The following is a 57,671-nucleotide window of genomic DNA, read 5'->3' as shown; positions in this document are numbered from 1 at the left end:
CACCATGACCGAGAAGCGGTCGAGGTCCTCGAGCGGATCCGCCGGCTCCGGCGCGCCGGTGCGCGGCCCGCCGTGCGCATGAACGATCAGCCGGCGGTTCCAGTCCGCGGGCATGGCGATGACATACCAGGCCCCGTTCGCGTCCTGGCCGGACAGACAGCGCGTCGAGGGCCCCGTCGAGGCCGGACAGGCGATGCCGGCGGGTTCGGGAGCCTGGGCGCGAGCCGGGCTGACCGCAAGGACACCGGTCAACGTCAGGACGGCGAGTGCCAATCGTCTCATGCCGAACTTCCCATCAATGGACCGGCGCGCGGACCCCGCGCGCCGGTCTCCGTCCTAGAACGTCTTGGTGATGCTGGCGTGCCAGTAACGACCGTAGGGCCGATACAGCGATCCGAGATAGCCGGAAGACGTCAGCGGCGGCGCTTCATCGGTGATGTTGCGCAGCCCCACCCGGATGCGGGTGTCCGCCGCAGGCCCGGCACCTTCGTATTCGTACTGGAAATACAGGTTCGCGGTGGTCTGCGCCTCGACGACCCAGGGCGTCCCTGTCGTGCTGAGGAAGCCCGTCTCATTCACGGCGCTGGTGTACTGGACAAAGGCTCCGATCTGGACCGGTCCCTGGCTCCAGGTCAGGGTGCTGGACGCCTTCCACTCGGGGCGGCCGTTGCGCGCCAGCAGATCGCTGGTGATGGGCAAGGGTGTGGCCACATTGATCTGGCCGGCGGTCCGGGCCGCGGCCAGGGCCTCAACAGTCGGCCCGGCATCGCGGTTGAACTCGAGAAGCTGGGCCACATTCACCTGGGCGCTGAAATTGCCCCACGGCGTATCCCGCAGTCGCCAGAGCACCGCGAAATCGACCCCCTGCACGTCCTGCGGCAGCAGATTGACGAAACGATCACTGACGCTCCGGATCGCTCCAACCGGCGCAATGCCGGTTCCCGCGAAGAAGGTAACGTCGTCACTGTTAGGCGCGGCGCGGACCACGTTCGGATTGGACGAGCCGCTCAGTCGGGCGAGGTATTCCTGGACCACGGCCGTCTGCCCGCCGATCAGGCCGACGATATCTTCCTGCTGGATGCGCCAGCGGTCGACCGTGAAGGTGAAGTCGCCGAAGGACTCGGGCAGGAACCGGGGCTGGAAGACGAGGCCGACGGACTGGTTGGTGCTTTCCTCCGGCTTGAGGTCCGGATTGCCCGATACGAGCAGCGAATAGCTGACCGACTGGGCGCAGGCATTGAAGGTTGTGATCCGCCCGGCGCGCAGATCAGCCTCGCACCGCAGATAGTCGTTATTGGTCGCAAGCCGCGAATAGGTGGTGGCGTTCGTCTGCTCCAGGTTCGGGGCCCGGAACCCTTCCGAATAGGAGGCACGCAGGCGCAGACCATCAAAGAAGTCCAGAGCCAGGGCGATCTTGGGTTTCGCCACGTCGCCGAAATCGCTGTAGTGCTCGTACCGGCCGGCCACCTGGAACTCCAGGTTATGGACCAGCGGGATGCGCATCTCGGGCGATACCACCGGCACGGCGAATTCGAGATAGGCCGACGAAACGTCGCGTTTGCCCTCGGTGTCCGGGTTCGAGCTGACCGCCGACAGGTTCGAGACGCTGACCGCGCCATCGATCCGGTCCGTGAAGGTGTTGGTGCCGTCGAGGTCGGCATCACGGTCATCGCTCTGGGTCTCGTGACGGAACTCGACACCGAACGCCACGCCCAGCGGCCCGCCCGGCAGCTCCATCAGGTCCGGGCGGCTCATCTTGAAGTCGGCCATGGTCAGGGTGGTGCGGGACACGCGGGTCAGCTCGGTCGAAATCGCATCGATGGCGACCTGGGAGCTGGGTGTGCAGTCACCAAACGAGGTGTTGGCGACGCAGCCACCGTTAAACGGATTATAGGCGTCCGGGGTCGACAAGGCCAGGCTGGCCTGCAGCGCCGTCATGTTCACAGCGTTGGACGTGTCGGTCGCCTCGGCCTCGGAGTAGACGAGCGCCGACTCCCAGTCCCAGCCCCAGCGCTCGCCGCGAAGGCCGCCCAGGAAGCGCGACTGGTAGTTTTCGACGTCGACGATCTGGAAGCCGGCGTCATTGAAACGATAGTTGCCCAACCGCACGTTCAGACCACCGACCGGCACGCCGGTCAGGCCCGAAAGACGGTTCGGATTGGCCTGGCCGTTGGCAAAGGTCACCGGGCCGAACGGATTCCAGTAGTTGGAAGCCGGAATCCAGATGGCGTTCAGGCTGATGGTCGGCGGCTGAATGTTCTGCGTCGTGGCCTGGTAGAAACCGACCTCACCAAACGCCTCGACATCGGCGCTCAGTTCATAGCGGCCGGTCAGGAACAGGTTGAGGCGCTGGACTTCCGGCGCAACCGTTGTGCCCGTCTGGGTATCGTACCGGAGTTCACGCTGGATGCCGGTGGACGAGGCATTGCCGGTGGCGATGCAGATGTCAGGCCCGATCGCGGTGGCGCAACCGAAGCTGGTCGGCTGGGTATGGAAGAAGCCGGCCGAGGTCGTCAGGGCCGTACCGTTCCGACGGATGGTGGTCGTGGTCTGGGCCTGCAGGTTGGCCCAGGGTCCGCGGGTCGCCCGTGCATCCGGATCAAGACTGGTCTCGAAGCCCGGCTCATTGACGAACAGGCTGCGCAGGTTGGCCGAGGCCGTATAGTCTTGGTCTTCGGCCCGCAATGCGGTTCGGTCGGTATAGTCGACGAAGCCCGAGATGTTGCCGCGGTCGAAATTCTTGCCGGCGAAAATGTTGGTGCTCCATTCACGCAGGTGGGTGCTCTCCGCACCGCCGTACTGGGTGTGAATCCGAAGACCGTCGAAATTGTCGCGCAGCACGGTGTTGACCACGCCGGCTACGGCGTCGGCACCGTAGATGGCCGCGGCACCGTCCAGCAGCACCTCCACGCGACCGGTTCCGGACACCGGGATGGCATTGGAGTTGTAGCTCAGCACCGGCACGGTTCCGGTGTCCGATGTGCCCTGGCTGGTCGGATGGGTGACGATCCGTCGCCCGTTCAGGAGCACGAGTGTGTTGCCTACGCCGAGCGAGCGAAGGTTGACCGAATTGACGTCACCACGGGCCGCATTCGACGTCTGCGGATTGTTCGCCGCGCTGAACAGCACGTCGCCCATCTGCGGGATCGAGCGGAGCAGGTCGTCGCCGTTGACGGCCCCCGTCGCCAGGATCTGTTCCTCGGTGACGACCGTCACCGGCAAGGCGGCATTGACCTTGGCCCCACGAATTTGCGAGCCCACGACCACGACGTCATCGAGGTTGCTGGCCGCCTGGGCGGCCTCGGCCTGCGACTGCGCAGATGGCGCGGATTGCGCCCAAGCCCCGGGCGCTGCGGCGAGCAACGTCAGCATCGCCGCACTTCCGAGCAGCACGCTCTTCTGGTTGATCCTCATGGTATCTCCCTCCCCTTTGTATTTCGGCCGCTCTCAGTCGGCCGTTACGGCGTCTCGATCACCCGGTCCGGCTGCCGGATCAGGCGGCGCAGCCAGGGCCTTGGGGCCGGATCCGAGCGCCGCGTGCAGCGCCTCGCGATCCAGTTCCCCCTCCCAGCGGGCGACGACCAGGGTCGCCACCGCATTGCCCACGAAATTGGTCAGCGCCCGGCACTCGCTCATGAAACGGTCGATGCCGAGGATCAGCGCCATGCCCGCCACCGGCACGCCCGGCACGACGGCGAGCGTCGCGGCCAGGGTGATGAACCCGGCCCCGGTGATACCCGCGGCACCCTTGGAGCTGATCATGGCCACCAGCAGCAGCAGAAGCTGGTCCTGCAGGCTGAGTTCGATGTTCATCGCCTGGGCGATGAACAGGGCGGCGAGGGTCATGTAGATGTTGGTGCCGTCCAGATTGAACGAATAGCCGGTGGGCACGACCAGGCCGACGACCGACTTGGGTGCGCCGGCACGCTCAAGCTTCTGCATCAGGCTGGGCAGAGCCGCCTCGGACGAGGAGGTGCCCAGCACCAGCAACAGCTCCTCCTTGAGATAGGCGATCAGCCGGAAGATCGAGAAGCCGTTGGCCAGACAGACCAGCCCCAGCACGCCGATCACGAAGACCAGCGAGGTGACGTAGAAGGTCGCGATCAGGGCCGCGAGATTGGCGATGGCACCGAGACCATAGGCGCCGATCGTAAAGGCGAAGGCACCGAACGCCCCGATCGGTGCGGCCTTCATCAGGATCGCCACAAGTTTGAAGACCACCTGGCTCAGTGCATCCAGCGCGCGGGTCACAGGCGCGGCGGGCTCTCCAACGATGGCCAGGGCGATGCCGAACAGGATCGAGACGAACAGGGTCTGGAGAATGTTTCCGTCGACGAAGGCGCTGACCAGCGTGTTCGGGATAATCCCGGTCAGGAAGCCTGTGATGCTGCTTTCGTGCGCGGCTGTGGCGTATTGCGCCACGGCGCCGGCGTTCAGGGTGGCAGGGTCGATGTTCAGCCCCCGCCCAGGCTGGACCACATTGGCGATCACCAGGCCGATGATCAGAGCCAGTGTGGAAAAGACCAGGAAGTAGGCGAAGGCCTTGGCCGCGACCCGGCCCACCTGTTTCAGGTCGCGCATGCCTGCGATGCCGGTCGTGATGGTCAGGAAGATCACCGGTGCGATGATCATCTTCACAAGCTTGATGAAGGCGTCGCCGAGCGGCTTGAGGCTCTGGCCGAAATCGGGCCACAGATGGCCGATCAGGCCGCCCGCGACGATCGCCAGCAGTACGATGAAGTACAGGCTGCGATAGAACGGACGTCGCACGACGGCCACACCGGCTGAAGCGGCTGGTTGCAACAAAAGACCTCCCATGGTGCCAGTGGGCAGCACCGGTCGCCACAGCGCTCTGAACGGCGCGATTGAGGTCAGTATCGGCATCTCGGGAAGGCCGACAAGCGAGGCGTACAGGTCGCCATAAAATTTGAATTGTCAGGCTTTTTTTGAGTCTTGCTTCGTCCGTCGAGTTTGATCGTGCGATAATCCGCACACCATCGATCGACATTTGTGCGCAAATCCACATTATCGAGCCATGCGAGGTTTTGTGCCAACAACGACTCAATGGCGACTCTTCGCGGTCCTGTGGCTTCTCGTCGCCGCAGTGGTCATTTCGGCAAGCGGGGAACTCGCCCGCCAGGAGGCGAGAGCCTCGGCCGGACGTCAGGCCACGACCGCCAGCGCTCTTCATGCCGCGGTGCTTCGCAGCGAACTGGAACGTCATCGATCATTGCCGCTGGTCCTTGCCCAGGACCCGGACCTGACGCGCCTTCTGGACCGGCCGGATGCCGCCAACACATTGCGGCTGAACCGAAAGCTCGAGTCCCTCGCGAGAGAGGTACGGGCGGCGGCCATCTACGCCCTGGATGCGGACGGCATCACCCTGGCGGCCAGCAACTGGCGCCAGACCACCAGCTTCGTGGGTTCGGACTATCGCTTCCGTCCCTACTATTTCGATGCCATGCGGGACGGCCAGGCGACGTTCTTCGCTCTCGGCACGGTCAGCGGTCGACCAGGCCTGTACCTGTCCCGCCGGGTGGACGGGCCCTCGGGCCGACCGCTGGGTGTCATTGTGGCCAAGGTTGAATTCGGCGCGCTGGAAGCCGAATGGCGTGCCTCGGGCGAGCCGACCTATGTCACCGGTGACGACGGGGTGGTGTTGATCACAACGGTGCCCGCCTGGCGGTTTCACGCCGCTCGCCCGCTGTCTGCGGACCTGCGACGGCGACTCGCGGCGACCCAGACAGCCGGAACAATGATCCCGCCCCCCCTTCCCTTCATGGCAGAGGCGGGTGGAGTGGTGCGCACGTCGTCCGACGTTCCTGAAGACCTGTACGCCGTCGCATCGGACGCGATCCCCGATATTGGCTGGCGGCTGACCCTGCTCTCGCCGGCAGGCGACGCGGTGTTGCGAGCGGTGGCCGTCGCGCGCTGGCTCGGCGCGCTGAGCGTGGCCTTGCTGGCCGCGCTGACCGGCATCCTGCTGCGGCGTCGCCAGCGCGCCGGCGCGCGGGCGAGCGAAGCCGAACAGGCTCGCGTTGAGCTGGAGCGTCAGATTGATCTGCGGACGTCGGAACTGCGGTCCACCAACGACCTTCTGAACCACGAAATCGACGAGCGGCGACGGCTGGAGTCGGTCCGGCAGGACCTGCAGGACGAGTTGATCCAGGCCAACAAACTGGCGACCCTGGGCCAGATTGCGGCCGGGGTGGCGCATGAGATCAACCAGCCGGTCGCCGCCATCCGGACCCACGCCGACAGCGCCTCCGTTCAGCTTCGCCGCGAAAACAGCGCGGGCGCTCTTCGCTCGCTGGCCAGTATCGACCGGCTGACCGAGCGCGTCGGGATCATTACCGACGAGCTCCGGGCCTTTGCCCGCAAGACCCGGTCCGAGACCGTAGCTGTCGGCGTCGACGCGGCCATCGACGGCGCTCTGCTGCTCGTCGCAGGGCGGCTTAGAGAAAAGGGCATCACTCTCGGCCGCCGCCGCGGGCCGGCGGGTCTGGCCGTCCGGGCTGAGCGGAACCGGCTGGAACAGGTGGTTCTCAACCTGCTGCAAAACGCGATCGAGGCACTCGATGGTGTCGCCGGGCCTTCGATCAAGCTGGGGGTCGAAGCGAAGGGCGAGACGGTCGTCATCCACGTCACAGACAATGGGCCCGGCGTAGCCCCGGCGGTTCAGCAACGTCTCTTCACGCCCTTCACGACCGACAAGCGCGACGGACTCGGTCTCGGCCTCGTCATCAGCAGAGACATTGTCGCGGCGTTCGGCGGCGAGTTGGCTCTCGAGCCGTCGCCGACGGGCGCGCGCTTCGTCATCCGTCTGGCGAGGGCCGCATGAGCTTCCGGAACCTGAACCGCGTCGCCCTGATCGACGACGACGACGCCTTCCGCGAGGCCCTTGCCGAGCGGCTGGAACTGGATGGGTTTGCGGTCGTCCCCTTTGCGTCGGCAGAGGCCGCGCTGAAAACCGTCACCGGGCGATTCGAGGGGATCGTGGTCACCGATCTGCGCATGCCCGGTCTCGACGGTCGTCAGTTGGTCGAGCGGTTGAATGCTCTGGATCCGGATTTACCGGTCGTGATGATGACCGGCCACGGCGACATCTCGGAGGCTGTCGATGCCATGAAACGCGGGGCCTACGACTTCCTCGCCAAACCGTTTGCCCCGGAGCGGCTGATCGAGACGGCCCGGCGGGCGCTGGAGAAGCGGGCGCTCGTGCTCGACAATCGCCGACTGGCTGCAGAGGCCGCCGACGACGAGGGGTCGATCCCGCTTGGTGGTTCCAGCCGACAGGTCGAAGCTTTGCGTGCCGCTATCCAGCGGCTGGCCGACGCACAGGTCGATGTTCTGATCGAGGGCGAAACCGGGGCCGGCAAGGAAGCCGTCGCCCGCGCCATCCACAACGCCGGCCGGCGCCGACTCCGGCCCTTCGTGGCCGTATCGTGTGCCGCTCTGCCGGAGAGCGGGCTGGAAAGCCTGCTCATGGGCGACGCCGTCGGCCCGACCGGCGCGTTCCGGCGCCGCGAAGGGCAGATCGAGCAATCTCACCAGGGCACCCTGTTCCTGGACGAGATTGATCTGGCACCTCGCGCTGCCCAGTTGCTGCTTCTTCGCGTCCTCGAGGAGCGGGAGGTTCATCCCGTAGGAGCCATGGAGCCCCATGCACTCGACCTGCGCATACTGGCGGCGACAAAGGGCGATCCGGCCGAGGCCGTCGCGCGAGGCGACCTGCGTGAAGATCTCTACTACCGGCTCAACGTGATCCGGCTGCGGACCCCCCCGCTGAGGGAAAGACGTGAGGACGTGCCGCTCCTGTTCGCGCGCTTCCTTGGTCGCGCGGCGCGCCGCCTTGGACGGGACGTGCCGGCGATCGACCAGGTCATCCGTCGGCGTCTTCTCGAACACGACTGGCCCGGCAATATTCGCGAACTGGCCAACTACGCCAGTCAGGTGGCCGTCGGCCTGGACGCCTTCACCTCGGAGGCCCTGTCGGAATCCGGGCTGGTGCAGCGCGTCCAGACCTATGAGGCCGAACTGATCCGCGAGTCCCTGACGCGCCACAACGGCGACATCAGGCAGGTGACAGCCGACCTGCGAATCCCCCGAAAGACCCTTTATGACAAGATGGCCCGTCATGGGCTCAATCCGGCGGACCATCGGACCCGTATGCGAGAGGATCGTGCGCATAGCGAGAAAGTGCCCTGACCTGACGCCAACTCTCCAACGGCCTGCCAGTCAGCCGCTGTCAGAGTCCGCAAGGATTCGCAGGAACCGGGCAAGGGGATCGCTCTGCGATTGGTCTCCCGAGTTCGAATGCGCCCACGCCTGGCCCGCAGCTCAAGTCGTCAGTCTGGATCGCCTGCCAGATCGGGATCGCGCATCCGGTAGCCGAGTCCCTGTTCGGTCAGAATGATGCGCGGCCTGGAAGGCTCAACCTCGATCTTTTGACGAAGCTGGGCCACAAGGACGCGGACGGCCTGGGCCTCGATCATTTCCGCTCCACCCCAGACGGCAGCGACGATCTGACGGTGCGTGATCACTCGCCCGGCATGACGCGCGAGGGCGCGCATGAGATCGTATTCCCGAGGCGTAAGATGAACAGGTTCGCCCTGTACCCTGACCACACGGGCCGAAAAGTCGATCTCCAGGGTTCCGGCCTTGAAGACAGAGCGGGACGAGAAGCGCCGGTCACGGCCCCGTAGCAAGGCGCGAAGACGAGCCATGAGCTCGCCCATGGCGAATGGCTTGTTGACGTAGTCGTCTGCGCCCAGGTCCAGCGCTTCGATTTTTTCGCCTTCCTGGTGTCGGGCGCTGACGATCAGAATGGGCACCTCCGACCACTCCCGGACCCGGGCGATGACGGTCTTGCCGTCAATGTCCGGCAATCCGAGATCAAGCAGAATGGCATCGAACCCTTCGCTGGCCAGTGCCACCAGCGCATCGCCGCCGTTCATTGCCGCCGTGACCTGATATCCTTCTGCGACCAGCGCGGGGGTGAGTGCCCTGATGATATGCAGTTCGTCCTCGACGAGCAGGATCCGGCTCATATGGATTGGCTGCCGGCAACCGGAAGCCGAAGCAACAACCTGAGCCCCGGTCTGGACCGGATGGTGGGGTCAAGACCCAGCGTGCCTCCCATGGCTTCCACGAAGCCCTTGCTGATCGAAAGCCCTACGCCGGTCCCCCGCCCATCGGGCCGCTGCCCCCTTCCGCGGTAGAATTTGTCGAACAGTCTTGCACCGTCCGACGCCGACACCCCCGGCCCGTCATCTTCGATGGAGATCATAACCTGGCCCTCAATCGTTCGGGTCTGAACAGTGGCGACGACGCCCTTACCACCGTGCAGTTCCACATTGTCGAGGATATTGAACAGGGCCTGCTCAAGCAGGACAGGATCTGCCTGAACCTCGTCGGCCGGGTCTGCCTCATGGACGGTGACCCGGGTCTCACCGAACGAGCCGAGTCGCGACCGAACACTGTCGATCACTTCACGGACGGATATGGGCACGAGATGGGGCGTCAGATCGCCCGACTCAATCCGCGAGAGGCTGAACAGCGCTTCGAGATAGTCGTTCAGCCGCCCGGCTTCCTGAACGATGCCATCGGCGAGGCCTATCCGTGTCCCTGAATCAAACCGCTGATCATAGTCGCGAAGGCTGCTCGCGGACGCCATGACGGTTGCGAGCGGCGTCCTCAGATCATGCGAGAGCGACCCGAGAATGGCCTCCCGAAGCCGGCCGGCACGGCGCTCGGCCTCGGCTTCTGTCCTGGCGTCTGCGAGACGCGCCCGCGCCAGGGATGCAGCGGCCAGATCGATCAGCAACTCACAAAGCCGATCCTGGGACGCGACGTCCGCGGCGCTTGCCTCTTCGACCCTCCACACCGCAAGCCCGAGCCCAGCGTCTTCTGACAGGCGCCGTGCTCGCCATTCCCCCTGAATTTGAAGGGCCGGCGATCTGCGGCTGCGGTCAATCACACCGTGAACAGAGGATTTGCCGTCAACGGGAACGGCGTCCTCGTTCAGGGTCTCGTGCGCCGCAATAACCAGCGCGACATTGCCTGACGCCGCCTGGAGACGATCAGTCAAAACCTGGCGCAGGCTGATCTCTCCATCGGCCATTGTGAAAGCCTGGCTGGCGTCAAACAACGTCTTGAGGAGATCGGCGCGCCGCCGATTGGTACGTTCGCTTTCGCGCACCCTTCCGGCCAGGCTGCCGGTGACCAGGGCGACAAACAGGAAGGCCCCCAGAGTAAGGGCTTGCTCTGCGCCGGCAAACCGGAAGGCGAAGCGTGGCTCCACGAGACTGAAATTGTACGCAAGGATGGCCAGAAAGGCGGCGAAGACTCCGGCGCGTGTTCCAAACGCCAGGGCGGACACGACCACTGAACCGAGGAAAAACATCGACAGCCGGTTCAGGCCGAAATTCTGACGCAGAAGCTCTGCGATGAGCGTGCCGACGAGGACCAGACCGATGGTGCCGATCAGTTGCAATGCCAGAGGCTGGTTCGCGTCAAAACGCCAGAGGACCGCCACGCGGGAACGTCCGGCCTCGGCGGGCGCGGTGAGGCCTGCGATAGAGTTGATCGAACGTGGCATTCGGTAGCTCCGGCGTCCCTCTATTCTATATCTTCGTGCCTTGATCCGCGCGGTACAAGATCAGATATGTTATGCGTGCCAATTCAGCGCCCGTATATAAATCCTATACTTGCCCTTCCCCTCGCCAACAATCATCGGTTGGCTTGGAGAACACTCAATGATATCGAGTTTTGCGAGATCGAGGGAAGATAAGCCATTGTGGCCGGCTTTTTCCAGCGAACGCCCGTTCAGTTTACAGCTGCCATTTTTCCGTCTTCGTTTCGCTGAACGCGACCAGGTAAGCGGATGACCGGGCGATGAAACGGGCATCATCTTCCTATCTTGCCTGGCTCGCAGGCGCATTTACTTCAAGCGCGACGGAAAGCGGATCTCTCAGTGGCCCGGAGGACCTCGTTCTAGGCTATGCGACGGGGTACGATGCCGCCCAGATTGCCCCCTTCGTCCGGTCACTCCGCGCGGTGTTCGACGGCCCTGTCGCCCTCGTGGTTGATGATCGGCCCGACGTCACCCGGCTGCTGGCCGAGCACGGCGTCGAAGCCGTCCATCTGGCCTCGCAGCCGGGCTGGGAGCCGCATCCCGTGATGGCGCGCTTCGCCGCCTATTGCAGCCTGCTGGAGCGCTGGCCCAACGCGGTCGATGTGCTTCTGACGGACGTGCGGGATGTGATTTTTCAGGCCGAGCCTTTCGGGCCGCCCCCTCGCCGGCTGGAAGTCTTCGTAGAGAACGAAGGCGGCCGCCTCGGCGACCACGCCTTCAACATGAAACATCTCTCGGCCCTCGTGGGCGACGAGATGGTCGCGACCCTCGCCCACAAGCCCTGCATTTGCGTTGGCACAGTGATCGGTCCTCGCGACGAGATTATCCGCTTCTGCAAGACTCTGCTGATGCTGGCTGCGATCCCCCGGTCCGAGGTCGGCGGAGCGTTCGGTGCTGACCAGGCGGCCTGCAATCTCGCTGTCCATCTGGGTTTGGTGAAGGCAGAGGTGCGGCCCAATTTCGGGCGTGTCGCCACCCTCGGCATGACCCCGGGCAGCGAACTCAAGGTCCAGAATGGTCTGGTATTCAACCCGGACGGTAGCGTGAGCGCGATCGTTCATCAGCACGACCGCCACCCTGCGCTGGACCGTGCCATGCATGAGCGTTGGGGACACGACCACAGACATTGTCAGCGAATTCAGCCCAGGTCCGCGGCGGACCGCGGACGCAAACTGAAACAGTCGCTTATGCGCCGGCTCCCCGAATGGCGATGACGGCCAGGGAAGTCTCCAGATCCGTCGTGGCACCGGGCGTCTAGCGCGCGATGTTCGACATCTGGCGGTCCGGTTATGTCAGACGCTCGCTGGCCAGTGTGGCGGCGTCACGCGGCATGAGACCGGAAGAAGTCGTCTGGCTGCCTGCCCGCGGCTCCTTCCGATACGACGCCGATCCTTTCGGCATCCAGTTGGACGACGTGCTGACCGTCTTTGTGGAAAATTACGATTACCGGGTCCGGCGCGGTGAAATCCACTACTGCCAATATGACGGCGCGAACCGGCTGCTGAAACAGGGTGTGGCCCTGACCCAGGCCGTCCACCTGTCTTATCCGAGCCTGATCGAGGATGCAGGCGCGCTGTACATGCTGCCCGAGGCTTACAAGTCCGGCCGCCTCACCCTGTTCCGTTGCAACCGTTTCCCCGACGATTGGGAGCCGGTCCAGCAACTCCTGCCCGAGGGCGCAATCGACGCGACCGTCGTCCGGTATGGCGGGATGTGGTGGATGTTCTACGCCCTGCACGGTCCCGGTAATCGGGCCATGCGCGAACTGCACATAGCCTTTGCTCCCGCCCTCATGGGGCCGTGGTCGAGCCACCCTTCCAATCCCGTGCGGAGCGGTTTCGAAAGCTCGAGGCCCGGCGGTACGGCGTTCGAGTATGACGGTGCCCTTCATCTCCCGGTTCAGGATTGCGCGGGAACCTATGGCGCGGCCCTAAGTCTGCTGCGCATCGACGTCCTGACGCCCGAGGCGTTTTCGGCGGCACCTGCAATACGATTTGAGCCCGGAGAGCTGCTCGGCGGGTTCGGCGACGGCCTGCATACATTGTCTGGCCACGGCGACATCACCTTCATCGATGTGAAGTCCATTCGTCGGTCCTTCCTGCAGCCCATCATCACCCTGTTGTTCAAATTGCGCAGGGCGGCCGGACTGAACAGACCACGCCGGACGCGGAGTCTGGGCCTATGACCGCTGAGTGTCCCGAACCGCCCTCGCGGAGATTTCGATGCGTATAGCCATCGTCATGCCCCGCGGCTCGGCGATGCGCCGCGATCAACCCAACTCCATGGAGACGGTCGCGCAAACCCTCTTGGGTCACAGTCGATTCCGGACTGAAACGACGTTCGTATGCGACGCAGGCGACGACCACCCGGCCGAGGTCCCCATCGTGACGGTCCCGGCGGGATTGGAGAAAACGCGTCATGCCCGCGCGGTCGCGACGGTCTTGGGACGGATAAATCCCGAGATCGTCGAATATCATCAACAACTTGAATCAGCGGCCCTGGTTGCCAGAATGATGCCGGGGCGAGTTCACGTCCTCTACCGGCATACCCGCATCAAGCCTCCTCGGCATTGGCTCGACCGCCTCCGTTATGGCAACAGACTGGCGGCTTTCGATCGGCTGATCTTCGTCAGTGACGCGGCTCGTGCCGAATTTGGCACGGATTATCCTCGCTTCGCAGACAAGGCCGAGACCATCTGCAACCCGATCGACATCAACATCTGGCGGCAATCACCTGAGAACCGTGAACCGATCATCATGTTCTGCGGGCGGGCCATGCCGGAGAAAGGGTTCGAACCATTCTGTCTGGCGCTCGCCCAGATCCTCGACCTGGAACCGGGCTGGCATGGTGCCCTGCTGCTGGGTGACTGGGACCAGCATAGGCGCTGGGCCGAGCCTCATCTGCTCGCCCTTGGTCGCTTCGGCGATCGTGTGGACATCCACCGGTCAGCGTCGCCGACAACCGTGATCGACGTCACCCGCCGCGCCGCCATCGCCGTGACGCCATCCTTTGTCGCCGAGGCCCTGGGGCTGACAGCGCTTGAGGCGCATGCCGCGGGAGCCGCGCTGATCTCCTCCGGACGGGGGGGACTTCGCGAGGCGAGCGGCGAGCACGCAATCTATGTCGATCCGCCCGATGCGCCTGGACTCGTCGCGGCGATGTCCGCGCTGATCGCCGACCCCAGGCGGCGGGTTGCCTTGGCGCGCAACGGTCAGGAATGGGTTGAGGCGAACCATTCGCCGGTTATCCGGACGGCCCAGCTCGACGACCTCAGGACCGCGCTGGACACGGCAGCCCGAGCCCGAACGACCGGGTCGCATTGATGGACCCGGCAAAGCCCGGATTGGCACGACGTCTCTTCGACAGGCTGACGGGCGCGGACCGGTGCCGCGGGCGCGCCGCGATCATTCGACAGTTGCCTGACAGACGGCTGCTGATCGATGTCTATATTCCCGCCTTCGCCGCCGAAGCCGGGCGCATCCTCTGGGTGGGCTGCCGGGCCTATACGCTTGATGACTACAAGGCGCTGGAATCTGGAGGCGGAGAGGTCTGGACGACCGACTTGGACCCGAGGGCAGAGAAATGGGGACAGCGGGGCCGGCATCGAACCGGCGACCTCTGCGGCATCGACGAAGTCTTCGCTGACATGACTTTCGACGCCATAATCTGCAACGGCGTGCTTGGGTATGGTGTCGATACACCGGATCAGCAATTGGCGGCGATGCGGGCCATGGCCATGATCCTGAGACCGGGGGGGCGTCTGTTGTTGGGCTGGAACACCGACAAGATCGTCGATCCTGTCGTGGAAGGTCGAGCTTGGCTTTGGTGTGACCCGTCATCGTTCGCAGGTCAGCAGAAGAGGGTCCGCTTCGATGAGGTCACCCACACCTATGACACGCTGGTCCGGAAAGGTTCGATATCACGGCTTGACCCAACGACGGCACCGTCAGGCTGACTACGCCGACCTGACCTCGACGGGGGCTTGGGTGACGGGCAAAACCGGGGCAGTCTGAAGCTTGGCCTTGGGAGTCCGAAGATGAGAATGCGCGCTATTGCCGCCGTTTTGGGTGCCGTCCTGGCCTGGGTGGGCTGCGGATGCGCGATGGCCCAGGAAGCCGTGGGAACCAACACCGCCGTGGTGCAGACCGTTCGGACGCGCAGCGCCGCAGAAACGGAGTGGCGCGCTTCCGTCGTTGGTGGAGCCGTTCGCTACGCGGACTTGATCGTCACCGGTCCAGACAGTCGGCTGCAGGTCGAGCTACGGGATCGGTCTCTGCTGACGGTGGGAGCAAATGCGTCCCTGACAGTCGATCGGTTTGCATTCGAGTCAGAGCCCGACCCGCTCTCAGCCGTCTTCTCCGTGGCCCGCGGCATCTTCAGATTCGTGTCCGGGAGTCAGGGTGCGGAACGGGAGCGTGTGAGCTTTCGCACGCCAACGGCCACCATCGGTATCCGGGGCACGATCATCGAGGGCGTAGTCGGGCCCGAGGCGCTGGAGGTCGTGGCGGGCGACGCCGTCGGGCTGGACCTGTCGCAGGACCCCGAGACCGCCGCCGTCATCGTTCTGGTCGAAGGCGAAATCGATCTGGAGGTGGGTGGCGAACGGGTAACAATCCGGCAACCCGGGCAAGCCGTCCTGGTCTCTGGTCGTCGGCTGTCTCAGCCTTTCACCCTTCCGCAGAGCGCGATCGCAAGGTTTGAGGCCCGTCTTCCGCCCGGTGAGGGCGGGTCTGGCCAGGGTCCACGGCCGGGGCCGCAGGGGCCGGGCGAGGGACAGGGGCCGGGACAGGGACAGCCTCAGACCACGGCTTCAGGTCAAGCCGAAGGCAAGGCGCAGGGTACGGCTCAAAGTCAGGGTACGAATTCGGGCCAGACCTCTGGCCAGACCTCGGGCCCGCCTCCCGCTCAGGGTCGGAATCAGACAACCCGACCGGGGTCCACATCGCAACCGCGAAACCCGCCGGCCTCAAGCTCGCGACTCCCGCAATCGGGCACCTCCATCACAGGTCGACAAAGCGCCCCCGTCCCGGGTCAACAGGGCCCGATCCCGCCTTCAGGCACGGGGCCGGTGCCGCGTTGAAAATGGTCGATCTGGCGTGAATTGACGGCTGCGCGGGCCCGATACGGTCAGGCGTCGGGCACGCGAAGACCGCGGGCGGCCTCGGTCAGGGCAGCCTGTTCTGTCGGGGAATCGGCGAATGCGCGTATTCCGTTGCGCAATGCCGCTGTTGCTCCCGCGCTGTCCCCGAGCACCATGCGCGCCCGCATCAGCCGGATCCATCCATCCCGATCCCGGGGCGAAGACCTCAGCCTCTCCTCCAGCCGTCCGACCATACCCTGAACCATGGCCTGGCGATCGGCCGGGGACATCGCCTCTGCATCTGCGACCTGGGCTGAGGACGGCCCGGGAATGGCGGCGGGTGCTACCGCCGACGCGGTGGCTGCTGCTGCCGGCCGTAAGCGGGCCGAAATATCCTGTCCCCGCTGGCGCGCCAGGTCCAGCACGAATGCCCGCACCTCGGCGGCCCAGGGCGCACCTTCCGGCGCGGAATTGATCAGGTCGATCCAGGCGGTCATGGCCGCATCACGCTCGCCGCGCTGGTCCATCTCGACGGCAATGAAATAGCGCGCGCGTGGGTCCTGGGGGTCCGCACGCAGGGCACCGCGGAAGGCCGCCAAGGCAGCCGGAGTCACCTGGCCGCCACCCGCCTGGACCAGGGCTTCGCCCTGCGCTGAAAAATGCTCGGCATTGGTCGGCTCGATCGTCGCAGCCCGGCCATAGGCCTCTGCCGCCTCGGCGAACCGCCCGGTCTGGAAATAGGACCACCCAAGCATGCGCCAGCCGTTGACGTCCGTAGGCGTCTGGCGGAGCTGGCCCTCAAGCTGAACGATCATGGCCTCCACATCGGCACCGTTGTGGGCTGCGTCAGCCGAAGCCGCGGGCAAGGCCGTCGCCGCAGTCCGTGGCCCTGCCCCCGGAAGGTCGGGCCGTCCCAGCAGGGCGTAAAGACCCGCGCCACCCAGGGCCACGACCGTAGCCAAGCCCAGGGCCAGCCGTATCAAAGACTTTTCACCCAGCGGTCGACCGGTCGGCACGGTCTCGACACCCTCAGCCAGGGCCCGACGTTCGACTTCGAGGCGAAGAGCCGCGATGTCCTCGGGCGGCGCTGTCCCGGCCTCGGCCTGCTGGTCCAGATCGCCCAGCTGGGCCTTCAGAACGTCGGCGGAACTTGTACGCCGGTCAAGCGCCCCGCCGGGCCGGATCAGCGGCATGGCCAGGCCGACTACGGCCAGGGCGATCATCAGCGTCAGGACAATCCACAGTATCATGACGCATCACCGTTTTTCAGAATGGCGGCGAGCGTGCGCCGCTCCTCGGTCGACAAGGGTATCGGTTCGGCTGCACTGGCCCGGCCGCGTCGCCTCAGATACAGCGCGATACCCAGTCCGCCGGGGATCAGCACCAGCAGGGGGGCGCTCCACAGCAGGATGGTCTCAAGGTCCAGCGGGGGCTTCAGCAGCACGAAACTGCCGTAGCGGGCGACGACAAACGCTATCGCCTCCTCGTTCGTGTCACCGGCCGTCAGGCGCTCGCGAACGATGGCCCGCAGGTCGGCGGCAAGAGGGGCATCGGAGTCATCGATCGACTGGTTCTGGCAAACGACGCAGCGGAGCTCCCGGCTGATCTCGCGGGCCCGGGCCTCGAGCGCGGGATCGGCCAACTGTTCTTCCGGCAGCACCGCCGCAACCGGCCCGGCGATCAGCAGGGCGCAGAGCACGCCAAGCGCGAAACGTTTCATGTCTCCGTCTCCAGTCGATCGAGCATCGGCTGCAGGATTGTGGCCCAGACCTCGGGCGTGATCGGACCGACGTGACGGTAGCGAACCCGTCCGTGGCCGTCGATGACGAAGGTCTCGGGAGCCCCGGTGACGCCGAAATCGATGCCCGTACGGCCCCGGGGGTCCGATCCGATCAACGTATAGGGGTTGCCGCGCTGGGCCAGCCATTCGGCCCCGTCAGCGGGCTCGTCCTTCCAGTCCAGCCCGTGGATGGTCACGCCCTGGGCCTGCAGCTGCAGCAGCATGGGATGTTCGATGACGCACGCGACGCACCAGGAGGCGAACACATTGAGGAGGACCGGCTTGCCGGTGAAGTCCGAGGAGGCAAGGCCCACGGTGTCTCCGGGGATCACGCCCGCGAGGTCGAACGTCGGGATCGGCCGGTCAATCAGCATGGACGGCAGAATGCTGGGGTCGCGCCTCAAACCCAGGCCCAGGGCTGCGGCGACCACCAGGAACAGCACGACGGGCAGGATGAAGGCCAGCCGCCTCACGTGACCACCTCCACCGTCTTCACGGGGACCGGCTTGCGCGCCGGCATGGCCAGCCGCATCCGGCGATCCGACAACGACAGGACGCCGCCCAGCGCCATGATCAAGGCACCGCCCCATATCCATCCGACCAGCGGATGCCACCAGAGTCGGACCGTGGCAGCGCCCAGGGTCGCGCTCTCGCCGACCGAGATATAGAGGTTGCCCATCGCCTCGCCCCGGATTCCAGCTTCGGTCGTCTGGGTCTGGCTGGAGGGATAGAAGCGTTTCTCGGATACGATCAGGAACGGCTGGCCACCTCCTTCGACGCGGAAGCGGGCCTGTTCAGCCTGATAGTTCGCACCCGTCGCCTGACCCAGGGCGTCCAGGGTAATGCGGCGCCCCGCGAAATCGATTGTCTGGCCAGGAACCATGGTCTGGACCGAACTGACCGTCCAGGCGGTCATGGCGGTGACGCCGATGGTGCTCACGCCCAGACCGGCGTGGGCGACCGCGACGGCCCAGAAGGCAAGGGGCGTCGTGCGGATCAGCCGTCCGGTCTCAGCACCCTTGCGGCCCAGTCCCCAGCGTCGTGCCAGCAGCATGAAAGCCGCGGCAATCAGCCAGACACCGAGAGCGATCCCGAGGGCCGCGCCGACCTTGGCCAGACCGAAAACCACCAGCCCGACGCCCGCCACGACCGTGGCGAGCACGACCGGCCAGCGCAGCCTGAGCAACACGGCCCGCGCCGTGTCGCGCTTCCAGTTCATCATCGGCCCGAAGGCAACCAGCACCAGTAACGGCACGAACAGCGGAACAAAGGTGATCGCATAGTACGGCGGCCCGACCGAGATTTTGTCGCCGTTCAACACATCGACGAACACGGGATAGAAGGTGCCGAGGAATACCGTGGCCGTCGCCGCCAGCAGGAAGAGATTGTTCAGCGTGATGCCGGCCTCACGGGACAGTGGCGAGAACAGGGCTCCGGTCCGCATCGCCGGTGCCCGCCAGGCGTACAGGCCGAGGGCCGAGCCGGTGGCGATCAGGATAAAGACCAGAATATAGGCTCCGCGCTCCGGATCGACGGCGAAGGCGTGCACGCTGGTCAGAACGCCCGAGCGCACCAGGAAGGTCCCGACCATGCTGAGCGAGAAGGTCAGGATGGCCAGCAGTATCGTCCAGCTGATCAAGGCCCCGCGCTTCTCGAGCACGAGGGCGGAATGCAGCAGGGCCGTTCCCATCAGCCAGGGCATCAGCGAGGCGTTCTCGACCGGATCCCAGAACCACCAGCCGCCCCAGCCGAGCTCATAATAGGCCCACCAGCTGCCCAGGGCGATGCCGACGGTCAGGGATATCCAGGCCGACAAGACCCAGGGCCGGACCCAACGCGCCCAGGCCGCATCCACCCGTCCCTCGATCAGGGCCGCCACGGCGAATGAGAAGGCCACCGAAAACCCGACATAGCCGAGATAGAGGAGCGGCGGATGCATCACCAGACCGGGGTCCTGCAGCAGCGGATTCAACTCGGTCCCGTCGAGCGGAATCGGGCTCAGCCGGGAAAACGGATTGGAGGTGAACAGGCAGAAGCCGAGGAAGGCGGCGCTGAGCATGCCTTGAACCGCCAGTACCCGCGCCTGCAGGCCCTCTCGCAGGGAGCGTCCAAAAAAGGCGATCGCGCCGCCGTGCAGGGCGAGGATCAGCACCCACAGCAGCATCGACCCCTCATGGCTACCCCAGGTGGCGGCGAACCGGTAAGGAAGAGGCTGGGTGCTGTGACTGTGTTTGGCCACCAGCTCGACGGAAAAGTCCATCGTCACATAGGCCGTGGCAAGGGCCCCGAAGGCCAGGATGACGAATGCCATCTGCAGCAGGGCAGCCGCTCGGCCAAGGGACATAAGCACCGGGTCGCCGCGGTGCGCTCCCACCAGCGGAGCAAGTCCCTGAACCAGTCCGAGCATGAAGGCGAGGATCAGAGCCAACTGGCCGATTTCCGCGCTCATTCAACGTTCTCCGCAACCGTTCATCCACTGTAGCGAGGCGCGTTCCTATGGTAAAGCTACACATGGGACGGGTCGAAACGGCAGAAGTGGCCGTTTGATTTCACCGTGCCGCACGGGGGGGACGTGGTGGAGGGGGTCCATCGGATCGCCATCTTGGGCTCAGGGCCCGCCGGCCTGAGTGCGGCCGCGCACGCGGCTGCCCGCGGCGTGAGCCATGTCCTGCTTGAGAAATCAGACCACCTGTCGGACACGATTTTCCGCTACCAGCGCGGCAAACACATCATGGCCACGCCCAGCCAGCTGGTCGTGCGCGCAGACGTCAGCTTCGAGCCCGGCAAGCGCGAGACCATCCTCGATACCTGGTCCAGCGAGGCCGCGAAGCACAAGGTCAACGTCCACTATCGCGCTGAAGTCAAATCCGTCACGGGCGCGAAGGGCGATTTTACCATCGCTCTGTCGGACGGGTCAGCGGTCCGCGCCGAGACCATCATTCTGGCCATCGGCACACAGGGCAACCCCAACCTCATGTCCTGCGAGGGCGGCAGACTGGCCCATGTCCAGTATCAGCTTGATGACCCCGCCGAATACGTCGACGAGCACATCTGTGTGGTCGGCGGTGGCGACGCAGGGATCGAGAATGCCCTCGGACTGATCGCGGACCGGGCCCAGGGGAATACGGTGACCCTGGTCAACCGCGGGGCTGATTTCGCCCGCGCCAAGGACGCCAATGCCAAGGCGCTGCTGGCGGCACAGGAAGCCGGCAACATCACCCTGCTCACCAGCGCGGAGACCACGCTGATTGAACCGGGCTGGATCACGGTCGACACACCGGAAGGCGCGACACGTTTCCAGTGCGACCGCGTCATCGCCCGGCTGGGTTCGGCTCCGCCACGCAAATTCGTCGAGTCGATCGGGCTGGAGTTCACCAGCGCCGCGCGCGGAGCCTTTCCCAAGCTGTCGCCGACGTTCGAAAGCACCGTGCCCGGCGTCTATGTCATCGGTGCGCTCGCCGGCTATCCGCTGATCAAACACTGCATCAACCAGGGCTATGACGTCGTCGAATACATCGGTGGTGCCGTCGACCTGAAACCCGCTGACGAGCCGATTCTCGAGGCCCGCCTCAGGGGTCTGCCCGGCAATCGGTCTGTCGCGGAATGGCTTGAATTCCTGCGCCAGGAAATTGAAATCCTGCGCGGCCTGTCGCCGCTGCAAATGCGGGAGTTCCTGCTGGACTCGGACGTCCGCGCCTACAATGCCGGCGACATCGTCTTCAAGCGCAACTCCGTTGGCTCCTCGGTGTTCGGGATCGCCTCCGGATCGGTCGAGGTCGAGGTCGGCGGCGGCAAGAAGCGCCAGACTGTTCCAATCCCGAGAGGGTCCATCGTCGGCGAGGTCGGCCTCATTTCCGGCCGACCCCGAGGTGCCACGGTCCGTGCCGCAGAAACCAGCATCCTGCTGGAAATTCCCCGGATGGCCGCCCTGCGGCTGATGGCGTCGGTCAAGGAGGCGCGCGACACGGTCAACCGCATCACCACCGAACGTCAGCTCCTGCAGATGTTCGGTTCCGGCCTGACGCCCGCCGACCTGACCGACGTGCTCGAGACCGCAGAAATCCGTCAGGTCAAGACCGGCGAGGCCATCATCAACGAGGGCGAAGAGGGCTACGATATCTTCGTCGTACGCTCCGGCAGCATGGTCGTCGAAAAGCAGATCGGCGGAAAGCCGGTCTTCCTGTCCTATTTGCCGGCAGGGTCCTACATCGGTGAAATGGCTCTGGTTGACGGCGGGCGGCGCAGCGCCACGGTCCAGGCGGCTATCCGGTCGGAGGTGGTTCGGCTGGACGGCGACCGCTTCCGCGCCCTGCTCCGGCGCAAGCCGGAGCTGGAGGAAAAACTGCGGGCCGACATGGCTGACCGCCGAAGGGTCAACGGCTACATAGAAGAGCAGAAGGGCCGGTTCGGCGACGTCGTCGACATGTACAGCGCCGTGGCTGACTTCCTGGTCGATCAGGGCATCGGCGAGGCCACCGATGTTCTGCTGATCGACGAGACCCTCTGCATCGGCTGCGACAACTGCGAGAAGGCCTGTGCCGATGTCCACGACGGTCTGTCGCGGCTCGACCGCGAGGCGGGCCGGACCTACGCCCACCTGCACGTACCGACCTCATGCCGACACTGCGAACATCCCTATTGCATGACCGATTGCCCGCCCAATGCGATCCATCGCGGGCCGGATGGCGAGGTCTTCATCGACGAGACCTGTATCGGGTGCGGCAATTGCCAGCGGAACTGCCCCTATGACGTGATCCGCATGGACTCGCGGCCACCCGACAAGCCGGACCTGATCTCCTGGCTGCTGTTCGGGGTCGGACCGGGACCGGGTGAACCCGACAAGGCCTGGCGCGCCAAACACAAACCCAAGGGTGCTGAACCGCCCAAGGTCGCGATCAAATGCGATATGTGCATCGGCAAGTCCGGCGGACCGGCGTGCGTCCGCGCCTGTCCCACCGGTGCCGCGATCCGGGTATCGCCAGAGGAATTCCTCACGGTCAAACGCATGAACAGGGGCGATTAGTCCCTTGTCGAAAGTGGAAAAAACCGGCGAGCGTTCGAACGCGGTCCTGCATGAGGGCTTCCTGCGCCACCGGAATTTCCGTTGGGCGTCGCGTGCGGGTGCCCTGTGTGTGATCGCCGTCGCCGGCTATCTGCTGATGGACGTCCAGCCCCGGCCAAACGGCGGCAGCGCCTACGGCTATGTGGCGGGCACGATCTCGGCGGGACTGGTGCTCTGGCTGACCCTTCTGGGCCTGCGAAAGCGCGCCATCACAGCGGGCCAGTGGTCCCTGAAAGCCTGGGTCTCGGCCCACGTCTATCTGGGGCTGGCCGTGCTCGTCATCACCACCCTGCATGCGGGCTTCCAGTTCGGCTGGAACATCCACACCCTGGCCTATGGCCTGATGGTGCTGGTGGTCGTCTCGGGCCTGTTTGGTGTGGCCGTTTACGCGCTCCTGCCACGCTATCTCAGCCGAAACCGCGGCGAGACGACCCAGAAGCAGATGCTCGAAACCCTCAGAGCGCTGGATCGTCAGATCAACGAAGCGGCCCAGCCGTTGTCCGAGGTTCAGGCGCGGGTGGTGCAGATGTCACTGGACGACAGCAAGGTCGGCGGCGGGTTGTGGCGCCGGCTGTCGGGTGGGCGCGGTGGATGCGGAAACCGCAAGGCACTCTCGCGTATCCCCGGTCTGCGCCGCAGGGCGACCGACGTTGAACTGCAGATGCTGAGCCGCATGGAGGAACTGCTGCAACGCAAGGCTGCCGCCCTGGGCCAGGTGCGCCGCCACCTGCAGATCCGCGCCTGGCTGAGCGTCTGGCTGAGTGTGCACGTCCCCGCCACGATTGCGCTGATCGCGGCGATCACCGCCCATGTCTTCAGCGTCTTCATCTACTGGTGATGGCCCGATGACCCTTGTTCTTCGCCAGATCACACGCCGCGTCAGCGGGGCCGAGATCGTTCGCGAGAAAGTCCTGCCGACGGACACGGTGCGCATCGGTCGCGGCGCGGACTGCGAAATCCGCCTGCCCGACCTGGCCGTCAGCCTGCATCACGCTACCCTGACGGTCGCCGGACCCGGCCGGGTCACCGTAACCTCGGCCGGACGCGAGCCTTTCGGTGTCGACGGGCGGTTCGTCACCCGGGCCGATATCGATGTCAGCCACGCGCCGCGCCTGACCTTTGGCGATCACATTCTCGACCTGTCGGCCGGCGACGGTGGGCGGATCCTGATCAACCTCGCGGCGGCAGAGCCCGCGGAAGGACAAAACTCGTCGGGTGTGCCGGCCGGTGGGGTCATCCGCAAGGCGCGCGTTTTCGGCCGCCGACGAATCGCGTGGACCCTCGGACTGGGGATCCTCGCGATCTGCCTGCTATGGCCGCTGTCGGCGTTCTACGGCCATTTCAGGACACGGATCGATCCGGATCAGCAATGGTCGGCCGGCCCATTGTCCTCGGCCCATGCCTTCCTTGAGGACGACTGCCAGTCCTGTCACCAGCAAGCGTTTGTCTCGGTGACCGACGCCTCATGCAAGACCTGTCACGCGGGCGACCGGACGCCCGCAGCCATGGCCGCCGCCGCAACGTCGGTGCGACAGGCAGGCTCGCCGGACAAACTGTCCTTCGTCCGGGACCACGCTCCGCGGGGGCGGATCCTGTGGGGAGCCCCGCCGCCTGACCAGTTCGGCGGACAGGCGACCGCCTGGTTCAGGCGCGCCTTCAACATTCCCGAACAGCGCTGTGCCAGTTGCCACGTCGAACACGTCGGCAATCCGGCAGCCAGCCACCCGCCAGAGCCGATCCCGACGCTGACCCCGACCCAGACCTGCGTCCAGTGTCACACAGGCCTGACGCACCGGCTGAAGGACACCGATCTGGCCGACGCCCCGTCGTGGGCGCGCCACCCGAATTTCCGCCCTGCCCTGCCCGGTCCAAACGGTCTCACACGGGTCTCGCTGAACAGTCGCCCGCGCGAGTCTTCCGGCCTGACCTTCCCACACAGACTTCACCTGTCGCCCTCCGGCGGCCCGGCGAGGATGGCCCAGACACTTGGCGGGCGTGGCTATGGAACAGCCCTGACCTGCGCCAACTGCCACCGTCCCAAGGCAGACGGCAAGGGCTTCGTCCCCATCCAGATGGAAAGGGACTGCGCCAGCTGTCACTCACTCGCCTTCGCGACACCTGGCGGCGTGCGCCAGCTTCCGCACGGCGAGCCGCGCCAGGTCATCGCGGCTCTATTGTCATGGCAAGGCCGTGGACCGTTCGCCGGCGGCGGAACCTCACGGCGCAGGCCCGGCGAAATCGGTGAGGCCGGAGCCGGTATGGGTGGTTCGCCGACCGGTGCCAGCGCCGTCACCACGGTTGGCGGTGCCTTCGGCCCACGGGGAGCCTGTTTCGACTGCCATACCATCTTCCGGACGCCCACCATTCGCTTCACGCCCGTCCGTCTACCCGACGACTTCCTCAGTCGCGGGGCTTTTGATCACAGTGTCCGCGAACACCGCATCGACCGCCTCGGTCAGCCTTCCTGCGCGCGGTGCCATGCCGCCGCCACGTCGTCATCCGCAACCGACCTGCTGCTGCCGTCTGCCAGCGAATGCGCGGAATGCCACGGCCAGACGACGGCCAGGTCGCCGACGCCCGCCCCTGCGGATTGCGAGACCTGCCACAGCTTCCATGCGCCGTCTCAACCGACACCGCGTCCACCACGGCCGAACGTCACCGCCCCGCCCCGGCTTGTCGCCGCGGTTCAGACCACGCCGTAGGCCAGCATCGCTTCGGCGACCTTCTTGAAGCCCGCGATATTGGCACCGCGCACATAATCGACGCGTGAGGTCCCCGCGACGCCGCAATATTCGACACAACGCTGGTGAATGCCCTGCATGATGTCGACCAGGTGCTGCTGAAGCTCGGCTTCCTTCCAGGCGATACGGCGCCTGAGTTCTGGCTCATCTCCAGCCCGGAGACGGCCACACCACCGGCGTTGGCGGCCTTGCCCGGTGCATAGAGAATGCCGGCCGCCTTGAAGACGTGCACACCCTCCAGATCGGTCGGCATATTGGCACCCTCGGAAACCGCCATACAGCCGTTGGCCACCAGGGTGCGGGCATCGGCACCGTTCAATTCGTTCTGAGTCGCGCATGGCAGGACGACGTTGCAGGGCACTGCCCACGGCCGCTGGCCGTCGTGATAGGTGGCACTGCGGAACTCGGTGACATAGTCCGAAATTCGGCCACGCCGCTTGGTCTTGTGCACCTTGACCCAGTCGATCTTGGACTGGTCGATGCCATCGGGATCGTGGATGAAACCCTGGGAGTCCGACAGGGTCAGGACCTTGCCGCCCAGTTGTACAATCTTCTCCGCCGCGTGGGTCGCGACATTGCCCGATCCCGAGATCACGGCGGTCTTGCCCGCCACTTCCTGGCCGATGTGGCCCAGCATTTCCTTCAGGAAATAGACCGCGCCATAGCCGGTGGCCTCGGTCCGGATCAGGCTGCCGCCATAGGACAATCCCTTGCCCGTGAGCACGCCGGTAAACTGGTTGGTGATCCGTTTGTACTGGCCGAACATATAGCCGATCTCGCGACCGCCGACGCCGATATCACCGGCGGGCACGTCGATGTCCGCGCCGACATGCCGATAGAGCTCGGTCATGAACGACTGGCAGAACCGCATCACTTCGTGATCCGACTTGCCCTTGGGATTGAAGTTCGAACCGCCCTTGCCGCCCCCCATCGGCAGGCCCGTCAGGCTGTTCTTGAACGTCTGTTCGAAGGCCAGAAATTTGAGCACGCTCTCGGTCACGCTGGGGTGGAAGCGGATGCCACCCTTGTAGGGGCCGATGGCGTTGTTGTTCTGGACCCGCCAGCCCCGCTGGACGCGGATATTGCCCTTGTCGTCCTCCCAGCACACCCGAAAGCTGATCACCCGGTCCGGTTCGGCGATGCGCCGCAGGATTTGGTAGTGGTGGTACTCTTCCTTGTCCCTGATGAAGTCGAAGATGTCTTCGGCGACCTCCTGGACGGCCTGGACGAACTCATCCTGGCCCGGGTTGCGCTTCTTTACGCCCTCGATGAACCGGGGCAGATCAACGTGGTCGGAGACGGCCATGTCAGCATCCCTCTAGAAGTTCGGCGAGCCCCCCTCGCCGCAAACCGGGGCACCCGGACTACCTCCGGCGACCGGGTCCCCGTTCCGAACATTCGGCTTGCAGTCCAGGGTCGGCTCGATGCCTTCCGGGCCGGCCTGGCCACCGTCGCCGAAGAAGGCTGCCGCGCCGGAGTCCAGACCCGCGGACATGACGTCTCCAGGACTCGAGTCCGTGTTCGAGGTCGGCGCTGACCTGAGCAGGGCGCTCAATCGCGAAGAGGCTTCATCGGAGAGTTCGAAGGGTCCAAACGTCCCGCCGGGCCATGCGAACATCGCGAGGCCGGGACGCTCCAGGGAATAGGTCTGGTCCCCGCTGGTGACGTCGATCGCGCCCGGCGTGTCAAAGCCTGAGCCGCGCGCGCCGGGACCACGCAGGACGATCAGGCTGGCGTCATCGGGTGATCCGCTGAAGGGCGGCAAGCCAGGCTGGCCTTGCAGCACCAGGAGGGCATCAGGACCGACGACTGTCTCGACGACGGTGCCGCGCACGCCGATCGAGGCCACGGGTGTCCGCACGGCACCCGCGCGCGCGCCGCCACGTCCGGACACAAACCTGAATGCTCCGCGCGCGACCGAGGCCGAGGCGCTGCCGGCGCTGCGATCGGTATCGATCACGAAGCGGTCGATGGTCACACGGGCATTCGATCCGATGGTGAAGATCGACTGATCCCTCAGGAGGATTTGCAGCTGGCTCTGGGCACCGCTGACAAAGACGTCGCCGGTGCGAACCTGCGCTCTCAGCGCCGCAGCCCTGAGCGCGCCCTCGCCCGCGGGCTGGGTGCGGACGGTGTTGCGGATGGCGGCGTTAACGCCCACGGCCTCCTGGGCCTGGACAGCAGCGGCGGCCGACACGGCGCAAACCATGGCGGCGACGGCGACGAAGGTGCGAACCCGGGTCATGTCCATCTCTCCTAGTTTGCCGCGCCGAAGCGCCAGGTCAGGCGCAGTTCCGCGCCCCAGCTCTCATAGTCCGCCAGAGGGGCAAGGGAATCGCGCGCGCTGTAGGTCAGTGCCCCCTCGATCCCGACATCCTGACGCCAGTCCCCGGTCGCGCCGACACCGGTGAAAGCGCTGATCGGTGCACCGACGGCCACGCGGGCCCAGCTCCGGACATCCTCGCGCGCCGCGGCTGTGAGACCGATGAAGACCGGATCAGGCGCATCATAGTCCAGCCACTGAACGCCACCGGAGACGGCTAGATATTGTCCCCGACGCGCGCTTCGGTCGTAGCGCGCCTGAACGCCGGGCCCGGAGTAGCCGAAGGCTTCATATCCGGCCTGCTTGTCCTGCCAGCCAGCCGACAGGCCGACACTGCTTCGCGCGTCCAGCCGATGGGTCACGCCGACGTTGAAGTCATATCGCCAGCCGTCACGGTCCCCGCCGAGGAGAAGGACCAGGGCGTCGACGGTGGGCTCATCGAAGGTCTGACTCACGGCCTCGCCGGACACCGAAACGGAGGTCGCATTGCTGGTCCGCCAACGGGCCTGGGCCTTGACGCCAGCCTCTCGCATATAGGGGTCGCCGAGAAGCTCAAGCGCCCGCGCCACGGCGCTGATGTTCCATGAGGTTCGGCGACCGAGGTAGGACAGGCCAGCCTCGATGTCACCCCGGCGTACGTCGCCGTCGATGTTATCAAAGGTCGTGCGGTCATAGCCGCCGATCGTACCGAAGACGGCATAGCCCGTCGCGCCGCCCAGATCGTGTGCGGCACGCAAGCGTGCCGTAAACACGGCGGCCCCGCCAGCCTCGCTGACCGGCGGCGTGAAGAGGGAGTCGACATGGGTCGTCAGCGCGCCTGCGGCGTCGTCTTCATAGGTCAGGCCGGCGGTCAGACTTCCACCGAACCGGGTTGTCGACCTGCTGCGTTCGATGCTGGCACGATAGCGGGTCGCCTCGGCCCGCTGCAGCGGAGTGAGAGACACCGGGTCGAGCAGATCCAGCTGGTCGCGCGCTCCCTGCAGGTCATCGAGGCGGAACAGGACGACGGCGTAGAGGAGCCGCGCGCTGTGCCGGTTGGGGTCCGCGATCAGGACGCGCTCGAGCGCACCGGCTGCGCCGTTGAGGTCGCCGGCTGCGGCCGCGCGCCGCGCGAATTCGAAGTTGAGCGCCGGATCGTCCGGTGCCGCAAACACCGCCTGAAAATCCTGTGCTGAGGCGGTTTCGACCGCCGCGGCCGAAAGCCCCGCAATGGAGAAAATCATCAAGCCGGCCCGGAAAATCGAGGCGGACCTGGACCCTGAAAGCTTCATCGACACCCCCAACCGCTTGCAGATTGCCCGGGATAGTCTATCCCCGACTGCGGAGCAATTACTGTAACATCGTTCCGCGAGAGTCCCATAGACTATTCGTTGAGTGCACAGATCGAGTGAGGCAGACGCGATGGGGGCGGAGCCTGAGACCGAACGACTGAAGGAAATCGGGTCGCGTCTGGCGCGCTCCAGCCTGTCGCTCACGCGATATATCGCGACGGCGGGGCCGGGCCTGACCGTGGCCCTGTTCCTGCTGATCCTGCACTATTTCCCGCCGCCATTCGTCGGAAGCATCAGCAATCTGGTCTTCGACACCTACCAGCGCGCCTATCCCCGCCCCTATGAGGACGCCGGGGTCCGGGTCGTCGATATCGATGACGAGAGCATCCGTCGCCTCGGCCAGTGGCCCTGGCCGCGCACGGACGTCGTACGCCTGACCGACGCCCTCACCGACGCGGGGGCCGCGGCCATCGCCTTCGACATTGTCTTCTCGGAACCGGACCGGACCTCGCCGGCCCGCGCCGTGGAATTACTGCGGCAGAATCCGGAGGCGCGTGGCGATTACGCAGAAATCGCCGCCATGACCGACCATGACGAACTGCTGGGTCAGGCCATGGGGCGCGGCCCCACCGTCACCGGCTATTTCCTCACGGAGGAGGCGAACACCGCGCGGCCGGCCGAGCACGCAGGGGTCGCCGTTTCGGGAACGCCGCCGCTGGGCGTCCTGCGCGAGTACAACGGTGCCATCGTCAGCATGCCGGTCATCGGCAACCGCGCGTCCGGCGCGGGGTCTGTCAGTCTGGATGCAGGCAGGGACGACATCATCCGGGCAGTGCCACTCATCGCAAATCTCGACGGCCAGATCGTTCCCTCGCTCTCACTCGAAGCACTCAGGGTCGCCCAGGGCGCGGGTGCCGTTCTGGTGCGCAGCAGCGACGGCAGCGGTGAATTCGGCGGAGGGCCGGTCACCACCGTGCTCGCTGTGAAGACCGGGGACCTGCAGGTCCCAACCACCGACGTCGGCGAACTGTGGATGCACTACACGGCGCCTCACCCGGAGCGGATCGTGCCCGCCTGGCGAATCCTTCAGGGCGACCTGCCGGAAGCGGAGATGCGCCGGCTCTTCGAGGGTCAGATCGTCTTCATCGGCACGGGCGCGATCGGCCTTCGCGACATCCGTTCAACCCCCACCCAGGCCGGTGAACTCGGCGTCGTCATCCACGCCCAGGCGGCCGAGCAGATGATCGTCGGCAAATTCCTCAGCCGGCCAGACTGGGCTCCCGGCGCAGAGCGTATGCTGATGGTGGTGCTCTGCCTGCTCATCGCGCTCTCCGCCCCCGCATTGGGTGCCTTGCGCGGCGGCGTGCTGGCGATACTCGCGCTCGGCGGCGTGCTGGGCGGGTCCTGGTTCGCCTTCAGGAACAGCGGTCTGCTGCTGGAGCCTATCTTCCCCGCGCTGGGCGTGGTCTCGGTCTATATCGCCATCACCGCCGTCTCCTTCTACCGGGAGGAACGGGCGCGAAGTCACATCCACAACGCCTTCGACCGCTATCTGTCGCCCGAACTGGTCGACCGGATCGCCCGCGATCCCGGCCAGCTGGAGCTGGGCGGTGAAGTGCGCCAGATGACGGTGCTGTTCAGCGACGTGCGCGGCTTCTCCCGCATCTCGGAACGTTTCGGGCCTCAGGAACTGATCCGCTTCCTGATCAACCTGCTGACGCCGATGACGGACGTGCTGCTGGCTCGCAAGGCCACGATCGACAAATACATCGGCGACGCTGTCCTGGCCTTCTGGAACGCGCCGCTGGACGATCCCGAGCACGAACGGAACGCAGCGTATGCTGCGCTGGAAATGCTCGAGACGCTGAAACGCCTGAACACCGACAGCGCCGGCGACCCGGCCTGGCCGGGTCAGGTGGCGATCGGCATCGGGCTCAACACCGGTCCGTGCTGCGTCGGCAATATGGGCTCGCGCCAGCGCCTCAGCTATTCGCTGATCGGCGACACCGTGAACCTCGCCTCGCGACTGGAGAGTCTGACCAAGGCCTATTCGGTGAACATCCTCATCGGCGAAGACCTCGCTGCCCGCCTGTCCGACTTCGCCCTCCTCGAACTGGACCTCATCCGGGTCGTCGGCCGCGACGCTCCCGAGCGCATCTTCGCCCTGATGGGACCGCCGGAGATGTCCCCGGACCCTGCCTTCGTTGAAACCGGGGCCAGGATGGCCGCGATCCTTGAGGCGTATCGGTCCCGCGACTGGGGCGGCACCGAGGCTGCGCTGGAGACACTGCGGGCCACCGGTACGCTGCCGGGCCTGGAGGGCGTCGCGGCTGTCTACGCCACGCGGGTTGCGGATTTCCGACTGAACCCGCCGTCCGATGACTGGGACGGGATCAGCCAGGCGCTGGAGAAATAGAAACGACATGACTTTGAACGGGAGAACAGCGTCATGTTGATCGTTCAGATCACCGACATCCATATCGGCTTCGACCAGAAGAGCCGGTTCGAGATAAACAAGAAGCGTTTCCGCCAGACGGTCCAGGCGGTGACGAAGCTTGAACCGAAGCCCGACCTGATCGTCATCACCGGCGACATCGCCGACAAGGGCGATGTCGCGTCATACGAATGGTTTCGTCAGGAAATCCAGCAGCTTTCCCTGCCCATCCTGATGTGCATGGGCAACCATGATACACGCGCCAACTTCAGTCAGGTCTTCCCCGATACGGCCCAAGAGGACGGCTTCATCCAGTATGTCGTCGACGACCATCCGCTGCGGATCGTGGTGGTGGACACGTTGGAGGAAGGCCGCCATGGCGGCGGCTTCTGCGAGAAGCGGGCGGCCTGGCTGGAGGCCCGGCTGGCCGAGGGGCCGCACCGGCCGACCCTGCTGGTCCTGCATCACCCGCCCATCGACACCGGCATCGAGTGGATGACCATCGGCCCTGCCGAACCCTGGGTGCAGCGGTTCACAGACGTGGTCTCGCGCCACGGCCAGGTCGTTGGTGCCCTGTGCGGTCACGTCCACCGCACCATCGTCACCTCATGGGCCGGCACGACCCTGACGGTCTGCCCTTCCACCGCGCCGCAGGTGGTGCTGGACCTCAAGCCGATGAACCTGGACCGTCCGGACAAGCGACCGATGATCGCCGAGGCACCGCCGTCGTTCGGCATTCACCGCTGGAACGGCCGCAGGTTGGTCAGCCATTTCACGGCGGTCCAGCGCTACAAGATCCTCGCCCGCTACACGCACAAGATGCAGGCCTTCATGAAGCATCTTGCGCAGGAACGCGCCGGGACGGCCGGGCCGCACCACCACTAGCGAAATCAGGCCTGGTGGACGTCGTCCGCCAAGGCTCTGCCCGACCGGCTACTGCCCGCCGGCGGCCGCCAGCCAGCCGTCCAGCGACGGCCGGTCGCTGACCCGGTAAACCTCTCCGCGATAATCGAGGAACAGCCGTTCCATCTCGCTTCTGTTGAACGGCCGCGAGCCGAGGCGGCCGAAGATGGCGATCTGGTGCCCGGTTTCGTCCACGCCCCGATCGCGGTCCAGCCCCTTGGACAGGGCCAGCGCCGGCGACGGGGTCCGCGCCCATGCGATCAGTTCGGGGCGCGGCTCCGGCGAGAAGCCGTAGAAATTCCGCTGGCTGTCCGGGCTGGTCAGCTGCAGCACCTTGAGCCCGTTCCGGCCGTCCGCGACATAGGCGAACAGGGAGGCGTTGGTGGAGGCCACCACCACGTCCTCGGCGTCGTTCAGTTGGCCGTCGAAGGTCACCCGCTGGTGCAGGCGAGGCTGGCGCGGGTTGGTCACATTGATGATCACCAGCCCCTCGCCCTTGGCCGCGACATAGGCATAGGTCCGCGCGACATACAGGCGGCGGGCGTCGCCCATCGGCACGACGGCACCCTCGATAGCGCGCGGGTCCTCCAGGTTCGTCACATCCAGAACCCGCATGCCCTGCGCGTCCGTAACGAACAGATAGCGGAACTGCAGCGCCGAGGCCCGGACGTCGTCCAGCCGCACAGTGGTGACATGGCGCGGCCGCAGCGGATCATCCAGATCGACCACCACCAGGCCCGCGCGGGCGGCGATATAGGCGATGTGGCCAGCAAGCGTGATGTGCCGCGCGCCGTCCAGCACCCCGCCGGGGTTCCAGGTCACGGCACGGCGCAGGTTGTTGTTGCGTGGATCGCCGTCGGCCAGGGTGTCGACATTGACCAGGATCAGCCCCTCGCGGGCATCGGTCACGACGGCATAGCTGTAGATGGGATGGAAGGCCTGTTCCTGGTTGGCCGCCCTCATCTCAGGCGTGTTGCGGGTCGGCGCGATCGACTGGTTGGTCGGCAGGGCCATACAGGTCGCATTGCCGGAGGCGACGTGGGTGTCATTCCCCAGCGGCGAGAAAGGCGCCGTCAGGATTCGGTCCGAGACGCCCTTGTTGCCGATCGCGGCCACGTCATAGACGCGGAACCCGCCCCGGCCCTCGGCCACGAACATATACTCACCGCGCAACTGCAGACAGCGGGCCTGACCGCCCGTGCCCTGAAGGGTGTTGGCGATCTCCTCGACCGGTCGGGTGTCCCCACTGCCGCCGGCCTCACGATCGAACGCCTCCCCGCGCGTCCAGTTGATCAGTTCACGCCCGTTGCGCTCGACGTGCTGGGCAAAGTAGTCCGGATAGGCATAGCGCTGCAGGTAGGAGCCGAATACCGCCTGGGGCTCATCCCATTCGGTCACTCGCACCGCCTCGATGCCGGTCTCCAGTCCGACCCAGGCATTCATGCCAACGAAGTTGACCGAGTTGGTCCCCAGCATCAGCAGCTGGGCCATGATGGCGTTGTTGTCCTCGGCTTCGGAGACGTGACAGTCGCTGCAGGTCTTGGTCTCGGTCTTGCGCACCGTGTGCGGGAAATGCGGCGCGAAGGCCTGGCTGGAGAAGCCGACTGCCGAGATCGGCGGCTGCTGCACATAGATCCGCTCGCGGTTGATATTGGTCGAGGACAGGACCAGCGCAGAAGAGGACCGGGCCGGGGCGATCACCCCGCCGCGCGCGGTCCCGTGGCGGCCCAGCTGGAACATGTCGTCGCGTGCGACCTGCGGGTTGTAGGTGGCATAGTTGCGGGTCGTGCCGCCCTCCGCGCGGTGACTCGTGGACTGCCAGTTGGCCTCGACCGGCAGGTGACAGCCGCCGCAGGAGGGCGTCCATGAAGTGTGGCAGCTGTAACAGGCCATCTCCTCGTCATCGTGCGCGAGGTCGGTCGTCGCGACCCCGGGTCCCCAGGAGAAGCTGGCCTGCCCCGGACGTGACACCGACATCAGCTTGGCCCGCGCCGCCGCCGGGTTGAACTCGGGGCTGGAACGATCGACGGCGTCGCGCACCAGATCGACCTCCCACTCCAGGGTCGGGTCGACAATCGAGCGCTGGATCAGCACCCGGCGATTGTCGCGCTCGATCCACTCAAAGCGGCGCTGGCCGTCGGAATTGCGCAGCAGGGTCAGATCCGTTCCCTCGGGCGGTGCCGCGGGGCCTGAGGTGCGCAGGGTCGGCCAGGCGCGGGACGACCCGTGGCAGTCCTTGCAACCGATCTCCACCGCCGCAGCCACTTCGCCCATGATCAGGCCCGAGCCGTGACTGTCCTGCGAGAAGTGGCAGTCCGCACACTGCAGGCCCTTCTCGGCGTGGATGTCCATCATGTGGACCGTCTTGCCGGGGTTGGTACCCGGCGGCACGAACTGGCCCTCGCCTTCCCGCCGCCAGCGCTCGGGGTCGTCGGGCGAGACGATGCCGCCCTCGGCGTCCAGCAGATTGCCCTCTCGGTCGCGCTTGAACACGCCGCGAAAATTCCAGCCGTGGCCATGATAGTCGGCGAACTGGGTGTCCCGGAGGGTCGGGTTCAGGTCGTTGACCGCGCGCAGAAAGTCCAGATCGGCCCAGTTCCCGCGCGGCGCGGCACCCTCCGGATTGCGGTCCAGGACCTCGCGAACTTCCTCGGCCGTGGGATAGCGCTGCCGCTCGGGCCACATGGTCGGCGCGTCGGCCTCATAGTCCCACATCGTGTAGCCGAGGTAGCTGTTCAGGAACATGTTGGGCTGGTGCATGTGGCAATTCATGCACTGGGACGTCGGGATGGCGCGGGTGAAAGCGTGCCGGATCGGGTGGCCCGACTCCTGCCGGTTGATGGTCGGGTCAGTCGTCGCCGTCTGGCCGTCCCGGCCGAACTGCGAATAACCCAGGCTGTGCCGCGGCTCGCGGTCATTGGCATAGACGACATGGCAGGATGTACAGCCGGACGACCGATAGTCTCCGGGCTGGTCATTGGTGCCCATGAACCAGGTGTAGGGGTCGTTCAGCCGCGTCTTGTGGATGTTGAGTACGGGCACGGCGATGCGAAGGCCGGTGCCCGGTCCGCGCGAGGACTGGCGGAAATCAGGGCGCCCCGGCTCCTCCAGCCGTTGAAGCAGGCCGGTCGGACTGGGCAGGCCGATTTCAGGGAACTGGGTCGCGATGTTGCGCCCTCCGCGCTCGAACACCCGGAAGATGTCTCCCGGCGGTGTGACCTGCCACGTCGGGATCGGGTACAGCACCGGAAGAGCCCCGCGTCGCGCCTCGTCGAGCGTCACCGTGCCCGGCGGAGTGCCCGGCGACAGCAGACGCGCTGCCTCACCATCGGGCGTGTAGGCTTCTCCGATCATGTAGTTCTTGTACGGCAAGATCCCGTTGTTGTACGAGGCGCCGCCAAAGAACATGGCACCGGTCGCCATCAAGGAACGTTCAGCTTTTTCAATTAGTTCCATGTGACAGCTGCCACAAGACTGGCGCGCGACACGGTAATCCCCGGGGTTCACGAAACGAATGAACTCCGGTGCCTCACGGTTCAGCAGGGTGTAGGTCCGTTCCGGATTGGCCGAACTCGGGAAATGCCAGCTCTTTGGATAGCGAGGCAGAACGTGAGCTCTGTCTCTCACTGCATTGTATTCCGATGAGTTGACTGCGGCACCGGCAGGCATGGCCGCAGCGGCGTCGCCGCCGTGGCAATCGACGCAGCCCAGTACGACCGCCGGCGAGGCGTGCATGCTCGCGGCGTCGACCGGACTGTGGCAGCTCACGCAGCCAACGCTCTTGGCGGCCGCCTGTTCAGGAGTCTGACCGCGCGGCGCCGGCGGGGCGGTGACATAGGCCCGCGCGACAGGGGCCTCGTCATCGTCAGCGACCACGACGGCCGGGGTGCCGGCGACAACGATCATCAGGGCGGACAGCGCCCCTATGACCAGTCTTTTGCCCCCCCAGGTCCCCATCGCCCCCTCAGAAAGTAAGAACAGCGTTCAATAGAACGGAATAGAACCGGTCGTCTCGATTTCTCGCCTGGAACAGGTCGCCGAACCCCTCGCCGGGCTCGAAAACAGCCGCCGAGGCCCGCAGGACGACGTTCTGGGTCATCAGCGGTCGCCAGATGGCCGACACTGACACGTCAAAACCCAGCTCTTTCGGAATCGAGCCCTCCTGACGCAAGGCCTGGACCACGGCTGTATCGGCGAACCACAGATGGTTTGCATTTGCGCTGACGCGCAGCTGGGGCGTCAGGTCGAGATCGGTCCCGAAGCCGAGAAGAACGGTGCCCGGATTGTTGAAATTGGACTGACCCTCCTCCTTCGACGAACGCAGCGAATTCAGGACGCCGTTGCGGGTGTTGACGCCGATGGCCCGACCGCCACCGGCGAAGGGGATGGACTGGCGGATCCAGTAGCTGGTGTCGGCCCCGGCGAACTGCGGGTTCTCGAAAATGGCATCGAACCCCTCCTCGACGTCGTCATAGGGGTCCGGATCCCCCGAGGCGTAAAGGCCCGAGGCGCGGAGCCTCATCCAGTCGAAATCGATCGACGGCTCAACGGCGAGGAACCAGGCGCGGACATCGGCAGGCCGGCTTGTGAAGATGCTGTTGCGGTCCTCGCCAAGGGCCGCATAGGCCGAAGCCGTCAGATTGATCCGTCCGACCCGTCCGTCGGCGTTGTAGCCGAGGTAGACGATATCATAGTCCCGTCCCCGCAGGTCGCCGAGCAAGGCCGGGCGCGCGGGGAAGCCGTTGTCGTCGATATGGATGTCATCCTGTTCCCGGTTACGGTTGTAGAGCACCGTCCATTGCGAGGTCAGGCCGGGAAACGGCAGGTCCTGGCGGTACAGGTTGGCGACCAGAACCTGGTCGTCGCGAATCGACTGGGTGATGTCGTTCAGCCCCGAGTTTGTGTCCTTCTCCAGTCGCAGAAAGAGGCCCAGATTGTACTGGTAGCGGTTGTTGTCGCGGTTCCCGAACAGCCGCACGCCCAGTTGGTTGTCCTGAAAAAGAAAGCCCCGGAAATCCGAGGTAAACGGCTGGATCCCGACCCGGACGGAATCGAAATCATAGCGTTTGGACACGTTGCGCAGATGGTAGTCGATGAAGGCTTCCTGGACGCCCAAGAAGGAATCCTGTCGGTCAGGGCCTCGCGAGGGCTGTACCGACAGGATGCGCCGCTCGGGCACCGTCACATCGCTGTAGTTCAGGGCCAGCGTCAGGCGAGCCTCAAAATCCGGCGGTTTGAAAGCCGTTGACCCTTCAATGAGCGACACCGAGGCCAGCAAGGTCTGCGACACGATCAGACTGTTCGAGCGGCCGAACGTATCGAGGCTGTTCGGATCCTGGGATGTCTGAACTCCTACCGGCAGCGGCAGGGAACGAGGCTCGATCACCGTATCCGAAACCCCGGCGACCACGACGAACAGGTCTTCATGGCCCGGCAGGGGCCGGTCGCCCTTGAGGGTGTTCTGATTATAGGGATCGAACCAGCGTTCATTGACACCGACCGCCTCGATCACCCGCCAGCGATCAGGGAGCGGCAAGTGGTCGGCGGGAAAGGCTTCGGGCGGCGGTGCGCGCACGGCACCGGGATTCCTTTGGATGACCGCCTCGGGATAACTCTCGACCCGGCCGGGACGGCGGCGGATCGGCGCATCCGGGTCAACCGTCCGGGGCGGTACAACCTCGCGCGAGGGCTGGGGAACCGCGGGTTGGATGACCAGTGGAAGACCCTGCGCCGCGGCCCCGGATGCAGGGAAGCAACCCAGACCCACAACAATCAGGGCAGGCCAGGCCACCTTCATCACGGCGCACTGCACACATTCTGTTCCGACGAGTCGACGTAGGGCGCGAACGGGCAGCTGACGTAGCGCAGCCGCGTCGACCGGCCAGACTGGGTGACAACGATCTGGTCAGACCTGATGGCGGCGGGGGCCTGGCTGATGCCGCCGACCCGAATGGCGGCGTTCTGGAGGCCGAGGAACGAGATCATGTCGTCCTGATCAATGCCGTCGCCCGACACGCCGACGGCGCCAATCAACTGCCCGCCGCGATAGATGGGCACCCCACCGGGGAAGATCTGCAGGCCATTCTGAAGCCGGTTCCGGCCAGGCACCACGTCAGGCAAGGCGGTGCAGCGCGGCACGGTATCGAGGCCCAGCCCGCTGACAAAGCCGACGTGCTGGCCCAGGTTGGTCAGGACCAGTGCGGTCTGAAGGCCCGTCGAGAAGGGACTCCACAGGGCGATCGGTCGCGACAGCGGTCCGCTGATCGGGCCGACCTCGCCGTCGGGAAAATAGGGTCGTGCCAGATTTCCAACGGCCCTCACACTGAACGCCGACTGCCCGGTCAGGGCCGCAGGCATGGACAGGAAGGTGCGCATATCGCTGACGAAGGCCCTCACATCCGCCGACGGATTGCCCGACAGGTCGGCGGCGGCGAGCGGATGAGACAGGAAGCTGGCGGTACGCGCCTTCTGCACCGCCACATCGATCCCGAAGAGCGGCGCATCCGGCGAACGGACCAGACCCAGGGTCACACCATGGGTGTCCACCACCGCGATAGAGACCTGGGCGCGACTTTCCAGCGGCCGGCGGATCTGGGCCCGCGCGCGACTCATGACGGTAAAGGCTTCCTCCAGTATGGCGCGCGACTCAGCAGCCGTTAGCGGCGTCGTTACCGAGCCGCCGTCCGTCCCGGCCTGCACCGGATATCGGCCGACCCCGGATCCGTTGGTCAGGATGAACGCGTCCGTATTGTTGAACTCACCCGCTGTCGCCTTGCGAACGCCCGAAGCCTCGGTCCCGTAAACCTGACCCGCGATGGCTCCGGGGCCGGCATAGTAGCCGGCGACCGGGGTGAAGGTGCCCGTCCCCACAGGCAGGGTTACAAAGGCCGGCACCGAGGCCGGAGCGCTCAACAGGGTCGCGGCCGTGGCGTCGCTGTATCGTAGCGTCGTTCCATCAATCGATACCCTGTCCGCGACGATGTCCGCGGCTGGTGCCAGGCCCGTCCCGGCCGCCAGGGATATTTGTTCCTCGACGTCATTATCAATGTTCAATACATTGATATCAAACCCATAATCAGACTCAGCGATGACGCCGACACCGCCAACCAACACCCCGTTCTTGTAGAGTGGAAAGCCACCCGGGTCGGCCGCCAGACCGAGCGGGGACCGCTTGGGACCGATCAATGAGGACGGTCCGCCGCCGGCGACGAACCGGCTGGAGATGTCCGAACAGGGCAGCTGGCTGAACTGAACCCCGAACAGAGGCCCGCTCTCGAGGCCCGCCGTCGAGGGAGCCGGTGGAAAATGCTGCTGCACGATCATACTGGCCGTGCGGCTGGAGAAGGCGTTGCCGCCCGAAGAAAGATACGCCCCGGTCACCGCCTTGGCGATTGCGCCGGCGGCAGCGGGCGCGACGACGCCCTGGAGGTCAACATTGGCCGTCGCACCCGCGCGCAGCGTGATCGACGCCGGCGCACCGGTCATGGAATAGACGGCGAGCACATTGCCGACCCGGTCCGTCACTGCAATCACCGCCGGACGCGACCGCGCCCGGGCCTCGGCCACAGCACGAGCCAGCACGCCCTCGACATCAGCCACCGAAAGGGACTCAGCGGCGGGAACCGAATACAGCGCCCCGCTGCCGCCACCTCCGCCGCCGCCGGATCCCCCGCCACCGCCACTGGACGAACCGCCGTCGCCGCATCCCGCCAGCGTCAGACCGGCGAAGGCGGTGAGGATCAGAATCGCTGTCCGAAGCGTCATCTCGCGCGCCTGACGGCGGCCGCGATACCGCCCATGGCGCTGCGGAATTCCTGCGGCCGATAGTGGTTGGGGTCCCGGACCGCGGCATAGGCCCGGTCGATCTCGGGGCGCATCGCCCGAACCGTACCCCCGTCGATCTGACCCTGGGCGACAAGGGCGTTAAGCAGGGCGTCCACGGCCATCACAGCCTGGGCCCCGCCGGCGTAGTCGGTATATCTCGGGGCCAGGGCCGCCCCGAGCACATCCTCGAGGATGGCGATGGTGTCGGCGCGGCTGAAGGGGCTGGATGCGAAACTGGCTGAAAGTTGGCTGGCCGTCTGCGCCAGTCGTCGAGCGGCCGCCACGGCTCCGGTCCGGTCCGATCCAAGGGCTTGATGGAAGGCCCGTGAGTCTGACTGGAACCGGGTCGCCAAGGCGGCAGGTGCCGTCCGGGCGGCGGCCGCCAGCATGATCATGTTTTCGTCGTTGAAGGGCGGCATGCCCGAGGGAATGGGTCGGCCCGGATTGGCCTCGACCAGGAGCGGCGCGCCGGGCTCGTCAGAAATCGGCCGGTGGCAGCTGTGGCAATCAAAGAAATAGAACTCGGGGAACACGCCGTTTCCCGCCCGTCGGTTATCACCGTAAACGGTCAGAATGCGCTGCAGGGCAGCGGCCTGTCCGACCGCCCAGAACCGGGCAGAGTCCATCGTCGTCTTGCGCTGCAGATAGTCAGAGTCGACGTCATGATGCTGCTGGAAGGTGCTGAACAGCTCAAGCTCGAACGACAGGCGCGGGTGGCCGGCGCTCATCATCTCATGGGTCACGAACTGGTTGGGCTTGTCGCTGCCCCAGTGGCAATCGAGGCAGACATTGGCCCGGACCACCGGGTCCTCCAGCCGCGTCATACCCCGGGCCACGTTGGCAGCATGGCTGACACCGACCGTGTAATGGCTGGCGATCCAGCCGCCTGCCGGCCCATGGCAACTCTCGCAGCCCACCCCGTCAGAAATCTGAAAACGCGCACCTCGGGCCGCGGCGGGCTCGGCATGGCAACCCAGACAGGTCGGGGCGTTTCGGGCCGGGCCCAGGCCCAGCCGCCGCGCGATCGCCTCGGCGCGAGGATAGGTCAGGGTACGCCAGGCCCGGCTGTGCGACCCGCCCGGGCCAGTCGGGTCCTGCCAGCTGACCAGTTCGTTCTGGCGCACGACCGCCCCGTCGGGGGCCTGACGGCCATGACAGGTCGATCCAGCGCAGGAGGCGACGCCCTCATGGACTCCGGGTGATGCGGCAATGGCCCCCGACGGAAGCACGGCACAGAGCGCAAGCCCGACAGACAGCAGAAGGGCCACGCGCGCCCAGGCCGCAATCGGGCGTAAACGATCCAGATTGACCGTCGCGGTGCGCAAACCCTGTCGCCTCCCCCCGTCGACCCGAGAGAGACGGTTCGACATAACGACGTTAGCATCAATCCCGAGCGACTGTCAGCCAACTCTCCCCTGAGATGAACCGCTCGCGGCGAAGTGTGGCTAGCATCGAAATCCGGGTCCGAGGCAGGGATCGCCGGTCCTCAACAGGACCCGACGGAAAACAGTCTGCCCTGCACAGGCCTCGGCACTGACCCCTCTTCGTATCTGACCGCAGGGTCAGTCTTGCGTCGGATTGATCAGATATTTCTCGCCCGTCGCCTTGCGTTCATAGGCCCGCAGCAACTGCGGATCGAGCGCCTCGCCCAGACCGATCGTCCGCGTGTAATGGGTGGCAAAGGTCGTCGTCAGTTCGTCGAAGACACGCTTGCGAAGACGCGCCACCGTTTCCGCTCCCGCCTTCTGCAGGAAGGGGGTCAGCAGCCATCCCGATACGCTCCACTGGAAACCGAAGGCTAGGCGGTCCAGCACCATCGGCGACAGATCAAGCGCACCATAGGTGTAGAGCTGCTTGAAGCTGTTGGAGCCGTAGCGGCTGTACTCCTTCATGCGGCTGACAGCGCCGCGTTCCATGGCGCGCATGATGTCGCTGCCAAGGGTGCCGCCGCCGATGGCGTCAAAGGCCACGGTCGCGCCGGTCTCGCTGATCGCCTCGACCAGTTGCGACCGAAAATCTGGGTCGCGACTGTTCAGGACATGGGCCGCGCCAATGCCCCGAAGCAAGTCCACCTGTTCAGCAGAACGGACGATGTTGACCAGCGGAACACCGTCGCTGGCGCAGATTTTCTGAAGCATCTGGCCCAGGCTCGAGGCCGCAGCCGTGTGAACGATCGCCGTATGGCCCTCGGCCCGTGCCGTTTCGACGAAGCCGAGCGCCGTCATCGGGTTGACCGTCAGAGCCGCGCCCTGTGCCACAGTCACGCCATCCGGAAGCGCGAGAGCCTCGCGCGTCCTGATCTTCCGCAGATCGGCATACATACCGCCGCCCACCATGCCGACGCGACGCCCGATCCAGTCCATGGCGTCCTCGCCGGCCGCAACGACCGTGCCTGCCCCCTCGTTTCCGACTGCCGACGAGACCCCGATACGGGCGGCGACACTGGCACGACGCGGGGCCGGAATATCGAACACCAGCAGGGGGCGCTCCGAAGTTCCTTCGGTCCGGACCGAGGCGACGTCCGCCGGCCCCAACAGCAGGCCAAGGTCGCTGGGGTTGATCGGGGCGGCCTCGACCCTGACCACGATCTCGTCGGGTGCCATGACGTCCATGACGACGTCCTCGAGCATCAGCCTCAACGTCCCGTCGTCATGAACCGAAGACCGGAGTTCCCGTCCTGTCAGAGCCATATCCCTGTTCCTTTGCCTGCCCGAAATTGGATTGCTCGCACCCACCATACTTGAACGGCCAACCGGCCGTCCCGGACTGCGTGAGAAGCCGAACAGGCCGGTGCGCTGCGAAGTGTCGTTGGCTACAAAGCCCGGTCCTGTTCGAGTCCGGCCTGTGGTCACCGAACGGTCACCGCGCGTTCGAATGCGGGCCAGGCCTTTGCGCCATCCAGACTATTTGATGTCGAACGGCCGGCCCCGGTCGCCAAGGAAGTTCCATCCTGCCTTCGTCGGCCAGAACCCGTTCCTTCCCCTGCGCTCGGCATAGCCGAGCACGACCAGTTTCTCGCTCTGGTCGGGGCTCTCGGCCCGGGTCTCGTCAACAATGTCCAGAAGGGCTTCCGTTCGGGCGGCGTCGGTCATCTGCTCAATATCTCTTGGTTGGGTCTCTGCAGTCGTCGTCGGTCCGGGACTGCGGTGCCGTCCGGCCGTCGTACCCTATTTCCATGAGACAGCGCAGATGTTTTGCCAGCGCGGACGACCGGCGTCCTTCGCCTGTGTAACAGCTCCCCGGGTCCAACAACGCGCTAGCCGCCGTAGCCTCGCCCTCCGCCACCGAAGCCGCCGCGAGAAACGACCGTCGTCCGGCTCTGGACCCGTGTGGGTGCCTGTCGCGCCGCGGGCGTGTGGTCACGGGCGTTGGCAACGTTGCGGCCGGTGCGATAGTCGCGCGAAAGGTAACCGCCGCCGTAGCCGTTCGAATACTGACCGTCACGATCACGATACAGGGGACCACCGCCGCGGTAGCCGCCGCCGTTCAGCAGTTGGCCGATAATGAAGCCGGTCGCCAGCGGGCCGAAGAAGGAGCCGCCGCCCGTGTTCAACGACCGGCACTGTTCGGGACCCCATTGGCCCTCGCACTCTGCGCGCGTGGCGTAGCGGGGTGCCGAGCGTTCCGCCTCGGACTGGGCCGCCGCATAGGCCGTGTCACATTCGGTGTCGGACACGTCGTTGGCCGCCTTGCACTCGTCGATCGAGGTATAGGCCGGGGTCGGTTCGGGCGGCGCGACCGGCACGGCAGAGGGCGACGGACCGCAGGCCGACATCGAGAAGCCGACCGTGGCCATCAGACTGGTCAGTTGCAGCGACCGGGACCGTTTCAGACCACGCATCGTGGTGGTCGGAGGCAGGATATCTTCGCTCATGGTGCGCCTCACGCCGTCATGCAGGCGGCGTTGAGCAAGCCCACGCCGATGGAAATCGAGGCCAGATAGATACCCGCCGCGACTTCGCCGGCTTCGATCCGCGCGGCAAGGGCGCGATAGACCAGACGACTGACGACGATAAACGAGACGATCTGGATCACGCCGGCCAGCAGGGCCCAGGCGGCGAACTCGGGCAGGCTGACGGTATGCGACAGGGCCGACGCCAGAGGCAGGACATACCCGATCAGCGCGCCGCCCAGGCCGATGGCGGCGGCCGAGTTGCCCTCACGGATCAGGGTCCGCTCGTGATACGGCGTGACCAGCTGGTAGACGAATTTGAAGGCGACGAAGAACAATACCGCCGCCACGAAGGCGATGATGAAGGCCGTGGCCCCTGTCTGGAATGCGAACCAGTCGAACATGTGATCTCCCCTTGATGCGTCAGGCGCGGAACTCGGCCATTTCCAGTGGAATGCCGATCATGATTTCGTGCGTCGTCTCGCCCTCGTCCGGCTGCATCTCCAGCGCCAGCATCAGCTCGCGGCCTCCGGCCAGATCGCGCGCGTACAGCATGCAGGTCTGGAAGATTCGCGCATAGGGCGTCGTCGCGGCACGATCGTCATAGACAGTCTCCCAAAGGGTGACCGGGGGCTGGCGCGCATCACTTTCGGCGAACCACAGCCGTGGATAGGCGGGGAGATCTTCGGGACCGCCCTCAAACACAGGCTCTGACAGGCGGTCTGACCACAGGCGGCGCTCCCGCTCGCCGGGCGGGTAGGCCGAGGACCAGGGCATGAACAGGGTGAAGTCATAGGCCCCCTGCCCCGCGGCGTCGTCACTCATGGCCTGCAGCATCACGTGGTCGTCGGTATAGAAGCGATGGACGAATTGTCCGCCGTCCAGGGTGATGACCCCCTGGGCTGTAATCTCCAGCGCGTCGCGATCGAGGGCGAACCGGGTCTCGTCGCCCAGACGCCGCCAGGCCAGCGGGTCCAGAGACACAGTGCGGCCGACCGTGATGTTGCGGACCTGGGCCAGCCCCGGTGCCGGGGTGGCCTTGTCGTCGGAACCGAACAGACGCTTGAACATGTTTGATGTCCTAGACCGTCAGGGTCGCGACATCGACCCTTTTGGCAGCGACATAGAACAGGCGATCGCCCGGTCCAACCGCCCGATCGGCGGCCGGGTTGAAGGTGGGAGAGCTGTCACGACCGGGCTGAATCGCCAGAAGCGTCGCGCCGCGATCCAGCAGGGCCCTGGCCAGATCGACGAACGGGCGTGGCGGACGATCGGGCCAGGCGAGGCTGAACAGGGTTGCACCTTCATCGAGATGGCTGGTCAGGGCGCTGATGACCTGGCTGGCACCGGGGTCCTTGCAGGCCCGGGCCACCAGTTGCGGACCGGCGGCGAGGATGACCTCGACCTCCGGGCAGTGCTGGTCGATCAGCCGGGCGTGATCCTCATCCTCGAAATAGCACACCACATGGGCGATCGCGGGTGCCAGGGCCGTCGCCGCCAGGGTCGCCGACAGGGTGTCCGAATCGGAGTCGGTGAAAATCAGCACACGGCTGGCGGTCGGCACGCCGGCACGGACCATGGCGGCGGTGGAGGTCAGGCTCTCCGACTGGACGTAGCGGAGTCGCGCATCGAGATCGGTGAGCGTCTGGCGGGTCAGCAGCACGAGCGTCTGATCCGGCGACAGATCAGCACACAGTTCGTCGATCATCTTCGGGGTACGGGCGGCGTGGTAGCCGATCAGGACGATCGAGGCGGTCATTCTGGAATAGTCTCCCTTGCCGGAACGGCGGACGCGCCAGACCTCGCCGATGGCGGCCAGGACCTTGGCGACGATGGTGGTGAAGGCAGCGATGGCACCGGGAAAAACCCACAGGGCGGTGATCAACCGACCGGCATCGGTCTGGGGGCTGAGGTCTCCGTAGCCGACAGTGTAGGCGGTGGTCGCATACCAGTAGAAGAAGGTCGCCGCGCCGTGCAGCTTGGCTTCGCCCGCAAGTGCCAGCAGGATCCAGGTCAGGACGGCATGCGCCAGGATCAGTGCAAACAACACCGTCCAGTGCAGGTCAGCCATGGCGTGGAACGCCCGGTCGAACAGGCGCGCCAGTTTCAAACGCTGCAACAGCATATAGGCTCGCAAAGCATCGGAGGTTATACCCGGATGACGAGAAGTCATCGCAGACCCCTAGCCGATGTCAACCGTTCCTGTTACGCGTTACATGAAACATGCGTAATCCAGCCTCAAACCCCTTGCCGTCGGCGAATGATCGTATACGTGCTTGGCGCAAGGCCCGGCGTGAGGCGGGCATGGTCAAGGTAGAGTTCTGGATTCCCGACGCCGCGAAAGACGATGTGAAGGCGGCGGTCCACGCCATCGTCACGGAGTCGACCCGCGGGCCTGTTCTCGTCCGGCGCTCGCGCCGCAGCCCTTTGAACGATCCTTCTGGAGTGAAACATCCCATGGACGCCGTCATCGAAACCGCCTGGACCGTACCCGGCATCAAGGCAGCCCTCGACGCCTCGGATCTGGTGCGCGAGGGTGAGCTGACCCTTCGCGTTCTGGAAGGGGCCGAGCCGGTTCTGCTCGCCACCATGCACGAGTACGGCGACCTGCCCATCTATCTCAGCGTCGGCGGATCGCAGATTGTGGTCTCGGTGCTGCTCTGGCCCGTCGCCGAACAGGCCGATCGTCACGCCTTCAATGAGTTTCTGTTGAAGGCCCAGCGCGTCGTGCCCCTCTCCAATTTCGCCATCACCTCGGTGTCCGGCGAGGACGTCTATGAGCTGATGGGAGAGCTGTCCTGCAAGACCACGCTTCAGACCGTCCTGATCGAGTTGCGCACCCTGGCCGAGAATGCCATCGACGCCACCAGCCTGCGCGACACCTTCGGCACTGAAGCCGCCTGAACCGGGAGACAGAACCATGTCCATGCTTGCAAAACTGTCCGCCCTCTTCCGCGGCACCGCCCATGAGGCCGGCCAGTCCGTGGTCGACGCCAACGCCTTGAAGATCCTGGATCAGGAAATCCGCGACGCCGACAACGCCCAGGGCAAGGCACGCGACGACCTCGCAGGCCTGGTCGCACGTCGCCGCATGGCCGAAAACGAGATGAAAAGCTTCGGCGACCAGATCGGCAAATACGAGAGCTCGGCCCGTACCGCCCTGGGGCAGGGCAAGACCGACCTGGCGCGCGAGGTCGCGACCCGGATCGCCGAGCTGGAAACCGAGATCGGCAACCGCGGTCCGCTGATCGAGAACATGAAGACGGCGGAGGCCCGACTGCGCACAGCCATCGCCACCACGGATCAAAGGATCGAGACGCTGCGGCGCGAGATCGACATCGTGAAGGTCAATGACTCGGTCCAGAAGGCCCAGACCTCTGTGGCCCTGCAATCGGCCGGCGCACAGTCGCGGATCGGTTCGGCCGCCGACAGCCTGCAGCGCATCAAACAGCGCCAGGCGATCAATGAAGAAAAGCTGCGCGCCGGTCAGGAACTGGAAGACAAGCGCACCGGGGCCGATCTGGACGCGAAGCTGAAAGAGGCCGGCATTCTGCCCGGCCACGCCTCGGCCGACGACGTGCTGGCCCGGTTGACGGCGCAGGAGATCCGGGTCGTGACGCCCCTGATCGAAACCAGCGTGCCGGTCAGCAAGGACCCGGCGTAGGCCGCCATGGAACGCATCACCCTGGACCCGCGCCCGGACTGGCAGGCGCGGGCCGAGGCCCTCGGCTTCACCTGGCACCACGATTCCGGCGAGCGCTATTGGGACGAAAGCGCCGCCTATGCCTTCTCGATGGAAGAGATCGAGGGCGGGCTGGAAGCGCCGACGGCCGAACTGCATCAGCTGTGCCTGGGTCTCGTGGACGAGGCGGTGACATCCGAGCGTCTGATGGCCCTGCTCGAAATCCCGGAGGGTCTGCGGGATTATGTCGCCGACAGCTGGAAGCGGGGCGAGCCCTCGCTGTATGGCCGGTTTGACTTCGCCTATGACGGTCGCGGACCGGCCAAGCTGTATGAATACAATGCCGACACCCCCACCAGCGTGTTCGAGACGGCGGTGTTCCAGTGGCTGTGGCTGGAGGACCGGATCGCGGACGGCACCCTTCCCGCCGGAGCGGACCAGTTCAACAGCCTGCATGAGAAACTGGTCACGCGGTTCAGGACCATATTCCCCGACGGGGGCTTCGTGCATTTCTCGTCCGATCCCGATTTCGTGGAGGATCGACAGACGGTCCGGTTCCTCGAGGACCTGGCGCGCCAGGCCGGGCTGGACCCGAAATTCATCGCCCTCGACCAGATCGGATTGAATGCCGACGGACGGTTCGTGGACGACGAAAACTGGCTGATCCAGGCGATGTTCAAACTGTATCCTTGGGAGCAGATGCTGCGCGACGACTATGCCGAGCCCCTGCCCGACGCCGGGGTGACGGTGCTGGAACCGGCGTGGAAAGCCTTGCTGTCAAACAAGGGTCTGCTGCCGCTGCTGTGGGAACGGCACACCGGGCACCCCAACCTGCTGGAGAGCTGGTTCGAGAGCGACCCCGCCCATACGGCCCTGGGCGACGCCTATGTGCGCAAGCCGCTGTTCTCGCGCGAAGGGGCCAACATCTCGATCGTCGAGGGGGGCACACGGGAAGAAGGCCTGGACGCAGGCTATGGCGAGGGCAGCCACATCCGTCAGGCGCTGCATGCCCCGCCACGGTTCGACGGCCAGCATGTGATCGTCGGGTCCTGGATGGTGGGCGACGAACCGGCCGGTATCGCCCTGCGCGAAGACCCCGGTCGCATCACCCGCAACACCTCGCGCTTCGTGCCGCACTTCATCCGGCCCTGACGGCCCGGGAGTCCCGACGTCCGCCTGCCTCGGAACGCTCCATCCGGTCGCCTCGCGACACATGCCGCTGGGCGCGACCCTGTCCAGACAAGGTAAAACCGTGTCGTCCAGAGCGCAGTCACAAGGACAAGATTGATCAGAGCGGGCAAAACCCCACACGTTCGGCAATATTATTGCGGCACGACTTGACGCGCATGCCCGCCGTCCCGCAGCTTCGGCCCAGTTTCCAAACGCGAGCCGTGCTCTTGAACCGTTCCGCCACCCTGTTCGTCGCCCGTACGACCGCCTCCCGCGGCGGCGTTGCGCTGTGCACCGGGTGCCTCGGTACCACCATGATCACCACCACCACCACGACTTTGGCGGGGACAGGTTAGCGCGCACCAGAACTCAGGATCGCCCCAACCCAACCCCGCCCGGACCCCCGGGCGGGGTTTTTCGTTTCCGCCCTCCTCCCTCCCTCAGCATCCCGGAAATCGCGAACATGACAGGCCTGGCCCTCATTCGATCCGAACCATTTCCTGTCTCGTCGTCCCCCGGGACTGACCGGCCTGTCGTGGTGATGAAATTCGGCAGCTCGGTCCTTTCCGGACCTGCGGACGCCCCCGCGGTCGCGTCGGATATCTACGCACAGGTCCGGCGAGGCCGCCGTGTGGTCGCCGTTGTTTCCGCCTTTGCCGGCGAGACCGATCGCCTGTTGGCCGAGGCTCAGGCCCTCGGTCTTGCGCACGACAATCCCCTGCTGCCCGCCTATGTCGTCCAGGGCGAGGAGAGGTCAGCCGCCCTTACGGCCATTGCATGCGACCGCATCGGCCTGAGCGCCACGACACTGTCAGTGCCGGACCTGGGCATTCTGGCAGATGGACCCGTCGAACATGCGCGCCCGGTCGCCCTTGATCGTCGCGCCCTCGATCGGGCTCTGGCGCACCACGAGGTTGTGGTGGTTCCGGGCTTCGGTGCTGTGTCTTCTGAAGGACGGGTGGTTCTGATGGGGCGCGGCGGATCAGACCTGACGGCCCTGTTTCTCGCGGCCGAGCTGGGACTCGACCATGTCCAGCTGATCAAGGATGTGGACGGGCTCTACGACCGCGACCCCAATGTCGACCCCGAGGCCCGACGCTACGATCAGGCCAGCTGGGCCGAGGCCAGGGAACTGGGCGGCGGCCTGGTCCAGCCGGACGCTCTTGATCTCGCTGCAAGGCGCCAGCTTCGCGTGGAGGTTCGCAATCATGCCGACGGTCATCGCACGATCATCGGCGCAGCGAGCCTGCCCCCCCGGCCCGTCCGGAGTTCACGCCCCTTGAAGATCGCGGTTGCCGGCTGCGGCGTGGTCGGCGGCGGTGCCTTGGCCCGCCTGCTGGACGACCCTCGATATCACGTGGTGGGCGTGCTGGTCCGCGATCCGGCCAAGGCCCGGGAAGTCCCCGGCATCTCCGCAGATCGTCTGGCCCCCCTGCTCGTATCGGACGCGTCCGCGCTTCTCGCCCGGGGACCCGACATTCTGCTGGAGGCCCTTTCCGAGGCCGAGGCCGGTTACGCCCTGATCCACACGGCGCTTCAGGGTGGCGTCGATGTCGCCAGTGCCAACAAGCAGGCCGTCAGCCGTGATCCCGGCGGACTGCTTGCGCTGGCTGAGGCCAACGACGCGAAACTGCTCTGGTCAGCGTCCATCGGCGGCGGCGTCCCGATGGTCGAAAGCCTGCGGGCGGCCCGGGCCGAGGGGCCTGTCCAGTCCTTCGAGGCCGTCCTGAACGGCACCGTCAACTTCATGCTCGAGCGGCTCGGCACCGGCGCGACGTTTGACGTGGCCCTGGCCGAAGCACGCGCGGCCGGCTTCGCCGAGGAGGATCCCTCGTCCGACCTTGAAGGCCTCGACGCTGCAGCCAAGGTGCGGCTGCTCGCCTTCGAAGCCTTCGGCCTGATGCCGGACCTGGCTGACATACCCCGCGATGTCCTCTCGCCCTCCCTCCTGCCGCACGCCGGTGCGCGACAGTTGTGCCGCTGCCATCTGGACAACGGACGGCTGGTCGCCGAGGTTCGGCTGGAAGCAGGTCCCATGGACCGGCTGTTCACGGACCTGAAGGGAGAGGGCAACGCCTTGAAGGTCACTTCCGTCGATGGATCAGCTGTAAGGTGCCGGGGCCGCGGTGCGGGGCGTTGGGCCACGGCCGAGAGCCTGCTGGCCGACCTGTCGGATCTCGTTGCCCGACGAAGCGCGCGCGAAGTCGGCTGAGGTGGCGGTTTTCACCAGGGTAGTGGAGGCCGACGCCGAGCCCTTCATTCAAAGCTTTGGTCTGGGCGCGCTCCATGCGCTGACGCCGATCGCCGAGGGAGTCGAGAACACCAACTACCGGATCGATACCGCCGGCGGCCGCTTCGTTCTGACCCTGTTCGAGGGCCGGACCGATGAGACGGCCCTCCCCTTTTGCCTCGGTTTGACCGCGCACGCGGCCAGGGCCGGCCTGCCCTGTGCCCGACCGTTGCAGAACGCATCAGGCGAGGTCATCAGCCGCCTCAACCATCGCCCGGCCGCCATTCTCGAATGGCTGCCGGGGGCATGGAAACGCTCACCGTCATTGTCGGATCAATTCGCGGCCGGTGCCTTGCTGGCGCGCCTTCACCTGGCCGGTACCGACTTCCCCCTGACGCGTCCGGATCCCATGGGAGCCCGCGCACGTCGCGCCCTCTTCGACCGTTGCCAGTCGCGCGCGCGCCCGGCTGACCAGGTCCTGCTCGACCGCATGGTCCCCTGGATTCTCGATCGCGCGCCCGGTCAGGCTGCGACCCTGCCGGTCGGGCCGATCCACGCAGACTATTTCCCGGACAACATCCTGTTCGAGGGTGGGGCTCCCAGCGGGCTGATCGATTTCTATTTCGCCTGCACCGACGTCCTCGCCTATGACCTGGCCATCGCCCTCGCCGCCTGGGGCTTCGACGCAGAGGGCGCGGCCTTGCCAGAGGCGATTGCGGCCTTCCAGTCAGGCTACGAGTCGATCCGCCCCCTGAGCCCCGCCGAACGGAGCGCCCTGCCCGAACTCGGTGCGGTCGCGGCCGTGCGTTTCACCCTGACGAGACTGCACGACCGCCTTTTTCACGACCCGAAAGCCATGGTGACACCGAAGGATCCGGCCCCCTTCCTGAGGCGGCTGGACTGGTGGACCAGACAGAGCGCGGCGGCCTGACCTAACCGATGGCGGCGAGGACAGCCTCGAGGGTTGGGTCAACGGACTCGAACACCTCGGTCCGGCCTTCAAGACCCTCGAGCTGCTGCGGGCGTTCCGGGGTGAACCCAAGGGCCGCCTCGACCGACTCGGGAAATTTGGCCGGATGGGCCGTCGACAATGCGACAACAGGACCCGCAGACCGGTCCAGCCGGCGCGCGGCGTGGAGCGCTACGGCCGTGTGCGGGCAGATAACGCGCCCGAACTCCGCGTATGTCCTCGCGATTTCCTGCGTGGTTTCCGTCTCGCTGACCGAAACCGCAGATACCTCGCGTCGCAGCGCCGACAGGAGGTCACCGGGCAGGGTCACCCGCCCCTTTCGGGCGAAGTCCTCGAACAGGCCCCGGGTCAGACCGCTGTCCCGACCCGAGGCCTCGAACACCAGTCGCTCGAAATTGGAAGGAGCCTGCACGTCCATGCTGACACTGGCGGTCGAAACGGCCTGGGTGCGTTCGTAGACGCCCGTTTCCAGCGCCCGCACCAAGGCGTCGTTGCGGTTTGTCGCAGCCAGCAAACCGCCCATGGGCAGGCCTATCTTCCGGCCTGCCCAGCCGGCAAAAGCATCCCCGAAATTGCCCGTCGGCACGACATAGGTCGCCCTGTCCGCCTCGCTTCCCAGCGACTGCCCCGCGCTGGCAAAGTAGGGTATCTGCCCTGCCAGCCGCGCCCAGTTGATCGAGTTGACCGAGCTGACCCGCCGCCCTTGCGTCAGACCGGCATGCGCCAACAGCCCTTTCACCAGCCGTTGGCAGTCATCGAAGTCGCCCCGCACCGCCAGGTTCAGCACATTGGCGGCACCGGTCGTGGTCATCTGCAGTCGCTGCACCGGAGAAACCCGCCCCAGCGGATGCAGCACGACCAGGTCGACGCGGTCCAGGCCGGCAAAGGCCCTTACCGCGGCTGCGCCCGTATCGCCGCTGGTCGCGGTCACCAACAGCAGCCGCTCGCTCCGGCTGGACAGGGCAGCCTCCGCCAGCACCGCCACCATCTGCATGGCGTAGTCCTTGAAGGCGGCGGTGGGGCCATGAAACAGCTCGAGAACAAACATGCCGGGCGCCAACTCGACGAGCGGCGTGGTCTCCGGGTGCTGGAACTGGCCGGCCATCCGGGTCGCCGCCCGCTCCAGAACCTCCGGCGGCAAGGCGGTCCCCACAAAGGGTGCCAGAACCGCTGTCGCCAGCGCGGCGCTCCCGCCGTGCACCGCCGAGGTCCCCCTCAGGTCCGGCCAGGCCGTCGGCACATAGAGTCCACCATCGGGGGCCACGCCGGCCAGCAGGGCGGCGGTGAAATCAACGTCCGGAGAGGACCCGCGCGTACTGATGTAGGCGGGGAAGGGCGACGCAGCCATCAGCATTCCAACAGGCCTTACGTGGCCATCGACATTTGACCGCCGTCGCCCGCACGATGCAACCGCTTCCGATAATCGGCCCGTGTGTCGGCCGCACGGGGTGACGGTCAAACGACAGCGGAGTCGTCGGCCGGCAGACGGGCTCGAAACGGCGCGGCCAGCGAGGGGCCTCAAGGCCGGATATGAAGGTGGGAATTCCGCCCGTCTCCCGGCCTAGATCACGGTCCCGAAAATACGGCCGATCGCGGCGGTCAGGCCCATGGCCGCGGCCCCCCAGAAGGTGACCCGCAGAACCGCCTTGATGAGCCCGGCACCCCCCGCCTTCGCGCCGAGTCCCCCCAGCAGGGCCAGACCGACAAGTGCAGACCCGGAGACCAGCGCCACCAGATACGAGCCGGGCGCGACCAGCACCACCGCAAGCGGCAGAACCGCCCCGACCGAAAAGGTCGCCGCCGATGTCAGAGCCGCCTGGATAGGCCGCGCGATAGTATGCTCGGAAATACCAAGTTCGTCCCGGGAATGGGCCCCGAGGGCGTCATGGACCATCAGCTGTCTGGCCACCTCCAGTGACAGTGTCGGATCGACGCCCCGACTGCGGTAGATGGCGGCCAGTTCACGGGTTTCGGCCTCCGGATCCGCTTGCAGTTCGGCTCTTTCACGCGCCAGATCCGCGTTCTCGGTATCGGACTGCGAACTGACGGATACATACTCCCCGGCCGCCATCGACATGGCACCCGCGACAAGGCCCGCCACGCCGGCGACGAGAATCCCCGTCTTGCTTGTCTGGGCCGCAGCGACGCCCACGATCAGGCTTGCCGTCGAGACCAGGCCGTCGTTGGCTCCGAGCACGGCGGCTCGAAGCCAGCCGATGCGAGCGACGAGGTGTTGTTCGGGGTGGCGCTCAAGTCGGCTCATGCTCGGTCCTCTGACGGGGAGGGAAAGCCGAGGATCAGTTCTGACGGGTCCAGCCGGCTCTCGATCCGCCCACCATGCGCCTCCATGATGCGCGATACGATGGACAATCCCGGGCCGGCTCCACCGCCATGGGCATCGTCGCCCTTTTTGATCGCGGTTTTCCACGCCCGCCGGACGGCCTGACAGAGCCGAAGCGACACTCACAGAGCAGACAACTGGCGATCCGCGTTCCTGAAAAGGCGTTCACACCGGATGAGACGGAAATGTTCGAACCGCTGAAATGCCGGGCAAAAAATCAAGTCCATGCGGAACGCCGGAACCCGCCCGCCGAAGTTCAGACCAGACGGCTCTGAACCAGCGCCGCTTCGATGAAGCCCGCAAACAGGGGATGAGGCGCGAATGGCCGGCTCTTCAGTTCGGGGTGATACTGGACGCCGATGAACCACGGATGATCCTCGCGCTCGACCGTCTCGGGCAGGACGCCGTCGGGCGACAGGCCGGCGAAGGTCAGGCCGCCCTTTTGCTCGATCGCATCGCGGTAGTTGATGTTGACCTCATAGCGATGCCGATGGCGCTCGCTGATCGTCGTCGAACCGTACATCCGCGCGATCCTCGATCCGGGCTTCAGCGTCGAGTCATAGGCCCCCAAGCGCATGGTGCCCCCCATGTCGCCGCCCTGCTGACGCAGGACACGCTGATTGCCCTGGGTCCATTCGGTCATCAGGCCGACGACCGGCTCGGTCGTCGGGCCGAACTCCGTCGATGACGCCTTGGGATAACCGGCCAGGTTCCGGGCCGCCTCGATCACCGCCATCTGCATGCCGAAACAGATGCCGAAATAGGGGATCTTCCGCTCACGGGCGAAGCGGGCCGCCTCGATCTTGCCTTCCGAGCCACGCTCGCCGAAGCCACCGGGCACCAGAATGGCGTGCGCTTCCTGAAGTCGCGCGTCGCACGCCTCGCGGTCGCCCTCGAAGGTCTCGGCCTCGACCCAGTCGATGTTGACCTTGACGTTGTTGGCCACGCCGCCGTGGTGCAGCGCCTCGATCAGGGATTTGTAGGCATCCTTGAGGACCGTGTATTTGCCGACCACGGCCACAGTGACCTCACCGTCCGGATGCAGGCGGCGGCGGGCGATCTCTTCCCACATCGTCAGATCGGGCTCGGGCGCATCCCCGATGCCGAAATGCGCCAGGACCTCGGCGTCCAGCCCCTCGCGGTGATAGTCCAGCGGCACCGCATAGATGTCGTTGGAATCCATCGCCTGGATGACGCCGCTCTGGCGCACATTGCAGAACAGGCCGATCTTGCGCTTTTCCTCGGGCGGGATCGGGAATTCGCAGCGGCAAAGCAGGATGTCGGGCTGGATGCCGATCGAGCGCAGCTCCTTCACCGAATGCTGGGTCGGCTTGGTCTTCATCTCGCCGGCGGTCTTGATGAACGGCAGCAGGGTCAGGTGCACGAAGCAACTCTGGCCGCGCGGCAGGTCCTGGCCCAGCTGGCGGATCGCCTCAAAGAACGGCAGGCCCTCGATGTCGCCGACCGTGCCGCCGATCTCGACCAGCACGAAGTCCACGTCCTCGCCGTCGTCGGTCAGGGCGGGCGTCAGGCAGAACGATTTGATCTGGTCGGTGACGTGCGGGATGACCTGCACGGTCGCTCCCAGATAGTCGCCGCGCCGCTCCTTCTCGATGATGGTCGAATAGATGCGGCCCGTCGTGATGTTGTCGGACTTCGCGGCCGACACACCGGTGAAGCGCTCGTAGTGGCCGAGGTCGAGGTCGGTCTCGGCCCCGTCATCCGTGACGAAGACCTCGCCATGCTGATACGGGCTCATCGTGCCCGGATCGACGTTCAGATAGGGGTCAAGCTTGCGCAGCCGAACCTTGTAGCCGCGCGCTTGCAGAAGCGCGCCGAGAGCGGCTGAGGCGAGGCCTTTTCCCAATGAGGAAACCACGCCGCCGGTGATGAACACGTAACGGGCCATGGGAGATTACCTTACCGCCGATTCGGGGGCAGCAGACTGGAGACTTTGAGGGCGGGAGCGGAAGGCGGGGATAAGGTCCCCGCTCATCCTTACTGGGCGGGGGCCGGCTGGACCGGAGCAGGCGCGGGCGCCGTTCCGGACAGGCTGGTTTCCAGATCCTGCAGAGACGGGGCGGCCGGGCGTTCCGGGCCGGCCGGAGCCTGCGAAGGCGCGGTCTGGGGCGTCGTCGGCGTGATCAGTTCGCCGATGGCATCAGCATCCACGATCGATCGGTTCGAGCGTTCGACGTTGCCCAGAATGGTCAGTCCGATCGCGCACAGGAAGAACAGGACCGACAGGACCCACGTCGTCTTGGTCAGCAGATTGCCCGCGCCGCGTGCCGTCATGAAGCCCGACGGACCTCCGCCCATGCCCAGCGCGCCGCCTTCGGAGCGCTGAATCAGGATCACGCCGGCAAGCGCAACCGAAATGAGGATCATGACAACGAGGAGAATGGTCTGGAGCATGGCAGCCGATATGTGTGGCGCGACACCGCGCCGATCAAGCGGCGGCGTCTAACATTGATGATGGACAGGCGCAAACACGCTTTCCCCTGCGGACCTCCCGGCCCGACAGGGCCTGTCGGTTACGCGCCCCGGATGATACCCAAGAAATCCGGGGCCTTGAGCGACGCCCCTCCGACAAGCGCTCCGCCGACTTCCGGGACGGCCAGAATTTCCGCGGCATTATCCGGCTTGACCGAGCCTCCGTAGAGGATCGGCGTCGCCGCGATCCCCAGGCCCAGCCGTTCGATCATGGCGGCCCGCACAGCCCGGTGGACCTCCTCGATCTGCTCCAGGGTCGGCGTCAGCCCCGTCCCGATGGCCCAGACCGGTTCATAGGCGACGGCGAACGCCCGCCCGGCAATCGCCAGCGGAAGCGAAGCCATGACCTGCGACCGCACAATCTCGACCGCGCGACCCGCTTCGCGCTGTTCCAGCGTCTCGCCGACACAGACTATGGGTGCCAATCCGGCCGCGAACGCCGCCTCGGCCTTCGCCGAGACCAGCAGATCGCTTTCGCCGTAACCCTGACGCCGCTCGGAATGCCCGAGGATGACCAGGATCGCGCCAGCGTCCTTTAGCATCGCGGCGGAGATATCGCCGGTGAAGGCCCCATGGGTTTCGGCCCGGCAGTCCTGCCCACCAATCTCGATCGGACTTCCAGCCGTCGTGCGCGCCATGCGCTCTACCAGAGTAGACGGCGGACAAAGGGCCACGCGGCAGGCCGCCGGCTGGCTTTGCAGCGCGGCGCAAAGGGCTTCGACCTCGGCCAGACTTGCGCCGAGACCGTTCATTTTCCAGTTGCCGGCGATCAGTTTCACGGGTTGTTTCATGGCCGCCTTCTATGCGGCAGGCTCGTACAAGCCAAGCCATCCGGATTC

The 57,671-nt window shown here is 65.8% G+C and carries 46 protein-coding genes and 1 pseudogene (1 of these 47 cut by a window edge); 19 read left to right on the top strand and 28 right to left on the bottom strand.

Going from position 1 to position 57,671, the window contains the following annotated elements:
* The 3 genes in view from ACP7AS_RS08045 to ACP7AS_RS08035 are tightly spaced (at most 54 nt apart) and all read right to left on the bottom strand, a layout consistent with a single transcriptional unit that may run on beyond the window.
* Positions 1-282, bottom strand: partial view of a hypothetical protein gene (locus ACP7AS_RS08045; protein ID WP_426028348.1) — the 5' end (the start) only. 996 nt of this gene lie to the left of the window's left edge; only the first 282 of its 1,278 coding nucleotides appear in the window; its start codon is at positions 280-282; its stop codon lies off the left edge, out of view.
* Between the two features lie 54 nt (positions 283-336).
* Positions 337-3,414 carry a TonB-dependent receptor domain-containing protein gene (locus ACP7AS_RS08040; protein ID WP_426028347.1) on the bottom strand — a complete coding sequence of 1,026 codons (3,078 nt, stop codon included), beginning with the start codon at positions 3,412-3,414 and terminating at the stop codon, positions 337-339.
* A 33-nt stretch (positions 3,415-3,447) separates the two neighbouring features.
* Positions 3,448-4,818 (bottom strand): dicarboxylate/amino acid:cation symporter, encoded by a 1,371-nt coding sequence (locus ACP7AS_RS08035; protein WP_426028782.1) that lies wholly within the window; start codon positions 4,816-4,818, stop codon positions 3,448-3,450.
* Between the two features lie 217 nt (positions 4,819-5,035).
* Between ACP7AS_RS08035 and ACP7AS_RS08030 the strand changes: the two genes are divergently transcribed.
* Together ACP7AS_RS08030 and ACP7AS_RS08025 are read left to right on the top strand one after the other, a co-directional pair.
* Positions 5,036-6,841 carry a sensor histidine kinase gene (locus ACP7AS_RS08030; RefSeq protein WP_426028346.1) on the top strand — a complete coding sequence of 602 codons (1,806 nt, stop codon included), beginning with the start codon at positions 5,036-5,038 and terminating at the stop codon, positions 6,839-6,841.
* Positions 6,838-8,208 carry a sigma-54-dependent transcriptional regulator gene (locus ACP7AS_RS08025; RefSeq protein WP_426028345.1) on the top strand — a complete coding sequence of 457 codons (1,371 nt, stop codon included), beginning with the start codon at positions 6,838-6,840 and terminating at the stop codon, positions 8,206-8,208. Before ACP7AS_RS08030 ends, ACP7AS_RS08025 begins: the two co-directional genes overlap by 4 nt.
* Positions 8,209-8,348: 140 nt before the next feature.
* On the opposite strand, the gene ACP7AS_RS08020 is transcribed toward ACP7AS_RS08025, so the two are convergent.
* Complete coding sequence (locus ACP7AS_RS08020; RefSeq protein WP_426028344.1) at positions 8,349-9,050, bottom strand: response regulator transcription factor; 702 nt, start codon at positions 9,048-9,050, stop codon at positions 8,349-8,351.
* The gene (locus ACP7AS_RS08015) at positions 9,047-10,600 is read right to left on the bottom strand and encodes a sensor histidine kinase (protein ID WP_426028343.1); all 1,554 of its coding nucleotides are present in this window, start codon (positions 10,598-10,600) and stop codon (positions 9,047-9,049) included. The genes ACP7AS_RS08020 and ACP7AS_RS08015 overlap by 4 nt, the downstream gene beginning before the upstream one ends.
* 296 nt (positions 10,601-10,896) lie before the next feature.
* Between ACP7AS_RS08015 and ACP7AS_RS08010 the strand changes: the two genes are divergently transcribed.
* From ACP7AS_RS08010 to ACP7AS_RS07990, 5 genes are all read left to right on the top strand, one after another.
* A complete protein-coding gene (locus tag ACP7AS_RS08010; RefSeq protein WP_426028342.1) occupies positions 10,897-11,850 on the top strand; it encodes a hypothetical protein in 954 nt (317 codons plus the stop codon).
* A 50-nt stretch (positions 11,851-11,900) separates the two neighbouring features.
* Positions 11,901-12,821 carry a glucosamine inositolphosphorylceramide transferase family protein gene (locus ACP7AS_RS08005; protein WP_426028341.1) on the top strand — a complete coding sequence of 307 codons (921 nt, stop codon included), beginning with the start codon at positions 11,901-11,903 and terminating at the stop codon, positions 12,819-12,821.
* Positions 12,822-12,858: 37 nt separating this feature from the next.
* Positions 12,859-13,959: a glycosyltransferase family 4 protein gene (locus tag ACP7AS_RS08000; RefSeq protein WP_426028340.1), complete on the top strand. Its 1,101-nt coding sequence runs from the start codon at positions 12,859-12,861 to the stop codon at positions 13,957-13,959.
* Complete coding sequence (locus tag ACP7AS_RS07995; RefSeq protein WP_426028339.1) at positions 13,959-14,591, top strand: class I SAM-dependent methyltransferase; 633 nt, start codon at positions 13,959-13,961, stop codon at positions 14,589-14,591. The genes ACP7AS_RS08000 and ACP7AS_RS07995 overlap by 1 nt, the downstream gene beginning before the upstream one ends.
* An 81-nt stretch (positions 14,592-14,672) precedes the next feature.
* A complete protein-coding gene (locus ACP7AS_RS07990; RefSeq protein WP_426028781.1) occupies positions 14,673-15,716 on the top strand; it encodes a FecR domain-containing protein in 1,044 nt (347 codons plus the stop codon).
* 47 nt (positions 15,717-15,763) lie between these two features.
* Here ACP7AS_RS07990 and ccmI read toward each other — a convergent pair whose 3' ends face one another.
* From ccmI to ACP7AS_RS07970, 4 genes are read right to left on the bottom strand one after another with little or no spacing between them, the layout of a single operon-like run.
* The gene (gene ccmI, locus ACP7AS_RS07985; RefSeq protein WP_426028338.1) at positions 15,764-16,966 is read right to left on the bottom strand and encodes a c-type cytochrome biogenesis protein CcmI; all 1,203 of its coding nucleotides are present in this window, start codon (positions 16,964-16,966) and stop codon (positions 15,764-15,766) included.
* Positions 16,963-17,436 (bottom strand): cytochrome c-type biogenesis protein, encoded by a 474-nt coding sequence (locus tag ACP7AS_RS07980; protein WP_426028337.1) that lies wholly within the window; start codon positions 17,434-17,436, stop codon positions 16,963-16,965. Before ACP7AS_RS07980 ends, ccmI begins: the two co-directional genes overlap by 4 nt.
* Positions 17,433-17,969, bottom strand: coding sequence for a DsbE family thiol:disulfide interchange protein (locus tag ACP7AS_RS07975; protein ID WP_426028336.1), 537 nt, complete (start codon positions 17,967-17,969; stop codon positions 17,433-17,435). Before ACP7AS_RS07975 ends, ACP7AS_RS07980 begins: the two co-directional genes overlap by 4 nt.
* Positions 17,966-19,945, bottom strand: a complete 1,980-nt coding sequence (locus tag ACP7AS_RS07970) for a heme lyase CcmF/NrfE family subunit (RefSeq protein ID WP_426028335.1) — start codon at positions 19,943-19,945, stop codon at positions 17,966-17,968. The genes ACP7AS_RS07975 and ACP7AS_RS07970 overlap by 4 nt, the downstream gene beginning before the upstream one ends.
* 153 nt (positions 19,946-20,098) lie before the next feature.
* Between ACP7AS_RS07970 and ACP7AS_RS07965 the strand changes: the two genes are divergently transcribed.
* The 3 genes from ACP7AS_RS07965 to ACP7AS_RS07955 are packed head-to-tail and all read left to right on the top strand — an operon-like array spanning position 20,099 to position 25,260.
* Complete coding sequence (locus ACP7AS_RS07965) at positions 20,099-22,519, top strand: cyclic nucleotide-binding domain-containing protein (protein ID WP_426028334.1); 2,421 nt, start codon at positions 20,099-20,101, stop codon at positions 22,517-22,519.
* A 4-nt stretch (positions 22,520-22,523) separates the two neighbouring features.
* On the top strand, positions 22,524-23,396 hold the full coding sequence (locus ACP7AS_RS07960; protein ID WP_426028333.1) for a hypothetical protein: 873 nt from the start codon (positions 22,524-22,526) through the stop codon (positions 23,394-23,396).
* Between the two features lie 7 nt (positions 23,397-23,403).
* The gene (locus tag ACP7AS_RS07955; RefSeq protein WP_426028332.1) at positions 23,404-25,260 is read left to right on the top strand and encodes an FHA domain-containing protein; all 1,857 of its coding nucleotides are present in this window, start codon (positions 23,404-23,406) and stop codon (positions 25,258-25,260) included.
* Here the strand turns inward: ACP7AS_RS07955 and ACP7AS_RS07950 are convergent.
* The 4 genes and pseudogenes from ACP7AS_RS07950 to ACP7AS_RS07935 all read right to left on the bottom strand — a co-directional run bounded on the left by ACP7AS_RS07950 (position 25,245) and on the right by ACP7AS_RS07935 (position 28,845).
* Positions 25,245-25,379 carry a hypothetical protein gene (locus ACP7AS_RS07950; RefSeq protein WP_426028780.1) on the bottom strand — a complete coding sequence of 45 codons (135 nt, stop codon included), beginning with the start codon at positions 25,377-25,379 and terminating at the stop codon, positions 25,245-25,247. The genes ACP7AS_RS07955 and ACP7AS_RS07950 overlap by 16 nt on opposite strands.
* Positions 25,380-25,486: 107 nt before the next feature.
* Positions 25,487-26,605 (bottom strand): annotated as a pseudogene (gene gdhA, locus ACP7AS_RS07945) (NADP-specific glutamate dehydrogenase); the annotation flags it as partial.
* Between the two features lie 12 nt (positions 26,606-26,617).
* Positions 26,618-27,544 carry a FecR domain-containing protein gene (locus ACP7AS_RS07940; protein ID WP_426028331.1) on the bottom strand — a complete coding sequence of 309 codons (927 nt, stop codon included), beginning with the start codon at positions 27,542-27,544 and terminating at the stop codon, positions 26,618-26,620.
* Between the two features lie 11 nt (positions 27,545-27,555).
* On the bottom strand, positions 27,556-28,845 hold the full coding sequence (locus ACP7AS_RS07935) for a tetratricopeptide repeat protein (protein WP_426028330.1): 1,290 nt from the start codon (positions 28,843-28,845) through the stop codon (positions 27,556-27,558).
* Positions 28,846-29,023: 178 nt separating this feature from the next.
* Between ACP7AS_RS07935 and ACP7AS_RS07930 the strand changes: the two genes are divergently transcribed.
* Positions 29,024-31,309 carry a CHASE2 domain-containing protein gene (locus ACP7AS_RS07930; RefSeq protein WP_426028329.1) on the top strand — a complete coding sequence of 762 codons (2,286 nt, stop codon included), beginning with the start codon at positions 29,024-29,026 and terminating at the stop codon, positions 31,307-31,309.
* A 33-nt stretch (positions 31,310-31,342) separates the two neighbouring features.
* Positions 31,343-32,212, top strand: coding sequence for a phosphodiesterase (locus ACP7AS_RS07925; RefSeq protein ID WP_426028328.1), 870 nt, complete (start codon positions 31,343-31,345; stop codon positions 32,210-32,212).
* Between the two features lie 48 nt (positions 32,213-32,260).
* Here ACP7AS_RS07925 and ACP7AS_RS07920 read toward each other — a convergent pair whose 3' ends face one another.
* The 10 genes from ACP7AS_RS07920 to ACP7AS_RS07875 all read right to left on the bottom strand — a co-directional run bounded on the left by ACP7AS_RS07920 (position 32,261) and on the right by ACP7AS_RS07875 (position 46,119).
* Positions 32,261-36,187, bottom strand: a complete 3,927-nt coding sequence (locus ACP7AS_RS07920; protein ID WP_426028327.1) for a hypothetical protein — start codon at positions 36,185-36,187, stop codon at positions 32,261-32,263.
* Between the two features lie 7 nt (positions 36,188-36,194).
* Positions 36,195-38,042, bottom strand: a complete 1,848-nt coding sequence (locus ACP7AS_RS07915; RefSeq protein WP_426028326.1) for a hypothetical protein — start codon at positions 38,040-38,042, stop codon at positions 36,195-36,197.
* Positions 38,027-39,994, bottom strand: coding sequence for a GlcG/HbpS family heme-binding protein (locus ACP7AS_RS07910; RefSeq protein ID WP_426028325.1), 1,968 nt, complete (start codon positions 39,992-39,994; stop codon positions 38,027-38,029). Before ACP7AS_RS07910 ends, ACP7AS_RS07915 begins: the two co-directional genes overlap by 16 nt.
* Positions 39,991-41,379 carry a multiheme c-type cytochrome gene (locus ACP7AS_RS07905; protein WP_426028324.1) on the bottom strand — a complete coding sequence of 463 codons (1,389 nt, stop codon included), beginning with the start codon at positions 41,377-41,379 and terminating at the stop codon, positions 39,991-39,993. Before ACP7AS_RS07905 ends, ACP7AS_RS07910 begins: the two co-directional genes overlap by 4 nt.
* 237 nt (positions 41,380-41,616) lie before the next feature.
* Positions 41,617-42,744 (bottom strand): NADH oxidase, encoded by a 1,128-nt coding sequence (locus tag ACP7AS_RS07900; protein WP_426028323.1) that lies wholly within the window; start codon positions 42,742-42,744, stop codon positions 41,617-41,619.
* Between the two features lie 213 nt (positions 42,745-42,957).
* A complete protein-coding gene (locus tag ACP7AS_RS07895) occupies positions 42,958-43,146 on the bottom strand; it encodes a hypothetical protein (RefSeq protein ID WP_426028322.1) in 189 nt (62 codons plus the stop codon).
* Positions 43,147-43,310: 164 nt separating this feature from the next.
* Complete coding sequence (locus tag ACP7AS_RS07890) at positions 43,311-43,928, bottom strand: DUF1190 domain-containing protein (RefSeq protein WP_426028321.1); 618 nt, start codon at positions 43,926-43,928, stop codon at positions 43,311-43,313.
* A gap of 8 nt (positions 43,929-43,936) precedes the next feature.
* Positions 43,937-44,350 (bottom strand): DUF350 domain-containing protein, encoded by a 414-nt coding sequence (locus tag ACP7AS_RS07885; protein WP_426028320.1) that lies wholly within the window; start codon positions 44,348-44,350, stop codon positions 43,937-43,939.
* 19 nt (positions 44,351-44,369) lie between these two features.
* Entirely contained in the window at positions 44,370-45,017 is a 648-nt protein-coding gene (locus ACP7AS_RS07880; protein WP_426028319.1) for a YjfK family protein, read from the bottom strand.
* Positions 45,018-45,027: 10 nt separating this feature from the next.
* Positions 45,028-46,119, bottom strand: coding sequence for a potassium channel family protein (locus ACP7AS_RS07875; RefSeq protein WP_426028318.1), 1,092 nt, complete (start codon positions 46,117-46,119; stop codon positions 45,028-45,030).
* Positions 46,120-46,250: 131 nt separating this feature from the next.
* On the opposite strand from ACP7AS_RS07875, the gene ACP7AS_RS07870 reads away from it, so the two are divergent.
* From ACP7AS_RS07870 to ACP7AS_RS07845, 6 genes are all read left to right on the top strand, one after another.
* A complete protein-coding gene (locus tag ACP7AS_RS07870; protein WP_426028317.1) occupies positions 46,251-46,850 on the top strand; it encodes a YjfI family protein in 600 nt (199 codons plus the stop codon).
* A 16-nt stretch (positions 46,851-46,866) separates the two neighbouring features.
* Complete coding sequence (locus ACP7AS_RS07865; RefSeq protein ID WP_426028316.1) at positions 46,867-47,610, top strand: PspA/IM30 family protein; 744 nt, start codon at positions 46,867-46,869, stop codon at positions 47,608-47,610.
* 6 nt (positions 47,611-47,616) lie between these two features.
* Positions 47,617-48,780, top strand: a complete 1,164-nt coding sequence (locus ACP7AS_RS07860) for a glutathionylspermidine synthase family protein (RefSeq protein ID WP_426028315.1) — start codon at positions 47,617-47,619, stop codon at positions 48,778-48,780.
* A gap of 245 nt (positions 48,781-49,025) precedes the next feature.
* Positions 49,026-49,154: a hypothetical protein gene (locus ACP7AS_RS07855; RefSeq protein WP_426028314.1), complete on the top strand. Its 129-nt coding sequence runs from the start codon at positions 49,026-49,028 to the stop codon at positions 49,152-49,154.
* A gap of 107 nt (positions 49,155-49,261) precedes the next feature.
* Entirely contained in the window at positions 49,262-51,010 is a 1,749-nt protein-coding gene (locus ACP7AS_RS07850) for a homoserine dehydrogenase (RefSeq protein ID WP_426028313.1), read from the top strand.
* A 1-nt stretch (position 51,011) separates the two neighbouring features.
* Positions 51,012-51,959 carry a homoserine kinase gene (locus tag ACP7AS_RS07845; RefSeq protein ID WP_426028312.1) on the top strand — a complete coding sequence of 316 codons (948 nt, stop codon included), beginning with the start codon at positions 51,012-51,014 and terminating at the stop codon, positions 51,957-51,959.
* Position 51,960: 1 nt separating this feature from the next.
* On the opposite strand, the gene thrC is transcribed toward ACP7AS_RS07845, so the two are convergent.
* A complete protein-coding gene (gene thrC, locus ACP7AS_RS07840) occupies positions 51,961-53,346 on the bottom strand; it encodes a threonine synthase (protein WP_426028311.1) in 1,386 nt (461 codons plus the stop codon).
* A gap of 213 nt (positions 53,347-53,559) precedes the next feature.
* Complete coding sequence (locus ACP7AS_RS07835) at positions 53,560-54,261, bottom strand: VIT1/CCC1 transporter family protein (protein ID WP_426028310.1); 702 nt, start codon at positions 54,259-54,261, stop codon at positions 53,560-53,562.
* Between the two features lie 128 nt (positions 54,262-54,389).
* Between ACP7AS_RS07835 and ACP7AS_RS07830 the strand changes: the two genes are divergently transcribed.
* Positions 54,390-54,614 carry a hypothetical protein gene (locus ACP7AS_RS07830; RefSeq protein ID WP_426028309.1) on the top strand — a complete coding sequence of 75 codons (225 nt, stop codon included), beginning with the start codon at positions 54,390-54,392 and terminating at the stop codon, positions 54,612-54,614.
* Here the strand turns inward: ACP7AS_RS07830 and ACP7AS_RS07825 are convergent.
* The 3 genes from ACP7AS_RS07825 to tpiA all read right to left on the bottom strand — a co-directional run bounded on the left by ACP7AS_RS07825 (position 54,596) and on the right by tpiA (position 57,623).
* Complete coding sequence (locus tag ACP7AS_RS07825; RefSeq protein WP_426028308.1) at positions 54,596-56,248, bottom strand: CTP synthase; 1,653 nt, start codon at positions 56,246-56,248, stop codon at positions 54,596-54,598. The genes ACP7AS_RS07830 and ACP7AS_RS07825 overlap by 19 nt on opposite strands.
* A gap of 89 nt (positions 56,249-56,337) precedes the next feature.
* A complete protein-coding gene (gene secG / locus ACP7AS_RS07820) occupies positions 56,338-56,754 on the bottom strand; it encodes a preprotein translocase subunit SecG (protein ID WP_426028307.1) in 417 nt (138 codons plus the stop codon).
* 119 nt (positions 56,755-56,873) lie between these two features.
* Positions 56,874-57,623 (bottom strand): triose-phosphate isomerase, encoded by a 750-nt coding sequence (tpiA, locus tag ACP7AS_RS07815; protein ID WP_426028306.1) that lies wholly within the window; start codon positions 57,621-57,623, stop codon positions 56,874-56,876.
* Positions 57,624-57,671 lie beyond the last annotated feature (48 nt).

Origin of the sequence: Brevundimonas sp. TWP2-3-4b2, assembly GCF_049897345.1 — a bacterium.
Classification (GTDB): Bacteria; Pseudomonadota; Alphaproteobacteria; order Caulobacterales; family Caulobacteraceae; genus Brevundimonas.
The sequence above is the reverse complement of the archived record's forward strand: the minus strand, read 5'-3'. Positions and strand labels throughout refer to the sequence as shown.

What these genes read in the sequence shown, in the direction of transcription:
- ACP7AS_RS07980 (WP_426028337.1), bottom strand. Translation starts at nt 17,436, where the DNA reads ATGAAACGTTTCGCGCTTGGCGTGCTCTGCGCCCTGCTGATCGCCGGG.
- ACP7AS_RS08040 (WP_426028347.1), bottom strand. Translation starts at nt 3,414, where the DNA reads ATGAGGATCAACCAGAAGAGCGTGCTGCTCGGAAGTGCGGCGATGCTG.
- ACP7AS_RS07995 (WP_426028339.1), top strand. Translation starts at nt 13,959, where the DNA reads ATGGACCCGGCAAAGCCCGGATTGGCACGACGTCTCTTCGACAGGCTG.
- ACP7AS_RS07850 (WP_426028313.1), top strand. Translation starts at nt 49,262, where the DNA reads ATGACAGGCCTGGCCCTCATTCGATCCGAACCATTTCCTGTCTCGTCG.
- ACP7AS_RS08020 (WP_426028344.1), bottom strand. Translation starts at nt 9,050, where the DNA reads ATGAGCCGGATCCTGCTCGTCGAGGACGAACTGCATATCATCAGGGCA.
- ACP7AS_RS07940 (WP_426028331.1), bottom strand. Translation starts at nt 27,544, where the DNA reads ATGACCCGGGTTCGCACCTTCGTCGCCGTCGCCGCCATGGTTTGCGCC.
- ACP7AS_RS07900 (WP_426028323.1), bottom strand. Translation starts at nt 42,744, where the DNA reads ATGGCTCTGACAGGACGGGAACTCCGGTCTTCGGTTCATGACGACGGG.
- ACP7AS_RS07880 (WP_426028319.1), bottom strand. Translation starts at nt 45,017, where the DNA reads ATGTTCAAGCGTCTGTTCGGTTCCGACGACAAGGCCACCCCGGCACCG.
- ACP7AS_RS07930 (WP_426028329.1), top strand. Translation starts at nt 29,024, where the DNA reads ATGGGGGCGGAGCCTGAGACCGAACGACTGAAGGAAATCGGGTCGCGT.
- ACP7AS_RS07920 (WP_426028327.1), bottom strand. Translation starts at nt 36,187, where the DNA reads ATGGGGACCTGGGGGGGCAAAAGACTGGTCATAGGGGCGCTGTCCGCC.
- ACP7AS_RS07870 (WP_426028317.1), top strand. Translation starts at nt 46,251, where the DNA reads ATGGTCAAGGTAGAGTTCTGGATTCCCGACGCCGCGAAAGACGATGTG.
- ccmI (WP_426028338.1), bottom strand. Translation starts at nt 16,966, where the DNA reads ATGATACTGTGGATTGTCCTGACGCTGATGATCGCCCTGGCCGTAGTC.
- ACP7AS_RS07990 (WP_426028781.1), top strand. Translation starts at nt 14,673, where the DNA reads ATGAGAATGCGCGCTATTGCCGCCGTTTTGGGTGCCGTCCTGGCCTGG.
- ACP7AS_RS07830 (WP_426028309.1), top strand. Translation starts at nt 54,390, where the DNA reads ATGGGCATCGTCGCCCTTTTTGATCGCGGTTTTCCACGCCCGCCGGAC.
- thrC (WP_426028311.1), bottom strand. Translation starts at nt 53,346, where the DNA reads ATGGCTGCGTCGCCCTTCCCCGCCTACATCAGTACGCGCGGGTCCTCT.
- ACP7AS_RS07950 (WP_426028780.1), bottom strand. Translation starts at nt 25,379, where the DNA reads ATGCAGGGCATTCACCAGCGTTGTGTCGAATATTGCGGCGTCGCGGGG.
- ACP7AS_RS07860 (WP_426028315.1), top strand. Translation starts at nt 47,617, where the DNA reads ATGGAACGCATCACCCTGGACCCGCGCCCGGACTGGCAGGCGCGGGCC.
- ACP7AS_RS08000 (WP_426028340.1), top strand. Translation starts at nt 12,859, where the DNA reads ATGCGTATAGCCATCGTCATGCCCCGCGGCTCGGCGATGCGCCGCGAT.
- ACP7AS_RS07955 (WP_426028332.1), top strand. Translation starts at nt 23,404, where the DNA reads ATGACCCTTGTTCTTCGCCAGATCACACGCCGCGTCAGCGGGGCCGAG.
- ACP7AS_RS07865 (WP_426028316.1), top strand. Translation starts at nt 46,867, where the DNA reads ATGTCCATGCTTGCAAAACTGTCCGCCCTCTTCCGCGGCACCGCCCAT.
- ACP7AS_RS07970 (WP_426028335.1), bottom strand. Translation starts at nt 19,945, where the DNA reads ATGAGCGCGGAAATCGGCCAGTTGGCTCTGATCCTCGCCTTCATGCTC.
- ACP7AS_RS08005 (WP_426028341.1), top strand. Translation starts at nt 11,901, where the DNA reads ATGTTCGACATCTGGCGGTCCGGTTATGTCAGACGCTCGCTGGCCAGT.
- ACP7AS_RS08030 (WP_426028346.1), top strand. Translation starts at nt 5,036, where the DNA reads ATGCGAGGTTTTGTGCCAACAACGACTCAATGGCGACTCTTCGCGGTC.
- ACP7AS_RS08015 (WP_426028343.1), bottom strand. Translation starts at nt 10,600, where the DNA reads ATGCCACGTTCGATCAACTCTATCGCAGGCCTCACCGCGCCCGCCGAG.
- ACP7AS_RS07925 (WP_426028328.1), top strand. Translation starts at nt 31,343, where the DNA reads ATGTTGATCGTTCAGATCACCGACATCCATATCGGCTTCGACCAGAAG.
- ACP7AS_RS07875 (WP_426028318.1), bottom strand. Translation starts at nt 46,119, where the DNA reads ATGACTTCTCGTCATCCGGGTATAACCTCCGATGCTTTGCGAGCCTAT.
- ACP7AS_RS07890 (WP_426028321.1), bottom strand. Translation starts at nt 43,928, where the DNA reads ATGAGCGAAGATATCCTGCCTCCGACCACCACGATGCGTGGTCTGAAA.
- secG (WP_426028307.1), bottom strand. Translation starts at nt 56,754, where the DNA reads ATGCTCCAGACCATTCTCCTCGTTGTCATGATCCTCATTTCGGTTGCG.
- tpiA (WP_426028306.1), bottom strand. Translation starts at nt 57,623, where the DNA reads ATGAAACAACCCGTGAAACTGATCGCCGGCAACTGGAAAATGAACGGT.
- ACP7AS_RS08035 (WP_426028782.1), bottom strand. Translation starts at nt 4,818, where the DNA reads ATGGGAGGTCTTTTGTTGCAACCAGCCGCTTCAGCCGGTGTGGCCGTC.
- ACP7AS_RS07910 (WP_426028325.1), bottom strand. Translation starts at nt 39,994, where the DNA reads ATGACGCTTCGGACAGCGATTCTGATCCTCACCGCCTTCGCCGGTCTG.
- ACP7AS_RS07895 (WP_426028322.1), bottom strand. Translation starts at nt 43,146, where the DNA reads ATGACCGACGCCGCCCGAACGGAAGCCCTTCTGGACATTGTTGACGAG.
- ACP7AS_RS08010 (WP_426028342.1), top strand. Translation starts at nt 10,897, where the DNA reads ATGAAACGGGCATCATCTTCCTATCTTGCCTGGCTCGCAGGCGCATTT.
- ACP7AS_RS08025 (WP_426028345.1), top strand. Translation starts at nt 6,838, where the DNA reads ATGAGCTTCCGGAACCTGAACCGCGTCGCCCTGATCGACGACGACGAC.
- ACP7AS_RS07935 (WP_426028330.1), bottom strand. Translation starts at nt 28,845, where the DNA reads ATGATTTTCTCCATTGCGGGGCTTTCGGCCGCGGCGGTCGAAACCGCC.
- ACP7AS_RS07825 (WP_426028308.1), bottom strand. Translation starts at nt 56,248, where the DNA reads ATGGCCCGTTACGTGTTCATCACCGGCGGCGTGGTTTCCTCATTGGGA.
- ACP7AS_RS07835 (WP_426028310.1), bottom strand. Translation starts at nt 54,261, where the DNA reads ATGAGCCGACTTGAGCGCCACCCCGAACAACACCTCGTCGCTCGCATC.
- ACP7AS_RS07885 (WP_426028320.1), bottom strand. Translation starts at nt 44,350, where the DNA reads ATGTTCGACTGGTTCGCATTCCAGACAGGGGCCACGGCCTTCATCATC.